Source organism: Bifidobacteriaceae bacterium (genome assembly GCA_031281585.1).
Classification (GTDB): domain Bacteria; phylum Actinomycetota; class Actinomycetes; order Actinomycetales; family WQXJ01; genus JAIRTF01.
The window spans coordinates 1-57671 of sequence record JAITFE010000059.1 but is presented as its reverse complement, the minus strand read 5'-3'; the positions used below and the strand labels follow the sequence as shown (position 1 = coordinate 57671).

General features: G+C 68.5%; 45 protein-coding genes and 1 pseudogene (1 of these 46 running past the window's edge). 12 read left to right on the top strand and 34 right to left on the bottom strand.

The features are described 5' to 3' along the window. The 18 genes from aroC to uvrC all read right to left on the bottom strand — a co-directional run. Positions 1–505 carry the 5' end (the start) of a chorismate synthase gene (gene aroC, locus LBC97_06770; protein MDR2565752.1) on the bottom strand. Its footprint begins 668 nt before the window's first position, so only the first 505 of its 1173 coding nucleotides appear in the window; it begins with the start codon at positions 503–505; its stop codon lies beyond the left edge, outside the window. Positions 506–523: 18 nt separating this feature from the next. Continuing rightward, positions 524–1342, bottom strand: a complete 819-nt coding sequence (locus tag LBC97_06765; GenBank protein MDR2565751.1) for a shikimate dehydrogenase — start codon at positions 1340–1342, stop codon at positions 524–526. Then, the gene (gene mltG, locus LBC97_06760; GenBank protein MDR2565750.1) at positions 1339–2961 is read right to left on the bottom strand and encodes an endolytic transglycosylase MltG; all 1623 of its coding nucleotides are present in this window, start codon (positions 2959–2961) and stop codon (positions 1339–1341) included. The genes LBC97_06765 and mltG overlap by 4 nt, the downstream gene beginning before the upstream one ends. A gap of 66 nt (positions 2962–3027) precedes the next feature. Then, on the bottom strand, positions 3028–3864 hold the full coding sequence (locus LBC97_06755; GenBank protein ID MDR2565749.1) for an NshR/TsnR family 23S rRNA methyltransferase: 837 nt from the start codon (positions 3862–3864) through the stop codon (positions 3028–3030). Positions 3865–3889: 25 nt separating this feature from the next. Further along, positions 3890–4351 carry a Holliday junction resolvase RuvX gene (ruvX, locus tag LBC97_06750; protein MDR2565748.1) on the bottom strand — a complete coding sequence of 154 codons (462 nt, stop codon included), beginning with the start codon at positions 4349–4351 and terminating at the stop codon, positions 3890–3892. Next, positions 4348–7011 carry an alanine--tRNA ligase gene (gene alaS / locus LBC97_06745; GenBank protein ID MDR2565747.1) on the bottom strand — a complete coding sequence of 888 codons (2664 nt, stop codon included), beginning with the start codon at positions 7009–7011 and terminating at the stop codon, positions 4348–4350. The genes ruvX and alaS overlap by 4 nt, the downstream gene beginning before the upstream one ends. A gap of 20 nt (positions 7012–7031) precedes the next feature. Beyond that, complete coding sequence (locus tag LBC97_06740) at positions 7032–7268, bottom strand: hypothetical protein (protein ID MDR2565746.1); 237 nt, start codon at positions 7266–7268, stop codon at positions 7032–7034. A 1-nt stretch (position 7269) separates the two neighbouring features. Then, entirely contained in the window at positions 7270–7680 is a 411-nt protein-coding gene (locus LBC97_06735) for a DUF948 domain-containing protein (GenBank protein ID MDR2565745.1), read from the bottom strand. 40 nt (positions 7681–7720) lie between these two features. After that, positions 7721–8350, bottom strand: coding sequence for a 30S ribosomal protein S4 (rpsD, locus tag LBC97_06730; protein ID MDR2565744.1), 630 nt, complete (start codon positions 8348–8350; stop codon positions 7721–7723). Between the two features lie 187 nt (positions 8351–8537). After that, positions 8538–8903, bottom strand: a complete 366-nt coding sequence (locus LBC97_06725) for an RNA polymerase-binding protein RbpA (protein ID MDR2565743.1) — start codon at positions 8901–8903, stop codon at positions 8538–8540. Between the two features lie 66 nt (positions 8904–8969). Further along, a complete protein-coding gene (gene secG, locus LBC97_06720; GenBank protein MDR2565742.1) occupies positions 8970–9212 on the bottom strand; it encodes a preprotein translocase subunit SecG in 243 nt (80 codons plus the stop codon). A gap of 11 nt (positions 9213–9223) precedes the next feature. After that, positions 9224–10009 (bottom strand): triose-phosphate isomerase, encoded by a 786-nt coding sequence (gene tpiA, locus LBC97_06715; GenBank protein ID MDR2565741.1) that lies wholly within the window; start codon positions 10007–10009, stop codon positions 9224–9226. 3 nt (positions 10010–10012) lie between these two features. Further along, the gene (locus LBC97_06710; protein MDR2565740.1) at positions 10013–11209 is read right to left on the bottom strand and encodes a phosphoglycerate kinase; all 1197 of its coding nucleotides are present in this window, start codon (positions 11207–11209) and stop codon (positions 10013–10015) included. A gap of 94 nt (positions 11210–11303) precedes the next feature. Further along, positions 11304–12311 (bottom strand): type I glyceraldehyde-3-phosphate dehydrogenase, encoded by a 1008-nt coding sequence (gap, locus tag LBC97_06705; GenBank protein MDR2565739.1) that lies wholly within the window; start codon positions 12309–12311, stop codon positions 11304–11306. Positions 12312–12528: 217 nt separating this feature from the next. Next, positions 12529–13509 (bottom strand): DNA-binding protein WhiA, encoded by a 981-nt coding sequence (whiA, locus tag LBC97_06700; GenBank protein MDR2565738.1) that lies wholly within the window; start codon positions 13507–13509, stop codon positions 12529–12531. A gap of 20 nt (positions 13510–13529) precedes the next feature. Further along, a complete protein-coding gene (yvcK, locus tag LBC97_06695) occupies positions 13530–14477 on the bottom strand; it encodes a uridine diphosphate-N-acetylglucosamine-binding protein YvcK (GenBank protein MDR2565737.1) in 948 nt (315 codons plus the stop codon). Between the two features lie 5 nt (positions 14478–14482). Continuing rightward, on the bottom strand, positions 14483–15415 hold the full coding sequence (rapZ, locus tag LBC97_06690; protein ID MDR2565736.1) for an RNase adapter RapZ: 933 nt from the start codon (positions 15413–15415) through the stop codon (positions 14483–14485). Then, the gene (gene uvrC, locus LBC97_06685; protein MDR2565735.1) at positions 15412–17343 is read right to left on the bottom strand and encodes an excinuclease ABC subunit UvrC; all 1932 of its coding nucleotides are present in this window, start codon (positions 17341–17343) and stop codon (positions 15412–15414) included. Before uvrC ends, rapZ begins: the two co-directional genes overlap by 4 nt. A gap of 171 nt (positions 17344–17514) precedes the next feature. Here uvrC and LBC97_06680 point away from each other — a divergent pair, with 171 nt between their 5' ends. Then, the gene (locus tag LBC97_06680) at positions 17515–19371 is read left to right on the top strand and encodes a M23 family metallopeptidase (protein ID MDR2565734.1); all 1857 of its coding nucleotides are present in this window, start codon (positions 17515–17517) and stop codon (positions 19369–19371) included. Positions 19372–19393: 22 nt separating this feature from the next. Here the strand turns inward: LBC97_06680 and uvrA are convergent, their stop codons facing one another. After that, positions 19394–22312, bottom strand: a complete 2919-nt coding sequence (gene uvrA / locus LBC97_06675; protein MDR2565733.1) for an excinuclease ABC subunit UvrA — start codon at positions 22310–22312, stop codon at positions 19394–19396. A 128-nt stretch (positions 22313–22440) separates the two neighbouring features. Between uvrA and LBC97_06670 the strand changes: the two genes are divergently transcribed. From LBC97_06670 to LBC97_06645, 6 genes are all read left to right on the top strand, one after another. After that, the gene (locus LBC97_06670) at positions 22441–22725 is read left to right on the top strand and encodes a YciI family protein (protein MDR2565732.1); all 285 of its coding nucleotides are present in this window, start codon (positions 22441–22443) and stop codon (positions 22723–22725) included. A 1-nt stretch (position 22726) separates the two neighbouring features. Next, complete coding sequence (locus tag LBC97_06665) at positions 22727–23251, top strand: GNAT family N-acetyltransferase (GenBank protein MDR2565731.1); 525 nt, start codon at positions 22727–22729, stop codon at positions 23249–23251. Positions 23252–23331: 80 nt separating this feature from the next. Further along, positions 23332–24360, top strand: a complete 1029-nt coding sequence (locus LBC97_06660; GenBank protein MDR2565730.1) for an iron ABC transporter permease — start codon at positions 23332–23334, stop codon at positions 24358–24360. Then, on the top strand, positions 24357–25394 hold the full coding sequence (locus LBC97_06655; protein MDR2565729.1) for an iron chelate uptake ABC transporter family permease subunit: 1038 nt from the start codon (positions 24357–24359) through the stop codon (positions 25392–25394). The genes LBC97_06660 and LBC97_06655 overlap by 4 nt, the downstream gene beginning before the upstream one ends. Next, positions 25387–26178: an ABC transporter ATP-binding protein gene (locus LBC97_06650; GenBank protein ID MDR2565728.1), complete on the top strand. Its 792-nt coding sequence runs from the start codon at positions 25387–25389 to the stop codon at positions 26176–26178. The genes LBC97_06655 and LBC97_06650 overlap by 8 nt, the downstream gene beginning before the upstream one ends. A 46-nt stretch (positions 26179–26224) precedes the next feature. Continuing rightward, on the top strand, positions 26225–27241 hold the full coding sequence (locus tag LBC97_06645) for an ABC transporter substrate-binding protein (GenBank protein MDR2565727.1): 1017 nt from the start codon (positions 26225–26227) through the stop codon (positions 27239–27241). Between the two features lie 16 nt (positions 27242–27257). On the opposite strand, the gene uvrB is transcribed toward LBC97_06645, so the two are convergent. Then, positions 27258–29345, bottom strand: a complete 2088-nt coding sequence (uvrB, locus tag LBC97_06640; GenBank protein ID MDR2565726.1) for an excinuclease ABC subunit UvrB — start codon at positions 29343–29345, stop codon at positions 27258–27260. Between the two features lie 113 nt (positions 29346–29458). On the opposite strand from uvrB, the gene LBC97_06635 reads away from it, so the two are divergent. From LBC97_06635 to LBC97_06625, 3 genes are all read left to right on the top strand, one after another. After that, a complete protein-coding gene (locus LBC97_06635) occupies positions 29459–31336 on the top strand; it encodes an HSP90 family protein (GenBank protein MDR2565725.1) in 1878 nt (625 codons plus the stop codon). Between the two features lie 49 nt (positions 31337–31385). Next, complete coding sequence (locus tag LBC97_06630; GenBank protein MDR2565724.1) at positions 31386–34280, top strand: hypothetical protein; 2895 nt, start codon at positions 31386–31388, stop codon at positions 34278–34280. A 107-nt stretch (positions 34281–34387) separates the two neighbouring features. Further along, positions 34388–36430 (top strand): L,D-transpeptidase/peptidoglycan binding protein, encoded by a 2043-nt coding sequence (locus LBC97_06625; protein ID MDR2565723.1) that lies wholly within the window; start codon positions 34388–34390, stop codon positions 36428–36430. Positions 36431–36437: 7 nt separating this feature from the next. On the opposite strand, the gene pyk is transcribed toward LBC97_06625, so the two are convergent. From pyk to gltB, 3 genes are all read right to left on the bottom strand, one after another. Further along, positions 36438–37871: a pyruvate kinase gene (gene pyk / locus LBC97_06620; GenBank protein ID MDR2565722.1), complete on the bottom strand. Its 1434-nt coding sequence runs from the start codon at positions 37869–37871 to the stop codon at positions 36438–36440. A 75-nt stretch (positions 37872–37946) separates the two neighbouring features. Then, positions 37947–39410, bottom strand: a complete 1464-nt coding sequence (locus LBC97_06615; protein MDR2565721.1) for a glutamate synthase subunit beta — start codon at positions 39408–39410, stop codon at positions 37947–37949. Beyond that, positions 39403–43947: a glutamate synthase large subunit gene (gltB, locus tag LBC97_06610; GenBank protein MDR2565720.1), complete on the bottom strand. Its 4545-nt coding sequence runs from the start codon at positions 43945–43947 to the stop codon at positions 39403–39405. Before gltB ends, LBC97_06615 begins: the two co-directional genes overlap by 8 nt. A 264-nt stretch (positions 43948–44211) precedes the next feature. Between gltB and LBC97_06605 the strand changes: the two genes are divergently transcribed. Next, positions 44212–44793 carry a hypothetical protein gene (locus LBC97_06605; GenBank protein MDR2565719.1) on the top strand — a complete coding sequence of 194 codons (582 nt, stop codon included), beginning with the start codon at positions 44212–44214 and terminating at the stop codon, positions 44791–44793. Positions 44794–44882: 89 nt separating this feature from the next. On the opposite strand, the gene lgt is transcribed toward LBC97_06605, so the two are convergent. The 11 genes and pseudogenes from lgt to LBC97_06550 all read right to left on the bottom strand — a co-directional run bounded on the left by lgt (position 44883) and on the right by LBC97_06550 (position 53418). After that, complete coding sequence (lgt, locus tag LBC97_06600; protein MDR2565718.1) at positions 44883–45899, bottom strand: prolipoprotein diacylglyceryl transferase; 1017 nt, start codon at positions 45897–45899, stop codon at positions 44883–44885. After that, positions 45896–46738 (bottom strand): tryptophan synthase subunit alpha, encoded by an 843-nt coding sequence (gene trpA / locus LBC97_06595; protein MDR2565717.1) that lies wholly within the window; start codon positions 46736–46738, stop codon positions 45896–45898. Before trpA ends, lgt begins: the two co-directional genes overlap by 4 nt. Then, positions 46735–47919, bottom strand: a complete 1185-nt coding sequence (trpB, locus tag LBC97_06590; protein MDR2565716.1) for a tryptophan synthase subunit beta — start codon at positions 47917–47919, stop codon at positions 46735–46737. The genes trpA and trpB overlap by 4 nt, the downstream gene beginning before the upstream one ends. Further along, entirely contained in the window at positions 47916–48740 is an 825-nt protein-coding gene (gene trpC, locus LBC97_06585; protein ID MDR2565715.1) for an indole-3-glycerol phosphate synthase TrpC, read from the bottom strand. The genes trpB and trpC overlap by 4 nt, the downstream gene beginning before the upstream one ends. 16 nt (positions 48741–48756) lie before the next feature. Next, positions 48757–49320, bottom strand: coding sequence for a DUF4190 domain-containing protein (locus LBC97_06580; GenBank protein ID MDR2565714.1), 564 nt, complete (start codon positions 49318–49320; stop codon positions 48757–48759). Positions 49321–49359: 39 nt separating this feature from the next. Continuing rightward, the gene (gene hisI, locus LBC97_06575; GenBank protein MDR2565713.1) at positions 49360–49725 is read right to left on the bottom strand and encodes a phosphoribosyl-AMP cyclohydrolase; all 366 of its coding nucleotides are present in this window, start codon (positions 49723–49725) and stop codon (positions 49360–49362) included. Between the two features lies 1 nt (position 49726). Continuing rightward, positions 49727–50497 carry an imidazole glycerol phosphate synthase subunit HisF gene (hisF, locus tag LBC97_06570; GenBank protein ID MDR2565712.1) on the bottom strand — a complete coding sequence of 257 codons (771 nt, stop codon included), beginning with the start codon at positions 50495–50497 and terminating at the stop codon, positions 49727–49729. 2 nt (positions 50498–50499) lie between these two features. Next, positions 50500–51867 carry a proteasome accessory factor PafA2 family protein gene (locus LBC97_06565; protein MDR2565711.1) on the bottom strand — a complete coding sequence of 456 codons (1368 nt, stop codon included), beginning with the start codon at positions 51865–51867 and terminating at the stop codon, positions 50500–50502. Beyond that, entirely contained in the window at positions 51864–52517 is a 654-nt protein-coding gene (gene prcA / locus LBC97_06560; protein MDR2565710.1) for a proteasome subunit alpha, read from the bottom strand. Before prcA ends, LBC97_06565 begins: the two co-directional genes overlap by 4 nt. Further along, on the bottom strand, positions 52514–53317 hold the full coding sequence (prcB, locus tag LBC97_06555) for a proteasome subunit beta (protein ID MDR2565709.1): 804 nt from the start codon (positions 53315–53317) through the stop codon (positions 52514–52516). Before prcB ends, prcA begins: the two co-directional genes overlap by 4 nt. Beyond that, positions 53314–53418 (bottom strand): annotated as a pseudogene (locus LBC97_06550) (ubiquitin-like protein Pup). Before LBC97_06550 ends, prcB begins: the two are co-directional and overlap by 4 nt. 221 nt (positions 53419–53639) lie before the next feature. Between LBC97_06550 and LBC97_06545 the strand changes: the two are divergent. Then, complete coding sequence (locus tag LBC97_06545) at positions 53640–57629, top strand: CHAT domain-containing protein (protein ID MDR2565708.1); 3990 nt, start codon at positions 53640–53642, stop codon at positions 57627–57629. Positions 57630–57671: the final 42 nt, after the last annotated feature.

Sequence of the window (57671 nt, the reverse complement as noted above, 5' to 3'; positions counted from 1 at the left end):
CGCCAAGCGCCACCACGTGGCTGACAATCTGGATCCCCAGAGCCTGGTCTAGGAAAGCCGCCGCGACCGCCCCCAGAGCCACCCGCGCGGCCGTCTCACGGGCGGAGGATCGCTCCAAAATGGCGCGGGCGTCATCCTGCCCGTACTTGACCATGCCCGCCAAGTCGGCGTGGCCGGGCCGGGGTCGGGTCAGCTTGGCGGCCCGGGCCGTGTCCGGCGGCGGACCCGGCTCCGGCGACATGACCTCCCGCCACTTGGGCCATTCCGAATTGGCCACGGCGATGGCGACCGGGCCGCCGGTGGTCTTCCCACGCCAAATCCCGCCCTGGATTTCCACCTGGTCGGCTTCGAAGCCCATTCTGGCGCCGCGACCGTGCCCCGCCCGCCGCCGGGCCAGCGCCCGCGCCACGTCCCGGGGCGCCACCTCCACCCCGGCCGGGATGCCGTCCAGCACGCCCAAGACCGCAGGACCGTGCGATTCTCCGGCCGTCAACCAACGCAGCATGGATTCATTGTCTCCGGTTCAGGCGATCGCCGCACGCATCTGGGCGAGGGGCGCGGCGTGGCCGGTCATCATTTGGAACTGCGCGGCGGCCTGATGCAGCAGCATGGCCTTGCCGGAGACGACTTTCCCGCCCGCCCTGGCCCAAGCGTCCGCCAACGCCGAGGGCCACGGGCTGTACGCCACGTCCAGCAGCAGGGCGCCGGACGGGACCAGCGCCTCGCCCAGGCCTTCGGCCAGCGGGTCGGCGGCGTGCGGCGGCAGAGTGCAGATGGTCAAGTCCGCCGGCCAGTCCGGCGGCGGCTGCTCCGGGCGAAGCTTCCGCAATTCCGGCTCCACGCCCAGGCGGCCCGCGGCCGCAAGAGTGGGCTGCGAACGGGCAACCGAACGGATGTAGACGCGGGGCCGCCTGAGCGCCAATTCGGCCAGCGCCGCAAGGGCCGCCGCCGCGGTCGCGCCGCCCCCGATCACGCTCGCGGAACGAAACGCCCCGTCCGGCCGGGCTTCGCGGACGGCGGCGACCATGCCGTGCACGTCGGTGTTCGCGCCCACAGTTCCAGCCTGATTGAACAGCACGGTGTTCGCGCCGCCCACCATCTTCGCCAGGGGCTGCACGTGGTCAACCAACCCCAGCGCGGTCCGCTTCAGGGGCATGGTCAAGGACAAACCCCTCCATTCCGGGCCCAGGCCGGCGAGCCACGGCCCCAGACCGGACTCCGTCATTTCGACCGTCTCGTAGATCCAGTCGGTCAGCCCCAGGGCCGCATAGCCGGCCTGGTGCAGCGCCGGCGAAAGCGAGTGGCTGATCGGGCTGCCGAGCACCGCCGCGCGGTTCGTCATCCGGCCTGTTCCGCTTCCCAGGCGTGCCACTTGTCAATGCACCTCTGCTGGCCTTCCAGGGTTTCAGAGAAGATCGTCTCGCCAGTCTCCAGGTTCCAAGCGCAGAAGTAGATCCAGGCTCCGGGGGCGGGATTTATCGCCGCCTCGATTGCCTCCAGGCCGGGATTGCAGATCGGGCCCGCAGGCAGGGCCGGCACCACATAGGTGTTGAAGGGGTTCGGGTCGTCGCGTTCGGCCTGGCTGGTGGCAACCTTGTCGTCAAAGCGCCCCACGCCGTAGACCACGGTCGAATCAAGCTGGAGCCTCATGCCCACGTCGAGGCGGTTATAGATGACGCGGGCCGTCTTCGGGCGGTCGTCAGAGAGCTTGGACTCCTTCTCCACCAGCGACCCGATGGTGAGGATCTTCGCCCAGTTTTCCCTGGGCGCCTTCAGGTCCTCCAGCACGGCGACGGTCTGAGACACCATCTTGGCCAGCATCTCAGTGGGCGTGGTGCCAATGTTGAAGCTGTAGGTCTCCGGGAAGAGCCACCCCTCCACCAGCCCGCCCGCCTCCGGCGGCAGGCCGATCCCGGCCTGGTCCGCGGCCGCCTGCTCGACTAGTTGGGCGTCCTCGCTGGCCTTTTGATCGAGGGCCGCCTGGTCGGCATCGGCGCCCAAATCGGCTCGCGCCATCGCCAACCCGATGATCTGGTACACCTGGCCGGCGCGCTTGCCCTCCGGCACGGTGAAGACGATCGCGTTCCGGTTGGCCGGGTCGAGCAGCGCGGCCAGCGCGTCGGCCGCGCTCATCTTCTCAAACAGCGCGTACGTGCCCGGTTGGATAGACGCGGCCGTGTCCCCGGCCTTGTTCCAGGCTTGGATGAAAGCTCCGGTGGTGGCGATCACGCCCGCGTCGACCAACTTCTGGGCGATCGTGCTGCCCGGATCGCCTTGGTCAATGGTGATGGTGGTCGCGCCCGCGCCCGGGCCCGGATAGTCCGTGACCGTGGTCGGCTTCGGCTGCGTCAGCCGCTCAATCATCGGCTTGCCGACAACAAATCCCACGGTGCCCACCGCGACCACCAGCACAATCATCATCACGGCCGTGATCGGCCCGCGCCTACTCGCCTGCCTGGTCTCCTTGACGGCTTCGGCCTGGGCGGCCTCCGCCTCGCGCAGGGCGCGGCGGGAGACCGCGGCCCCGCTCGGCTCCGGGGTCGGTTCATACTGCTCCAGTTCGTAGTACTCGGACTGGAGCTGCTCGGGCTCGTACTGTTCAGGTTCGTACTGTTCAGGTTCGTACTGTTCAGGCTGGTATTGCTCGGGTGCGTACTGCTCGGGTTCGTACTGCCCGGGCTCGTACTGCTCCGGCTGGAACTGGCCCGGTTGGTACTGCTCGGGTGCGTACTGCTCTGGCTGGTACTGCTCGGGTTCGTACTGCTCGCGCTGGTACTGGCCCGGCTGGAACTGCTCGGGCTGGTACTGCTGCGGCTCGAACTGCTCAGGCTGGTACCGGTCCGGCTCGAGGAACTCGGGCTCGCCTTGCTCCGGCGTAAACGGGCCCTGGGGAGGGAAGCTCGGCTGCGCGGGCGGCGGAGGGGCCTTGTCGGGTCCGAAAGGAGTCCACTGGTCGCTCACGGGAGAGAAGCTTACCGTTTTGTGACCTTGCCTTGCCTCCACTGACGCGCTGGCCAGTGCGAACCCTCACGAATCCGACACGTCCAGGCCCCGTTTCGGGGACGTCAACGCGTAAAGCGTGACCGCGACCGCGACCGAAACGTTGAGCGACTCGACCGGCCCCGGCATGGGGATGGACGCTGCGAGGGGCAGGGGTTCCCGACCCACGCCGCCGGGCCGGAAGCGCGCCGACGGGCCGGTGCGCTCGCTCCCGAATACCAGAGCTCGCCGTTCAGGCTCGCCTGCCAGTTCCTCAAGGCTGGTTGGGGCGCCGGCGTCAAGCACGGCGACCCGGATTCGCTGGTCGTCTAGGAAGCGGGCCAACTCGTCGGCCTGCGCCAGGACAACGGGCAGCGAAAACACGTAGCCGCGACTGGCGCGGAGGAGCCTTCGGTCCGCAATGGTGCTCAGGCCAGAGTCGATCAGGACAATCCCCGCCGCGTTGAAGGCGGTTGCCGTCCGAATGATCGCCCCGATGTTCCCCACGATCCGCACACCGTCCAGGATCACGATGTCGCCCGCTCGGTCCTCCAGGTCCTCCAGCCAGGCCGGACGCGGCACCTTGGCGACCCCGAACCACCGTGGTCGTTTGTCGGTCCTGAAGACGCGGGTCAGGAGCGCGCCGTCAACCGCCGCGACCGGGACGGACGCGTCTTCAAGGGCCTGTGCCAGCGCGGACGGGACGGCATGGCCCCGTTCATGGTAGACCTCGACAAACTCCACCCCAGCCGCCAGGGCGTTGACAAGCGGCTCCTCGTCCTCGATCAACGCCACTTTCGTGTTCGAATGCGAGGGTTTGGCCACATCGGCGATCCGCTGCGCCCGCGGGTCGCCCAGGGATTCGACTGGCTCGGCAAGCTTCACCCCGCGACCCTACCAGGCACCGTGGCTAAAGCGGCTCAAGCGGTTCAAGCGGGCCGAGTGGTTGGCGCGTGTCCAGCGCCGACTGGAGGATCAAAGTGGCCGCCGCCTGGTCTATCACAGCGCGTTGGCTTTTGGCGTCCCGGCCTGCCTCCCGCAGTTGGGCGCTCGCCTGGCTGGTGGTGCGCCGCTCGTCTTGGAGGGCCGTTTCGACTCCCTTCGCCTTCAGCGCCGCCGCCAGTTCGCCCGCCTCGGCCGCTTTGGGGCCAATCGTGCCGTCCATGTTGAGGGGCCAGCCGACTACCACGCGGCGGGCGTTCTCCTCCCGCGCCACACGGGCCAGGTGGTCCGCCAGAGCTTCGACCGAGCGGCCTGCCCGTTGCAGAGTGGCCAGGGGCATGGCCAACACCAGGCCGGGGTCGGATTTGGCCAGGCCGACCCGGACCTGGCCCAGGTCCACCCCGAGCCAGGGGCCGCTCGGCCCGGTCACAGCGCGCCGGCGATGGCCGCCCAGGCCTGGTCCAGCTTGGAGCCGTCCGCGCCGCCGCCCTGGGCCAACGCCGGCTTGCCGCCCCCGCCGCCACCCAACACCTTGGAAGCCAACCCCACCAAGACGCCGGCTTTGTGACCGGCGGACTGAGCGGCATCGTTCACCGCCACGGCCAAAACCCCGCGGCCGCTGTCCGCGTCCTTGGAACCCAGGGCGACCACAACCGGTTCGGACTCCCCCAGGCGGGAGCGCACGTCCAGAGCCAGGCCCCGCAGGTCGTCGCCGCTGGCGCCGTCCAGGGTGGCCGTCACCAGGCGCACTCCGGCGACCGAGCGCGCCGACGCGGCCAAAGCCGGGGCCTGGGCGCCCAACTGGGCTGACCGCATTGCCGCCAGAGCCTTGTCCGCCTCCTTCAGCTTGGCGACCAGCGAGCCCACTCGGTCAACCAACTCGTCTGGCCGGACCTTCAACACGTCGGTTAGCTGTGAGACCAGGAGGTGCTCTTTGGCCTGATGCGCGTAGGCGCCATCCGCGACCAGGGCCTCGACGCGGCGCACCCCCGAGCCGATCGACGCCTCCCCCAACACGGACACGCGGCCCAATTCGCCAGAGCGGCGCATGTGCGTGCCGGCGCACAACTCGCGCGACCAGTCGCCGCCAATCGACACGACGCGGACAATCCGGCCGTATTTCTCCCCGAACAGCGCCATGGCGCCCAGTTCCCGGGCCTTGTCCAGGTCCATCAACTCTTCCGTGACCTCGAGGTCCTCCGCCAGCATGGTGTTGACCCGCTCCTCGATCTCCCCCAAGACCGACTGCGGGACCCCCGACCCGTACCGGAAGTCGAACCGGAGCCGCGAGGGCGCGTTCTCCGAACCCGCCTGGGTGGCGGTGGAGCCAAGGTGCTCGCGAAGCGACTTGTGGACCATGTGCGTGGCGGTGTGGGCGCGGGAGATCGCCTTGCGGCGTTCCACGTCGATCCGGCCCAGGCCCTGGTCGCCGGCCGCCAGGCGGCCTTCGATCAGGCGGCCCCGGTGGACCGAGAGGCCCTTGATGGGCCGTTGCACGTCGTCCACCTCGAACACCGCGCCCGAGTCGAACTCGATGGTGCCCTGGTCCGCCAATTGACCGCCCGCCTCCGCGTAGAACGGCGTGGCGTCCAGGATCAGCTCCACGTTGGCGGGTGCCTGCGCCAGCGGGATGCCCTGGCCGTCCTGAATCAGCGCCAAGACCCGGCCGCGCGACTCGTATTCGGCATAGCCGGTGAAGTCTGTCAGGCCGACTTGGGCGGCCAGCTCCTGGTAGAGGGAGGTGTCGGCGTGACCCGTCTTCTTGGCGACCGCGTCCGCCCGCGCCCGTTCCTTCTGTTCGCGCATCAAGGCGCGGAACGCCTCCTGGTCCACCGCCAAACCCTGTTCGGCCGCGATCTCCAGGGTCAAGTCGATGGGGAAGCCGTAGGTGTCATGCAACTGGAAGGCGTCCTGGCCGGACAAGGCCGGCCGGCCGGCCGCCTTGGTGCGGTCGATCGCCACATCTAAGATGGTGGACCCGCCCGCCAGCGTGCGCAGGAAAGACTCCTCCTCGCTATACGCGGTGCCGGAAATGCGCGCCCAGTCCCGCTCCAACTCCGGGTAGGAGGACTTCATGGCGTCCTTGGAGACCTCGAACAACTCGGGGAAAACCGGCTCCTCGACGCCCAATAGGCGCATCGACCGGACCACTCGCCGCAGCAGCCGCCGCAGCACGTAGCCCCGGCCCTCGTTTGAGGGGGTCACCCCGTCGGCGATCACCATCAGGCCAGAGCGGACGTGGTCGGCGATTACCCGCATCCGTACGTCCGCCTCGTGGTCCGCGCCGTAGGAGCGTTCCGTCAGTTCCTCGGTGCGGCGGATGACCGGCACCACCTCGTCGATCTCATACAGGTTGGCCACGTCCTGGAGCAGGTAGGCGACCCGCTCCAAACCCATGCCGGTGTCGATGTTCTTCTGCTCCAACTCCCCCAGCAGCGGATAGTCACTCTTCGCGCCGCCGGCGCCGCGCTCGAACTCCATGAAGACCAGGTTCCAGATCTCCAGGAACCGGTCCTCGTCCACGACGGGGCCGCCGTCGGGACCGAACTGAGGCCCCCGGTCCACATAGATCTCGGAGCAGGGGCCGGCCGGCCCCGGCTGGCCGGTGGACCAGAAGTTGTCCTTCATGCCCCGCCGCTGGATGCGCTCCGGCGGCAATCCGGCCACGCTCCGCCACAGGGCCGCCGCCTCGTCGTCCTCATGGAAGACCGTCACCCAGATCGCGTCCGGGTCGAACCCCAGGAAGCCGTCCGCCTGCGGCCCGGTGACCAGCTCCCAGGCGTGCGCGATAGCTCCCTCCTTGAAGTAGTCCCCAAACGAGAAGTTCCCGTTCATTTGGAAGAACGTGCCGTGGCGGGTGGTCTTCCCGACCTCGTCGATGTCGCCCGTGCGGAGGCATTTCTGGACTGAGGCGGCCCTGGGCCACGGCGCGGGCACCTGTCCCAACATGTAGGGGATGAACGGGACCATGCCCGCCACCGTGAACAGCAGGGACGGGTCCTCGCTGATCAGAGAGGCGGACGGGACCGCCGTGTGTCCCCGATTCTCGAAGTAGGCGAGGAAGCGGTTGCGGATTTCCGAAGTGCGCATTGCAGGCGTCTCCTTGGCGGCTAGTCGGATTTGAGCAGCGTGCGGCGCAATTCGGCCTCGCGGGCGGCGGCGGCCTCGCGGATCTCGCCGGCCATTTGGCCCACCGTGGCCAATGCGTCGTCAAACCGCGCGGCGATCCCCTCCGGAGAAACGGCCCGCTTGGCGGCGTCGAACCGCCGGTAGGCCCAAAACGCGAGCCCGAGGCCGGTGCCCACGCCCAGGGTCAGCACGGCGCCCGTCCAAAAGACCCGGCGCACCCTAACCATCCCCCGGCTCGGCGGCTCCGCCCCCCCGGCGGTGCTTGGCGCGGCGGCTCTTCTTGGGCGCATGGCCGGCAACCGTTGTGCGGACGCCGTAGGTGAACGCGGCCACTTTGATCAGCGGTCCGCCCACCGTGGCAGCGAACAGCGCGGTCAGCGCGGACACGTTCTGCGACACGTCCGCCGCGGCGGACGTGATGGTGTCCACCTTCTCCAACTGCGCGTTTGTCTCCGCCACCGTCGTGGCGGCCTGGTCCAGGATTGGCAGCGTGTGGTCCGTCAGCTCCTTGACGGACCGGGTCGCCTCTTGGAAGACCCGCCCCAACCTCAGCACCGGCACGGCCAGCAAGCCCACCAGCGCCACGAACGCGAGCGCCGCGATCAGTCCGGCGACTTCGCCCAAAGTCATTACGGCCTCCTTCTTGGCGGAACCACCGGCCAGGCGGCGGTCAGCGGGAGTAGTGCTCCACGACCAGCTGCACGTCGCAGGTGATGGGCACTTCGGCGCGTTTCGGCGCCCGCACCAACTGCGCGCGCAGCCGCTCCAGATTGACGTCCAGGTATTCGGGGATCTGCCAGACCTGCGCGTCGCGGTGGGCGCCGGCGGCGGCCACCTGGAACGGCACCAGCGTCTGCGACTTTGGCTTGATCATGATGATCTGGCCCGGCTTGACCCTGAACGACGGGCGGTCCACCAGTTTGCCGTCCACCAGGACGTGCCGGTGCACAACGGTTTGCCGAGCCTGGAAGATGGTCCGCGCGAACCCCGACCGCAGCACCAACGAGTCAAGCCGCACCTCCAGCAACTCCACCAGCGCCTCGCCGGTCAGGCCCGGCTGTTTGCGGGCGTCTTGGAACGCGCGCACGATCTGCTTCTCCCGCAGCCCGTACTGGGCCCGCAGGCGCTGCTTCTCCCGCAGCCGGATCGCGTAGTCGGACTCGGTCCGCCGCCGCCCGCGCCCGTGCTCGCCGGGCGGATAGGGCCGTCGGTCGAAGTACTTGACGGCTTTCGGGGTGAGGGCCAGCCCAAGGGCCCGGGATTCGCGCACCTGACGGCGCGCGCGACGCACTGAGGTCATCGCGTGGCAACTCCTGTTCGTGTTGTTCCGAAACGCGCCCAACCGCTGTGGTTGAGCGTGGGGCCGACACAATGGCTAAGGCCCCAGGGCACCCGTCTTGGGCACACCAGCCGCCCACTCTACCAGCCCGCCGATGCCGTCTGCTCGCCCCCCAGCGGCCTCAGGGCGTTGAGTCAGCGGCGCAGGGTCACGCGGCCGCCGCCTCCGCCTCGCCGCGCCGCGCGCGGAGCGAGGCCAGGGCCTCTTCCAGCAACTGGGCGCCGTCCGCCTCCGAACGGCGTTCTTTGACGTACGCCAGGTGCGTCTTGTAGGGCTCGTTGCGCGGGGGCGCCGGCGGGTTGAGCGCGTCAACTCCGGCCGGCAGGCCGCAGCGAGGGCAATCCCATTCCGCTGGCACCGTGGTGCCCGGGTCGTCCACGAAGCTCGGCCGAGTCTCGTGCCCGTTGGCGCACCAATAGGACACCGTCACGCGGGGCGCGATCTCGCCCCGCTCTTCTTCACCCATGGGTCCGGCGCCCACGCGCGACCCCCGAATGGCACTTCCGCCTGCCATATAGCTCCGCCTCTCAGACTTGCAAGATTACGTCAGCCGCGGGCGCGGTCACCCGCGCCCCAGCGGCTACGTGAACTTATGGATCAACGCCAGAGCTAACACCATTGTGATCCAAACAATTCCCACAACGACCGTAAACATATTCAGATTCTTCTCGGCCACGCCGGACGAGCCGAGGTTGGAGGAGAAGCCGCCGCCGAACATGTCGGACAGCCCCCCGCCCTTGCCCTTGTGCATCAGAATCAACAGGATCAGGAAGGCGCTCGTCAACACCAGGATGACCTGGCAAACGATGGTCACTACAGTCACGGCCGCTTATCCTACGCTATGTGCTCGCCGAACCGGCAGATGCGGGCGAATTCCTCGGCGTCCAGCGAGGCGCCGCCCACCAAGCCGCCGTCAATGTCCGGCTGCGCCATGATGGCGGCGACGTTGGATGACTTGACGGAACCGCCGTACAGAACCCGGATCGCCTCGGCCGCCTCCCGCCCGTACAACTCCGACAGGCGTTCGCGGATGGCGCCGCACACCTCTTGGGCGTCCGCCGGTGTGGCGACCTCCCCGGTGCCGATCGCCCAGATCGGCTCGTAGGCGACCACCGCACCCGTGGCCAACTCGGGTCCCAACTCGGAGAAGACCCCGTCGATTTGCATCAAGGTGTAGGAGACGTGCTCCCCGGCCTTGCGGATTCCCAGCGCCTCGCCCACGCAGATGATGGGCACCATGCCGCCGCCCAAGGCGGCCAGCGCCTTCTCGCCGACCTCTTGGTCGGTCTCGCCGTGGTACTGCCGGCGCTCCGAGTGGCCCACCACCACGAACGAGCAGCCCAGCTTCGCCAGCATGCGCGCCGAGATCTCGCCGGTGTAGGCGCCATCCGTGTGGACTGACACGTCCTGCGCGCCATAGCGGATAGACATGTTGTCCGCGTCGGTGACAGTCTGGACCGACCTCAGGTCGGTGAACGGCGGCAGAACCGCCACCTCAACCTTGTCGTAGTCGAAGTTCGCGTCTTGAAGCGCCCAGTGGAGGCGCTGCACGGTCGCGGCGGCCTCGAGATGATCCAAGTTCATCTTCCAGTTGCCGGCCATCAAGGGGATGCGGGACATGGTTCAGGCCTCCAATACGGCAATACCGGGCAGCACTTTGCCCTCCAACAGTTCCAGCGACGCGCCGCCGCCGGTCGAAATATGGCCGAACCCGGATTCGGGCAGTCCCAGGATGCGCACAGCCGCGGCCGAGTCGCCGCCGCCCACCACCGAGAAGCCCTCCGAGTCGATCATGGCCTGCGCCACGTCCCTGGTGCCGTCCGCGAACACCGGGAACTCGAAGACTCCCATGGGGCCGTTCCAGACGATCGTCGCGGCGTCCCGGATCCGGGCGGCGAACGCCTTGCGCGAATCCGGCCCAATGTCCAGGCCCATCCAACCCTCCGGGATCTCAGAGGCTGGCACGTCATAGTGCGCCGCGTCCCGGTCGAACTTGTCCGCCACCACGATGTCGGTGGGCAACACAATGTCCACCCCTTCGGCCGAAGCCCGGTCGAGGTAGCCCTTGACGGTGTCGATTTGCTCCTCTTCCAGCAGCGACTCCCCCACCGGGTAGCCTTTGGCCGCCAGGAACGTGAACACCATGCCGCCGCCAATCAGCAGGGCGTCGGCCTTGGACAGCAGGTTCCCGATCACGCCCAGCTTGTCGGACACCTTGGATCCGCCCAGCACCACCACGTAGGGGCGGGCCGGGTTGTCCGTGGCCTTGGACAGCGCCTCGACTTCCGCCAGCACCAGCCCACCGGCCGCGGCTGGCAGGATTTGGGCGATGTCGTAGACGGACGCCTGCTTGCGGTGCACCACGCCGAACCCGTCGGACACAAAGGCGTCCCCGAGCGCGGCCAGCTGCTCGGCGAAAGCGCGCCGCTCGGCATCGTCCTTCGACGTCTCCCCCTTGTTGAACCGGACGTTCTCCAACAGCACCACGTCGCCGTCCGAAGCCTCCGCGACGGCGGCGCCGGCCAGCGGCCCAACCGTGTCCCCCGCGAACTTGACCGGCTTGCCCAGAAGCTCCGCCAGCCGCACCGCCACAGGTTGCAGCGAGTACTTCGCCTCCGGCTCGCCCTTCGGCCGTCCCAGGTGCGCCATCACAATCACCTTGGCCCCGGCGCCCGCGAGGCGCTCGATGGTCGGCAGCGAGGCGCGCACCCGGCCGTCGTCCGTGATCCGCTGGCCGTCCAGCGGCACGTTCAGGTCCGCCCGGACCAGCACCCGCCGTCCAGCCAAATCGCCCAATGAGTCAATCGTCTTCAATGCCATTTTCATCAGCTCCTAGTGCTCTAGACGGCGAGGCGCCCGCCCGGAGTTTTGGGGTCCGAGCGGACGCCTTGCGCTTAGGCGGTCCGGCCTCTGCCTAGAGACGCTCGCCCACGTAGACGGTCAGGTCGACGAGCCGGTTGGAATAGCCCCACTCGTTGTCATACCACGCCACGACCTTGACCTGGTCTTCGATCACCTTGGTCAGGCCGGAGTCGAAGATCGAGGACGCCGGGTCGGTGACGATGTCGGTGGACACCAGCGGGTCGGTCGAGTACTTCAGGATGCCCTTCAGCGCCGCCGTTTCCGATGCCGCCTTGACCGCCGCGTTGACATCCTCCGCCGAGACGGCCTTCGGCGCCGTGAACGTCAGATCGGTCGCCGAGCCGGTGATGACCGGCACCCGCAAAGCGAAGCCGTCCAGCTTGCCCTTCAGCTCCGGCAGGACCAGGGCGACCGCCTTGGCGGCGCCGGTCGAGGTCGGCACAATGTTGACCGCCGCGGCGCGGGCGCGGCGCGGGTCGCGGTGCGGCCCGTCCTGCAAGTTCTGGTCGCCCGTGTACGCGTGGATCGTGGTCATCAGGCCGCGCACAATCCCGATCGAATCGTTCAGCACCTTGGCCAGCGGGGCCAGGCAGTTCGTGGTGCAGGACGCGTTGGAGATGATGTGGTGGATGGCCGGGTCGTAGTTCTGCTGGTTGACGCCGATCACAAAGGTGCCGTCCTCGTTCTTAGCCGGAGCCGAGATGATGACCTTCTTGGCGCCAGCGTCGATGTGGGCCTTCGCCTTGAGGGCGTCCGTGAAGAAGCCCGTCGACTCGATCACGATGTCCGCGCCCAGTTCGGCCCACGGCAGCTTCGAGGGATCCCGCTCAGCGGTCACCCGGAAGGTGCTCGAGCCGACCGTGATGGAGTCGTCAGTGGATGACACCTCCTCGTCCAGCCGGCCCAGCACCGAGTCGAACTTGACCAGGTTGGCCAAAGCCGCCGGGCTGGTGAGATCGTTGACGCCGACAATCTGGATGTCAGCACCACTGGCGAGGATGGCGCGGTAGAAGTTGCGGCCGATGCGGCCAAAACCGTTGATGCCAACGCGAATTGTCATTATTCAATGCCCCCTTGGGTGGCGCCGGGTTCCCGGCGCGGGTTTGCGATTGCGGCAGGCGGTGAGCCGTGCCCTTGTCTGATACGGCGGGGTTGCCGCCGCTTGGCCGACGGAGTTTCCGCCAGCGCCAAGAACTGACCCTAGCATTATGGCCCATAGGGGGTCAGCACTTTCGACCCAAAGTTCACCTGCTGCGAGGCCCATGCGAATCATCAGGTCACATGTCATATAGATCGGGCGGAAGGGCGGCTTCGGTGAGCGGTATGCCAAGCTCGATGGCGCGTTTGTCCGCCATGGCGAGGAGCCGACGGATGCGTCCCGCCACCGCGTCTTTGGTCAGCGGCGGGTCCGCCAACTGGCCCAGGTCTTCCAGCGAGACCTCCTTGTTGGCCAGTCGCAGCTCCGCGGCTTGCCGGAGGTGCTCCGGGACCTCCGGCCCCAGGATTTCGAACGCCCGCTCCACCCTGGCGGCCGCGGCCACCGCCGCGCGCACAGAACGGCGCAGATTGGCGTCGTCGAAATTGGCGAGCCGGTGGGCGTTGCCCATGACCTCCCGCCTGACCCGGCGCTCCTCCCAGGCCATGACCGTCTCATGCGCGCCCATCCGGGTCAAGATGGTCCTGATCGCGTCGCCATCCCGCACCACCACGCGGTCCACCCCGCGCACGTCGCGGGCCTTGGCCGCCACGCCCAGCCGCCGCGCCGCCCCGACCAGCGCCAGCGCCGCCTCCGGGCCGGGGGCGGTGATCTCCAGGGCGCCAGAGCGTCCAGGCTCCGTCAGCGACCCGTGGGCTATGAACGCCCCGCGCCAGGCCGCCTCCACATCGCACAGGCTGGCTCCCACAATCGACGGCGGCAGGCCGAGCACCGGCCGGCCACGGGTGTCAAGCAAGCCGGTCTGCCGGGCCAGCCCCTCGCCATCGTCGGCGAAACGAACGTGGAAACGGTTGTGCCGCTTGAGCGCGCCGCCGGACACCAACACGATCTCCGAACGATTGCCGTACAAGTCCGCCACGGCCTGGCGCAGGCGCCTCGCGGCCAACGCTGTGTCCAGTTCGGCCTCCACCACGATCCTGCCCGCAATGATGTGCAGGCCGCCCGCGAAACGCAGTGTGACGGCCACCTCGGCCTTGCGGCAGCAGGCGGTCTCGACCTTGAGGCGGCCGAGTTCCTCTTTAACGGTGGCAGTCAGCGCCATGTGCCCCTTGATTCCCTCTCCTAGTTGTCCAAGAAGACTTCGCGGTAAGCGGCTGCCAATCGCAACGAGTCGTGCTCCCCGACCCGGCCGGACTTGCGGACCGGCCGGATGAGGAGGCGTCCGCCTTGGCCGGACACCCAGTCCCGAAGTTCGGCAAGGTCTCCGGCCGACGATTCGTCAACGATCACCACGTCGAAACGCGCCCCCGGCGCATACGAGCCTAGCGCCTTCAGGTGGTCGGCCGGACTGTAGCCGGACGTCTCGCCCGCCTGGCTCTCCAGGTTCAGGGTGACGCAGCGCCTGGTCCGCTCGTTCAGCACGGCGGCCGCCAACTCCGGTATCAGCAGGTGGGGGATGACCGAGGTGTACCAGGAGCCTGGGCCCAGCACCACCCAGTCCGCCGCCTCGACCGCCTGGACCGCTTCCGGGCAGGCGGCGGCGTCAGCCGGCGTCAGCCGGACCGCGTCGACCCGGCCCAACGCCTTGGCCACCTTCGCCTGGCCCCGCACGGACGTGTGCCACTCCGCGCCGTCCACCAGGCGGGTGATGTCCGCCTCAACGTCAAGGGGCACGCTCGCCATGGGCAGAACCCGTCCTTCCGCCCCGACCAGTTTCCCCACAAAGTCCAGGCCTGTCGCGGGGTCCCCCGGCCACATTTCCCACAGGCCCACAATCAGGAGGTTGCCCAACGCGTGCCCGGCCAGGTTGCCCTCGCCGCCCAGTCGGTGCTGGAGCACCTCGCGCCAGGTGACGCCCCATTCGTCGTGCCCGGACAGGGCCGCCAACGCCATCCTCAGGTCGCCGGGCGGCAGGCAACCGAACTCGTCCCGCAGCCGGCCGGAGGACCCGCCGGAGTCCGCCACCGTCACCACCGCCGTCAATTCGGCGGTCACATGGCGCAACGCCCTCAGCGACGCCGCCAAGCCATGGCCCCCGCCCAGCGCCACCACGCGCGGCGGCCGGGTCACCCGGCTCATTCGCGGCCCACGTCCCGGTGGCTGGCGCGCGCCCGCACGCCGCGTTCGCGCAGCATGGCGACCAGCGCCTCCGTCATCGCCACCGATCGGTGCTTGCCTCCCGTGCAGCCCACGGCCACCGTCAGGTGCCGCTTGCGCTGGCGCACGAACCCGTCCAGGGCCACCATCAACGCGTCCACGTAGTGGCCGAGGAACTGGTTGGCCGTCCCGGACGCCATCACGTAATCGCGGACCGCCGGGTCCGCGCCGGTCAGGTGCCGCAACTCGTCCACCCAGTACGGGTTCGCCAGGAACCGCACGTCGACAATCGCGCTGGCGTCCGCCGGCGCGCCGTACTTGAAGCCGAACGACATCACGGACACGGTCACCTCTTCCTTCTGGTCCGGGTCCGCGATGTGCGCCATGTGGGCGCTCAGTTCGTGAACCGAGAAGGAGGAGGTGTCCACGTAATCGTCCGCCTGCTCCCGCAAGTCGGTCAGCAGAGAGCGCTCGCGGGCGATCCCCGTCAGCACCGTTCCGCCCCCTTGGAGCGGATGGGGCCGGCGAACCGCCTCGTAACGGCGGATCAGCTCCGAATCGGAGGCGTCTAGGAACACGATCCGGTGGTCGATCCCGACCGCCCGCAGCGACTCCAACGCGCCCATCAGGGTGCGGAAGAACTCGCCCGAGCGCACGTCCACCACCACCGCGAGCTTTCTGACCCCGGCGCCCGCCGGCGTCATCATTCCGGCCAGCGGCTCGATCATCTTGGGCGGCAGGTTGTCCACCACATACCAGCCCAGGTCTTCCAGCACGCCGGCCGCCTGGGTGCGCCCCGCGCCGGACATCCCGGTGATGATCAGGATCTCGCTACGGTCCTCTTTGGCGCCCAGAGCGTCCCGGATCGGGATCCCCGCTGGAAAGGTCGGCGTGTCCGTGGGCTCGCTCACCGATCCAGTTTCTCATCCTTTGCAAGCACCTCTTTGACCCTTTCCGCCAGCTTGGGGCCGATCGACTTGACCTCCGCAAGCTCCCCCTGGCTGGCCGCCCGGATGCGTTTGACCGACCCGAAGTGCTTGAGCAGGGCCTTCTGCTTGGCCGGCCCCAGTCCGGGCACCGCGTCGAGCGCGGACCGGGTCATGGCCTTCGACCGCCGTTTACGTTGGGCCGAGATGGCGAACCGGTGCGCCTCGTCCCGCACGCGCTGCAGCAGGAACAGCCCGTCTGAGCCGCGCGGCAAGATGACCGGGAACGGGTCGCCAGGCCGCCAGACCTCTTCCAACCGCTTCGCCAACCCGACCAGCTCGACGTCTTTGACGCCCAGTTCCGCGATGACTTTCGCAGCCGCCCCCACTTGCGGCGCCCCACCGTCCACCACCAGCAGGTTCGGCGGGTACGCGAAACGCCGGTTCCTGAGTTGCCCGATGCCGTCCGGCGGGTCTCCGGTGATGTCGCCTTTGCCCGCTTGGTCGTCTTGGCCGTCCTTCTCCTGGCGGGCGAAGCGCCTGGTCAGCACCTCGGCCATGGCGGCGGTGTCATCCGGCGCGCCCAACCCGTCCGGCCCGCGCACGTTGAAGTGGCGGTATTCCGACTTGCGGGCCAGACCGTCCTCGAAGACCACCATGGACCCGACTTGGGCGGCCCCCCCGGTGTGGGAGATGTCGTAGCACTCGATCCGGAGCGGCGCGTCGTCCAAGTCCAGCGCCTCTTGCAGTTCCTTCAGGGCCTGCGACCGGCTGGTCAGGTCGCTGCCGCGCTTGAGTTTGTGCAGCGCCAGGGCTTGGTCCGCGTTCTTCTGCAGAGTTTCGGCCAGGCGGCGCTTCGCGCCGCGCTGCGGGACCTTGAAGGTCACCGGGCCGCCGCGGCGGACTTGCAGGTAGTCCGTCAGTTCGGCCAGACCTTGCGGCAGTACGGGCACCAGCACCTGCCGGGGAGGCTCGTCTTCGCCGCTGTAGACGGTTTGCAACAGCGAGGCCGTCAGTTCGGGTTCGGACAGATCCTCCACCTTCTCCACGATCCAACCGCGTTGCCCCGTGATGCGGCCCCGGCGGATGAAGAACACCTGGATGGCCGCTTCCAACTCGTCCTGGGCGATCGCGAACAGGTCCGCCTCCGTTTGGTCGGAAAGGACCACCACGTTGCGTTCGATCACACGGGAAAGCGCGGCGGCGTCATCCCGCAACCGGGCGGCGCGCTCAAACTCCTCGGCCGCCGCCGCCTCCCGCATGGCCTGTTCGATCCCGCTCAGAAACCGCCCCGTGTCTCCGTCCATGAAGGCGATGAAGTCCTCCACGATCCGCCGGTGCTCCGTTTGGTCCACCCGGCCCACGCAGGGCGCCGAGCACTTGTCGATGTACCCCAGCAGACAAGCGCGGCCCTGCGCCTGGTAACGCCGAAACACGGTGTTCGAGCAGGTCCGCAGTGGAAAAACGCGGAGCAGCAAGTCGAGGGTCTCGCGGATGGCCCAGGCGTGGCCGAACGGGCCGTAGTACTTGACGCCCTTGCGCTTGGCGCCCCGCATCACCTGTGCGCGCGGATACTCCTCGCCGACCGTCACCGCCAGATAGGGGTATGACTTGTCGTCGCGGTACTTCACGTTGAAGCGCGGCTCGAACTGTTTGATCCATGAATACTCCAGCGCCAGCGCCTCGACTTCAGTGCCGACAACCGTCCAGTCGACCGAGGCGGCCGTGGTCACCATCTGCCGGGTCCGCGGGTGCAACGACTCCAGCGGCTGAAAATAGTTGCCCAACCGCGCCCGCAGATTCTTGGCCTTGCCGACGTAGACGACCCGCCCATGCTGGTCCCGGAACCGGTAAACCCCGGGATCGGTCGGGATGGCGCCCGGCCTTGGGCGGTAGCTGGACGGATCGGCCATAGCCCTCAACCGTAAACCCTCCACGCGCACGGCCGCGTGAAGAACCGGTGATGGTCGCAGCCAGGGTTTCCCTTCCAAGCGGGGCCGGTACTAGCATGTTTACTGATCGCGGCTTGGCGCGCCCCGCCAGGCTAACTCCCTGCGAACCAAATTAGGCGAGGTCTTGGCTGAATGCTTGACGAACCGGACGAGTCGCATCCGCTGACCCGGCGGCAGCTCAGGCTGGACAACCAGTCGGCGGCCCCGGGGGCGGACCATTCGGCCACGGACGCGTCAGTCCACTTTGTCGCGCCGCAGCCAGTTCTCGGGGAGCCGATTGAGCCGATCTTGCCGGTCGAACCGCTTGAGGTGATTGAGGAGATTGAGCCGATTGCGGCCCCTCAACCGGATCTGGAGTCATTCGACTTGCTTGCGGAGATCGCCAAGCTGCAGTCCGCGGCCGCGCCGGCGGCGCCATGGGCTGGTTGGGACGCCGACGCCTGGGCTGGCGAGCCGGGCGTCCAGGCGGAACCTCAATGGGTCGCGGAACAGCCCCGGCCCGAGCGCCTCGAGCCAGACTGGCGGCGGATCGCCCGCGGATTCGCCGAGCGCGCCGGCGAATTGGGACAGGCGGGACTGGCGTGGGCCGGCCGCATTGGCGCGTCGCCGCTCCCGTCCGCTTGGGTTGGACGCCGCGCCTGGGTGCGCCTTGCGGAGCTGACCGACCGCGTGCGCGTTTACCTGCGTGGTCACACCGAACGCGCGGCAGCGGTCGCATGCGCCGGACTGCTGGCCGGCAGCGCGTTCATCGGCTTGGGACAAGCGCCGAGCAGCGCGGCCCCGCTCGTCCAAGAGGACGCGCTGCGTCCGCTGGCCAGCACTATCGAAGTGGTCTCCCGGCGCAACATGGCCGAACTGATGTCGCGTTCCATGACCGCGCAGGTGGCCGAGGCGGCCATGATCGGCGAAACGGGGCCGGAGATTCAGGCCATTAGCGAGTCCAATGTCGGACTGATCCTCCGGTGGGATGTCAGCGAACTCGCCGCCGAGCCGGAGGCCCAGTTGACTTTGCGCCGTGGCGTGGGCGACGCCCCGCCGCAGACACCGGCTGAAGGCGTGGACGTGCCTTTGGGGCGGGACCCGGGTTCTGTCGTTGACAAGGGCCTGCAACCGGACACCTCCTACAGCTACACGCTGTTCATTCAGCGGCCGGGCGAGAAGCCAGAGGTGCTGGCTCAGCTGGTCGCCAGCACTCGCCGCTACCCGACCGAATTGGTGCCTGGCGACAAGTTGGCCGCGGGCGACCGGTTGACCAGCCCGTCCAACAACCACTACGTCACCGTCGAGGCGGACGGCGGAATCGCGCTTCTGAACAACCGGAACCAGAAGCTCTGGTCGCTTGACTCCGAACGAGCCGACGGCGTCAATCTGCTTCTACGGCGGGACGGCACGCTTGTCGTGCTCGCCGGCGAAGAGACCATCTGGGTGGCCGACGCCTCCGCACCGGGCGTCAGGCTGGTCTTGACGGACCAGGGCGAGCTCCAGTTGCTGCGCGCGGACGGCGCCGTCGCTTGGTCCTCGGAGGAGCAGGGCTATCAGCTCCGCGGCGGGGATTCCCCGTATATGGTCAGCGCGGACGGCTGGACCCAGCCCGGGGCCGGCCCGGTCTCCTCCGGATACGGCATGCGGATCCACCCGATCTACGGGGTGCTCAAACTCCACGCTGGCGTGGACATGGCTGGTGCTCGCGGCAAGCCGATCTACGCCGCCCACGACGGGGTGGTGGAACGCGTCTACCAGGATTCGGGCGGCAACTGGACCATCGAGATCAACCACGGCGAGGGGATCTCCACCCGCTACCTCCACATGGACGGTCTTGGCGGCATCCTGGTCAAGGAGGGGGACGAGGTGGTACGCGGCGAGCAGATCGCGCTGACGGGGAACTCCGGCCAGTCGACCGGTCCGCACCTGCACTTCGAGGTCCTGATAGACGGCCAGGCCACCGACCCGGTCGAGTTCCTCAAGGAGCACAGCATCACCATCCGGTGACGCGCGGCCGCCCCACCGAAGGTTAGACCAAAGCCGGCTTTGATTCGGGTACGGCCTCAGGGGCGGAGACCCCAAGGCCCAGCAGCGGCCGCAGAAACTGGCCCGTGAAGCTGGCCGGGTTGGCCGCCACCGCCTCGGGCGTGCCCTCGGCCACGACCAGCCCGCCGCCGGCCCCGCCCTCCGGACCCAAGTCGATCACCCAGTCCGCTGACTTGATGACGTCAAGGTTGTGCTCTATCACAATGACGGTGTTGCCCTTGTCGACCAGCCCTTGCAGCACGCCCAGCAGTTTGCGGATGTCGTCGAAGTGCAGGCCCGTGGTTGGCTCGTCCAGCACGTAGGCGGTCTTGCCCGTGGAGCGGCGCTGCAGTTCGGAGGCCAGTTTGACGCGTTGCGCCTCGCCCCCGGAGAGAGTCGGCGCGCTTTGGCCCAGGCGGACGTACCCAAGCCCCACGTTCACCAAGGTGTCAAGATGCCGGGCGATGGCGCCGATCGGGTGGAAGAACTCGGCCGCCTCCTCGATCGGCATGGCCAGCACGTCCGCCACCGTCTTGCCCTTGTAGTGGACTTCGAGGGTGTCCGGGTTGTAACGGGCGCCGTGGCAGACCTCGCACGGCACGTACACGTCTGGCAGGAAGTTCATCTCGATCTTCAAAGTGCCGTCGCCTTTGCAGGCCTCGCAGCGGCCGCCTTTGACGTTGAAGGAGAACCGCCCGGGGCCGTAGCCGCGCAGCTTCGCCTCCGGCGTCTCCGCGAAAAGCCGCCGGATGTGGTCCCACACGCCGGTGTACGTGGCCGGGTTTGACCTGGGCGTCCGCCCGATCGGCCCCTGGTCCACGTGCACCACCTTGTCCAGCAACTCGAGCCCCGTGACGCGCCGGTGGCGTCCGGGCACGTGGCGGGCGCCGTTCAACTCGTTCGCCAGGACGTTGTAGAGGATGGCGTTGACCAACGTGGACTTGCCGGAGCCGGACACGCCGGTGACAGCGGTGAACACGCCAGCCGGGAACGACACGTCGATGTCGCGCAGATTGTGCTCAACCGCCCCCTGAACGGTCACACGCCGCTGCTTCGACGTGCGCCGCCGCTTGGGCGGCACCGGGATCTGGCGCGCGCGGGCCAGGTACTGTCCGGTCAGGGACGCCGAGTTGGCCTCCAGTCCGAAGATGTCGCCCGAATGGACGATCTGGCCGCCGTGCTCCCCCGCGCCCGGCCCGATGTCCACAATCCAGTCGGCCGCGCGGATGGTGTCCTCGTCGTGTTCCACCACGATCAGGGTGTTGCCCAGGTCCCGCAGCCGCGTCAGCGTGGAGATCAAGCGGTGGTTGTCGCGTTGGTGCAGGCCGATCGAGGGTTCGTCCAGCACGTAGAGGACGCCCACCAACCCCGACCCGATCTGGGTGGCCAACCGGATCCGCTGGGCCTCGCCGCCGGACAGGGTGGCGGCCGGCCGGTCCAGCGACAGGTAGTTGAGGCCCACGTCCAGCAAGAACCCGAGCCGGGCGTCGATCTCTTTGAGCACCTGGGCGGCGATCGCCCGCTGTTTGCCGGTCAGCTCCAGCCCGTTCAGGAAGCTCCGACATTCGCCGATGCCGAGCGCGCAGACCTCCGCTATGGACAGTTCGCCCACGGTCACCGCGAGCACCTCGGGCTTCAGGCGGCTCCCCTGGCAGACCGGGCAGGGGACCTCCCGCATGAAGGATTGCCAGCGTTCACGCGACCAGTCCGACTCGGTCTCGGCGTGGCGGCGCTCGATTTGCGGGATGACGCCCTCATAGCCCGTCGAATACTGCCGTTGCCGACCCCAGCGGTTGCGGTACTTGACGTGGACCTTGAAGTCCTCGCCGTACAAGATGGCCTGGCGGGCCCGTTCGGGCAGCGACCGCCAGGGCGCGTTCATGCGGAACCCGACGTCTCCGGCCAGCGAGGCCAGGACGTGCTGCTGGTACTCCCAGGCCGCGCCACGCCACGGCGCGATGGCGCCGTCGTTCAGCGATAGTTCGGGATCCGGCACCACCAGTTCCGGATCCACCTCCAGGCGGGTGCCGATCCCGGTGCACTCGGGGCAGGCGCCGTAGGGGGCGTTGAAGGAGAAGGTGCGCGGCTCGATCTCCTCCAGGGTCAATTGATGCTCGTTGGGGCAGGCCCGCTTCTCGCTGAAGCGCAGGACCCGTTCCGGGTCGTCGGGGTCCTTGTCGACCAGGTCCGCCACCAGCACGCCGTCGGCCTCGCGGAGCGCCGTTTCCACCGAGTCGGTGAACCGGCGGCGCTGCTCCGGCCTGACCACCAGGCGGTCCACGACCACCTCAATGTTGTGTTTGACCTTCTTGTCCAAGGTGGGCGGGGTGGCGAGCGACACGACCTCCCCGTCCACCCGGGCGCGGGCGAAGCCCTTGGCCCGCAGGTCCTCGAAGACCTCGGTGTACTCGCCCTTGCGGCCGCGCACCCTTGGGGCCAACAACTGCAGCCTTGTCCCCTCCGGGAGCGCCAGCAACTGGTCCACGATCTGCGCGGGGGTCTGCGATGTGATGACCGCCCCGCACTCGGGGCAATGCTGGACCCCGGCGCGGGCGAACAACAGCCGCAGGTAGTCGTACACCTCGGTGATGGTGCCCACGGTGGAGCGGGGGTTGCGGTTGGTGGCCTTCTGGTCGATCGAAACCGCGGGGCTGAGGCCGTCTATGAAGTCGACGTCCGGCTTGTCCATCTGGCCCAGGAATTGGCGCGCGTAGCTTGACAGGGATTCGACGTAGCGGCGCTGGCCTTCGGCGAAGATGGTGTCAAACGCCAGGGACGACTTGCCGGATCCGCTCAGGCCGGTGAACACGATCAGGCGGTCGCGCGGCAAGTCGACGGTCACGTCTTTGAGGTTGTGCTCTCGCGCTCCATGCACCACCAGCCGTTCACTCACTCGGACGATTGTAGGGGTTGGGTCCGACACGCTGACGGCCCCGGCGCGGATGTCCGCTCAAGGCCGCAACGGGCGCCCGGAGGCATTGGATGCGCCGTTCCCGCCGGGGCGGGCGGGGGCGGTGGCATAATTGCTGGACACAGCTGAGGAGGGGACCGATGGCGATCTTTGCCGTCCACTATCGTTACGCCGACAACCAAGAGGCGGTCGCGGCCGCCAAGCCGGCCCACCGGGCCTATCTTGCGGAAAGGCTCGACGAGGGGACGTTGCTCGCCTCAGGCCCGTTCGCAGACGCCCTCGAGGGCCTTTTGATAATCCGGGTTGACGGGCTCCAGGACGCCGAAGCCCTGGTCGCCGCCGATCCGATCGTTCGCGCGGGCTTGGTCGACCAAGCCGCGATTCGTCCCTGGAGCCCCACCCTGGGGCCGTTCACGGAAGGCTGACATGCATATTCGACCGCTGCTCCCGCGCGACTGGGAAGACGTCTCGGCCATTATGGCGGGATCACTGGGACCGGCGGCGCTGGACGACCAACTGCCAACGCCGGAGCAGTGGGAAGAGCGCTACCTGCCGAACCATCGCTTGGTGGCGGCTAACCGCGAGGGCCGGGTGACCGGTTGGGCGGCCCTCGAGCCGGTCTCGAACCGTCCCGCCTTCGCCGGAGTGGCCGGGGTGGCCGTCTTCGTGGAGCCCGCCTACCGGGGCCAGGGATTCGGCCGCCATCTGCTGGCCAATCTGATCGCCGCAGCCGACGAGGCGGGCTTTTGGACGCTGCAGGTTTACGTGGCGCCGCAGAACACGGCAGCCCTTCACCTGCTCAAAGACTCCGGCTTCCGCACAGTCGGCCGGCGCGAGCGCTTCGCCCAGGTCAACGGCGTCAGGCACGATGCCGTCTTGCTTGAGCGGCGTCTCCCCGAAGACGCCGCCGAGGCGGAGGCGCTGACCCAGGAGATCCCCGAGGCCTCCTGAAACCGCGCGGGCGGCTCCGCGCCCGGCCGGATCGCGCCCACCCGGCCCATTAGGGCTTTAGGTGAGGCTAACCTAAGGGAGTGCCCCTTTCGCTCCCCCGCCCGCAATCAGGGCGCGTTCACGGGCGCCGGTCGAGCGCGCTTACCCTGATCGCGCTTGGAGTGGTCGCGGCGGTGGCCGCCAGTCTGCTCCTTGGCAGCAAGGCGATCGACCCCGCCGCCGTGGTGCGGCGGTTGGCCAATCCGGCCGCCGACGTGGACGCGGTGGTTTGGGGGTCGCGGGTGCCGCGCACCGTCCTGGGGCTGGTCGTGGGTATGTGCCTGGGCGCCGCCGGCGCGGTCATGCAAGGCCAGACGCGGAACCCGCTGGCGGATCCGGGCATCTTCGGCGTTTCCGCCGGAGCCTCCCTCGCGGTTGTAATTGGGGTTCGGGTGGCGGGCACGACATCCACACTCGCCACTCTTTGGTTTGCCCTGATCGGGGCGGTGGCCGCGACGATTGTGGTCTTTGGGGTCGCGGCGCTCGGCCGTGGCCTGTCCAGCCCCGTCCCCTTGGCGATCGCGGGCACGGCGGTCTCCACCCTGTTGGCCGCCGTCACCTCCTTCATAGTGCTGGGCGACGAGGCCACCTTGGCGGCCTACCGCGTCTGGGTGATCGGCTCCCTGTCGGGCCGGACGCTCTCCGGAATCTGGGTGGCGGTGGTCGCGGCTGCCGCCGGTGGCGTGTTCGCCGCGGCCAACGCCAGAGCGCTGAACAGCCTCGCCCTGGGGACGGACGTCGCGCGCGGCCTGGGCGAGAATCTGGTTCGGGCGCGGATGACCGGCCTGGCGGCAGTCACACTGCTGACGGCCAGCGCGGTGGCGATCACCGGACCCATTGGGTTTGTCGGCTTGACCGCTCCGCATATCGCCAGAGCGGCCGTTGGCGGGGACCACCGGTGGCTGATCCCCACTTCGGCCGCGGTCGGGGCCGGTGTTTTGATGCTGTGCGACGTGGTGGGCCGCCTCGGCGGCGGCAACGGCGAGGTCCCCGTGGGAACGGTGCTGGCGGTGCTCGGGGGCATCGCGTTCGTCGCCATAGTCCGGCGGGTGCGGATGGCCGCGCTATGACCTGTCCGCCGGAGCGCCGGGCGCGCCGCCGCCACTTGGTCACCGTTCTCGCCGCGTGCGCGTGCGTGGCCGTCGGCTTGGCCGGAATCAGGGCCGGGTCGTCGCAATTGACGACCGCTGAAATCGCACGGGTTCTGCTGGGGGCCGGAGCGCCGGCTCAGGAACTGGTGATGCTCGAATTCCGGCTCCCGCGCGTGGTGGGCGGCCTGGCCGTGGGCGCCTGCCTGGGTCTGGCCGGAGCCTTGACGCAAACGTTCGCCCGCAATCCCCTGGCCACTCCCGACATCCTCGGCGTGACCTCGGGCGCGGCGGCCGGCGCCGTGGCCGCGATCTGCCTGGGCGGCGGCACCTACGGCGTGGGCCCCATTTTGCTGACCTTGGGAATGCCGGCCGCCGCCGCAGTCGGGGCTTTGGCCACTGCCGCCGTCGTCTACGGCTTGGCCTGGCGGGGCGGGGTGGAGAGCTATCGCCTGATCTTGATCGGGATTGGAGCCACTGCCGCGCTGGGCGGGGTCACCAGCTACTTGATCGCCACAGCCCGGATCACCGACGCCTCCGCCGCCGCGCAATGGATGGTGGGCAACCTCTCGGGGATCTCTTGGGCCAGCGTTTGGCCCGTGTTGGCGGCCCTTGCCGTGATGGCGCCCGTGGCCGCCACACAGGCCCGGAACCTGGCCGTGGGCCAACTGGGCGATGAATTGGCGGCCGGGCTGGGCGTGCCGCTGCAACGGCATCGGCTGATCGTGATCGGATGCGCCGTGGTTCTGACGGCCGCCGCCGTCTCCGCGAGCGGGCCCGTCGAGTTCGCGGCCTTCGTGGCGCCTCAAATCGCGCTCCGCCTGGCCGGGGCGGCACGGCCTCCGCTGGTTGCCTCCGCGCTGGCCGGGGCGGTGTTGGTGGCCGGCGCCGACGCCGTGTCGCGAGGCGTCTTGCCCGGTGAGACGCCCGTCGGCATCATCACCGCGGTGGTGGGGGCGCCGTACCTGATTTGGTTGCTGATCCGCCGTCCGGGCGGGAGGGGGAGCTATGAATAGACCGGCCAATCCCACGCTTGAGGCTCACGGCGTCACTCTGGGCTACGGCGGCGAACCAGTGTTCACCGCGCTGTCTCTGGCCATCCAACCCGGCCAGGTGACCACGCTGGTCGGCGCCAACGGTTCCGGCAAGTCGACCCTGTTGCGCGCTTTTGGCCGCCTGCTGCCGGCCGCGGCCGGGCATGTCGCCGTGGAGGGTCGGCCCTTGAGCTCGATGCCGACCCGTCAGCTCGCGCGGCGTCTGGCCGTCCTGCCCCAGAAGCCCTTGACTCCCCCGGCCACCACGGTGCGGGAGCTGGTTTCACGAGGGCGCCATCCGCACCAGGCCTGGTTCCGTGCGTGGGCCGCCGCCGACACGGCGGCGGTGGACAGCGCGCTAGCCGCCACCGGCCTGGCGGACCTGGCCGAACGGGACGTGGCGACGCTGTCCGGCGGTCAGATCCAGCGCGCTTGGATAGCGCTGATTCTGGCGCAGCAGACCCCGGTCGCGCTGCTGGACGAGCCGACCACCTTCCTGGACCTGGCCCACCAACTCGACGTGCTCCGCCTGGTGCGCCGAGTCAACCGGGAGCGGGGCACCACCGTGTTGATGGTGCTGCACGATCTCTCGCTGGCCGGGCGCTTTTCCGACCGCCTCATCGCCTTGGGCGACGGCCGGGTGGTGGCGGACGGGCCGCCTTGGGAGGTGCTGACCCCGGCCACCCTCAAGCTGGCGTTCGGCTTGGACGCCCAGGTCATTCCGGATCCAGCGACCGGCTCGCCGCTGGTGGTGCCCGCGCCCTGACCGACAAGAGGCAGACCCACCGTTAGGTTAGGCTAAGCTAACAGTCATGACTTCTCCCCTGGCGGTGCGTTGCACCGCGCTGTGCTTGGCCGCGTTGGCGGCCGCCACCGCCCTGACCGGATGCTCCAACTCGGATGAGCCCGCCGCGCAGCAGTCCCCGACCGCCCAATCGACGGGTTGGACCTACACCGACGGTGCCGGCCTCGCCATAAAGCTGGAGAGCCAGCCCACGCGGATCGCCGCGTTCGCCGATTACGCGATTGGACTCCTCAGCTACGGGATCACGCCCGTCGCGATCTTTGGGCGTGAGGACGTGGCCACCGACCAACGCTTCGCCGACTACGACCTCGCCGAAGTGGCGATTGTCGGCAACACCTACGGGGAAATCGACCTTGAGGCCCTGGCAGGCGCGGAACCCGAACTGATCGTGACAGGCATCTACCCGACCGACCGCGAGGGCACCCTGAGTTTGGAAGAGCCCTACTACGCCGTGGCGGACATGGAGCAACAGCTTCAGCTTGAGAAGATCGCCCCGATCGCGGTCGTCAGGATTGGCGGCGCCGGAGCGCAGGTGGTTGAGGACCTCAACGAACTGGCCCGCGCCCTTGGCGCGGACCCGGGCGCGATCGACCAGGCAAGAGCCGCCTATTACGCCGCCGCCGACACGCTGACGGCGGCCGCCCAGGAGTCCGACCTCGAACTCACCATGATCTACGGCAGTCCAGACGGCATTTACCTGGTCAAGCCGCAAGACGAGCCGAGCACCGAGTTGTACACCAGCCTCGGCCTGACCTTCACGGACCTGAACCCCGACGGCGACTTCTACTGGGACGTGTACTCCTGGGAGAACGCGGCCCAGACCATGACCGGCGATGTGCTCCTGGTTTTCACCGAGGGCTACCAGGAGGCGGACTTCCGCGAGCAGCCGACGTTCGCGGCCCACCCCGCGCTGGCGGCCGGCCAGGTTTACACCTGGCAAGACGCGGCGTTCGACTACAACTCGCAAGCCGCTCAGTTCAAGTACCTGACCGAGATCCTGCTCAACTCCAAGGATGTCGCCTGACAGCGGCCCTGGCGGCTCAGTGGATGGCCTCCCGCACCTCGCGCAGCTCGCGTTTCAGTTCCGCGATCTGGTCGCGGTAGCGGGCCGCCACCTCGAAACGCAGGTCGCCTGCGGCGGCGCGCATCAACTCCGTGAGGGATGAGATCTCGTCTAGGATTTGGCCCACCAACGCTGGCTCCTTCGGCCCGCCCCGCCGCTCCGCCGAACCGGTCAGGCCCTTGTAACCGGAAGGGGACCGGTCCGCACTGGACAAAAGGCGTTCCGTGTCCTGGTCTTCCCTGATCAGCGCGTCTGTGATGTCCGCGATCCGCTTGCGCAACGGTTGCGGGTCCAACCCGCGTTCGGTGTTGTAGGCGACCTGTTTGGCGCGGCGGCGGTCCGTCTCGCCGATGGCGTCCGCCATGGCGGCGGTGACCTCGTCCGCGTACATCACCACCGCCCCGGAGACGTTGCGGGCGGCGCGGCCGATCGTTTGGATCAGGGAGGTGCCCGAACGCAGGAAGCCCTGCTTGTCCGCGTCGAGGATCGCCACCAGGGAGACTTCTGGCAGGTCCAGGCCCTCCCGCAACAGGTTGATGCCGACCAGCACGTCGAACTGGCCCAGGCGCAGGTCGCGCAGCAACTCGACCCGCTTGAGCGTGTCGATGTCCGAATGCAGGTAACGCACCCGCACGTCGTGGCCGGCTAGATAGCCGGTCAGGTCTTCCGCCATCTTCTTGGTCAAGGTGGTGACCAGCACGCGCTCGTCGCGCTCCGCGCGCAGGCGGACCTCGTGGAGCAGGTCGTCGATCTGGCCCTTGGTGGGGCGGACCTCCACCGACGGGTCCACCAGGCCGGTGGGGCGGATGATCTGCTCCACCACGCCGTCCGAGAGGGACAGCTCATACGGGCCGGGGGTGGCTGAGAGGTACACCGTCTGGCCGATCCGCTCCAGGAACTCCTCCCAGCGCAGCGGCCGGTTGTCCAGCGCGGACGGGAGCCGGAAACCGTGTTCCACCAAGGTGCGTTTGCGCGACATGTCGCCCTCGTACATCGCCCCGATTTGCGGGACCGTCACATGCGACTCGTCGATCACCAGCAGGAAGTCCTCGGGGAAATAGTCCAGGAGCGTGTTCGGCGGGGTGCCGACGCCCCGGCCGTCAATGTGGCGCGAGTAGTTCTCAATTCCGGCGCACGTGCCGATCTGCCGCATCATCTCCAGGTCGTAAGTGGTGCGCATGCGGAGCCGCTGGGACTCCAGCTGCTTGTTTTGGCGGTCCAGTTCCTCCAGGCGCGTCTCCAATTCGGCTTCGATCCCCCGGATGGCCTTTTCCATCCGTTCCGGCCCGGCCACATAGTGCGAGGCCGGGAAGATGTTGACGTTCGCCTCCGTCTGGATCACCTCCCCGGTCAGCGGGTGCAGGGTCGCCAGGCCCTCGATCTCATCCCCGAAGAACTCGACTCGCAGTGCCAACTCCTCATACATCGGGATGATCTCGACCGTGTCCCCCCGCACCCTGAAGGTTCCGCGCGTGAAGGCCATGTCGTTGCGGGCGTACTGCATGGCGATGAACTGCCTGAGCAGGTCGTCCCGCTCGATCTGCTGCCCCACTTCCAACTGGACCATGCGGTCCACATACTCTTGAGGGGTCCCCAGGCCGTAGATGCAGCTGACCGAGGCCACCACCACCGTGTCCCGCCTGGTGAGCAGCGACGAGGTGGCGGAGTGGCGCAACCGTTCGACCTCGTCGTTGATCGAGGAGTCCTTCTCGATGTACGTGTCGGTCTGCGGGATGTAGGCCTCCGGCTGGTAGTAGTCGTAGTAGGAGACGAAGTATTCCACCGCGTTGTTCGGCAGCAGTTCCCTGAACTCCGTCGCCAACTGGGCCGCCAGAGTCTTGTTCGGCTCTATCACCAGCGTGGGGCGCTGGAGTTGCTCGATCAGCCAGGCCGTGGTCGCCGTCTTGCCGGTGCCGGTGGCGCCCAGCAGCACCACGTCCTTCTCCCCCGCGTTGATCCGCTCCGCGAGTTCCGCGATCGCCTCCGGCTGGTCGCCAGACGGCGTGAAGTCCGACACGACCGCGAACGGCGCCACCGTTCGCGTCAACTCTCTCACCGGGCGCATGAGAACCAACCTACCCCGGCCCACCGACAGCGTTCAGAGGGTGCGCTGGGACGGCCACGACGGCATCGGCGGCTTCGGGGCGGTAACCCCCGGCCTGCCGGTAGGCTCTTCCCGTGTCATCCCAGCCTCAGCACACGCAGCCCCAGGCCGCCCCCTTTCAAGTCGACCTTCGCGGAGTGGTCGACCTTCTCAGCCGGCACATCTACTCCGGTCCCCGTGTTTATCTGCGCGAACTGCTCCAAAACGGGGTTGACGCCATCACCGCCCGCCGCGAATTCGACCCGCAGAACGACGCGGCGGGCGAATGGTCAATCCGGATCACGCCGCTCTCAGCCGAGACCGGCGAATTCCGCCTGACCGACCAGGGCGTTGGCCTCACCCGCGCCGAGGCCGCCGAGTTGCTCTCGACGGTGGGGGCGACATCGAAGCGGGACATCCTCGATTTCCCGCGCCAGGACTTCCTGGGCCAATTCGGAATTGGCCTGCTGTCTTGTTTCATGGTGGCGGACCAGATCCGGGTCGTCACCCAATCCGCCAAAGGCGGACCCGCCGTCGAATGGCTGGGCAGCGCCAACGGCACTTTCACCATCCGCGACCTGCCCGGCGAGGTGCCCGTCGGCACCTCGGTCCACCTGCATCCCCGCTTCGACGGCACCGAGTTGCTCAGCCCCGCCGCCGTGGCCGAACTGGCGAGCCAGTTCGGCCGCTACCTGCCCGTGCCCGTCCGCGTGGGCCCCGCCGGCGGCGGCGAGGTCATCAACCAGCCGGCGGTCTTCGCCGACCAGAACGCCTCCGCGGCGGAGGTGAACCAGTTCGGCCGCGAATTGCTGGGAGCCGATCCGCTTGACTCGTTCCCGTTGACCTGCCCCGAGACCGGCTCGCGCGGACTCGCGTTTGTGCTTCCATTCGCGCCCTCCCCCGGGGCCCGCCAGGCCACGCAGCTCTACCTGGGCCGCATGCTGGTGTCCACCCATGTGGACGGGATCTTGCCCGAATGGGCCTTCTTCGTCCGGGCGTGCGTCAACTCGACCGGGCTGACCCCCACGGCGAGCCGGGAGGCGATCGTCGAGGACTTCTCCCTTGAGGTCACACGCCAGGCGTTCGGGGAGGCTATCCGCCATTGGCTGGTCCGCGCCGCGACCGCCGACCAGTACCAACTCGGCCGTTTCCTCGCCGTGCATGAGCGAGCGATCAAGCAGTTGGTTCCCCACGACCCTGAACTCGCCAAGATCATGACCGGCCACCTGCACTTGGAGACCTCGATCGGCCGGCGGCCCGTCAACCAACTCGTCAAAGACCATCCGCGCGTGCGCTACACCGAAACGGTGGACGAGTTCCGCCAGGTGGTCGGCATCTCCGGCGACCGGGGCGTGATAGTCAACGGCGGCTACCTGTGGGACGCCGAACTGACCCGGCTGCTCCCGGAGTTGTACGGAACCGAAGTCGAGCGGATCGACGTGCTCGCGGAGCTGGACACGCTGGAACCGCCCCCGCTGGCGGATCGCGCCGCCGCCGTCGCGTTCGAGCAGCGCGCCACCGCCGCCCTCGCCGGCCGGGATTGCGAGGTCGTCGCCCGGGTGATCGGCGACGGCTCCGTCCCAGCCCTCTTCGTGGCCGACCCGGAACTGTTCCGGCGCCTTGACCGGGCCCGCTCGGGAGACGCGGCCGGGCCGCTTTGGCGCGGGGTGATCAGCCGCGCGGATTCGGCGATCGCCGCCCGATCGCCGCGCGGCCCCGGCCGCCCCGCATCCCGGCTTTGCCTCAATTGGCGCAACGCCCTCATCAGGACCCTGGCGGCGCTGGACGACCAGCCCGTCTTCGAGCGCTGCGTTCAGCTCCTCTACGCCCAGGCGCAGCTCGCCAGCCACCGCCCCCTCAGCGCCAAGGACCGCAAACTCCTCGACTCGGCGTTGAGCGACCTGATCGCGCTCAGCGCCGGGGTGGCGGACGTGCCGCCGGCACCAACACCGCCATCAGCGCCAACAGCCTAGAAACCCCGCCGGAAAAGCAACTCAAAGCCCGAATCGAAAGGACGCCCCCGTGACCGCAAATCCGAGCACAGCCGAGATCAAAGAACTGCTGGACCAGATTGACGAGACCCCGGCCGGGCCCGAGGAGTACGCCATGACGCAGCGGGCGGTCGCGATGGCGGTTGAGGCCGGGGCGGAGGAGCTGGAATACCAAGCGCGAATCCGCCTGACATCAGCGGCCTCCTACAACGGCGACACGGACGCCATGCTTTCCAGCTTCGCCTGGTGCCTGGCGAAGTACGATTCGGACCCGGATCGCTTCCCGGCGGACATGCCCTGGGACGACAACACCCTGATGTGGCAATACAAATGGATGCCGCACGCCCTTGACCGCTCCCCCGCGTTCCCGCTTGAGCAGACCGAGGCGCTGCTGGACGACATGGAGGAACGTTACCGCCGGGCGGGCCTTGGCATGAGCGCCGTGGTCGCGGAGCGCTTCAGCCACGCTTGGGTGACGGGGCAAATCGATGAGGCTAAACGGCTGCGGGCGGTTCTGGAGGCGACCCCGCGCGACTCGCACTCGGACTGCGAGGCCTGCTCGCGTTCGGGGCTGTTGGCTTTTGCGGTCAGGATTGGCGAAGACGAACTCGCGCTGAGCCTGATCGACGAGATAGTCGAAAACGGCTATAGCTGCGCGGAGGAACCCGAATACGCGCTGGCCCGCTCGCTGGTGTGCAAACTCAGGGCAGGCCGCTTCGACGACGCGAAAGCCAGCCACACCCGCAGCTACCGGCTGGCCCGCTCCAATCCGGACAACCTGGCGATCGTGGCGGACAATCTGACCTTCTGCGCCATCACCGGCAACCAAGTCCGCGCCCTTGACATCTTGGAGCGCCATCTTCCCTGGCTGACCCACAACCCCTTGGACGATTCGGCGCGGCTTACCTGGTTGACGGCGGTGGGCCTGACCCTCGAGTCGCTTGAGCGGATCGGCGAGGCGGGCCAGGTGATCCGGGGCGCCGCCCGTCCGGAGATAGCGGAGGCCCTCAAACTCGAGGGCGAGCCCACTTCGGAGCTCGGCTGGACCGCGACAGACCTGGCGGCCAAGGTGCGCGCGGCCGCCGACAAGCTCGCGGCCGCCTTCGACGCCCGCAACGGCAACACCTTTGTGAGCGAGCACCTGGCCACCACCAGGGCGCTCTTGGACGAGCCCTACGACCTCCCGATCCAGGAGGTCGGCTTCATCACGCCGCCGCCGCCCGCCCCCGAACCCGAGGACGCGGTGTCGCTCTTGGAGGCCGTCGACTCCTGCCTCCACTCGGGGCGTCCGGCGCAGGCGGTGGAATACGCCCGGCGGATGCTCGAGTTGACGGCCAAGGCTTTGGACGAAGAATCGCCCGATGCCGTGCCCGCCATCCCGGACCCCAGTTCCGTTCCCGCTTGGGCCGGGTCGGGGAGCCTCGCCGACCTGAGGCTCAACGCCCGGTCGTTGATGCACGCCGGGCTGGTTGACCAAGAGCTGACCGATCAGGCGCAGGCGGCGTTGGCCGAATTCGTGGCGGAGCTGAGACGGGCGGGATTGGACGCCGAGGCGGAGGTGGAGGAGCAGATGGGCCTCGCCGCGTACAGCGACGGACAGGCGGAAGTCCTAGCCGCGGCGCTTGACCGAGCGCGTCAACTTGGGGTCAGCGACGAGCGCCTGGCCCGCCTGAGCGTAATACTGGCCCGGAAGCTGGCGGTCGGCGACGACCCGGAGTCCCAGGCCGACAAGATAGCGGAGTTGTTGACGGATGCGCAGGCAAAGGCCAGGCCCGGATCGCTGACACAAGTCGCCGTCTGGTCCCTGCTCGCCGACAGGCCGGGAGTCGACATGGACGGGGCAATCTCCTACATCGATCGGTCACTCGCGCTTGAGCTGCCCAGAGGCCGGCGGGCCGGGCTGCTCCGTTGGCGGGCCAACTGCTGCGGCTCGGCGGGGCGTTTCGAGGAGGGCGCCGCGAACGCAGACGAGGCCACCCGGATCAACGCAGCCCTCGGGTTCAACGGACCAGGGGCGGCTTCGGCCGAGTTGGCCGGGCGCCTGCTGTCAGACGCGGGACAGTTGGACGCTGCGGCCCAGCGCTTCCGGTACGCCGTCCGGTTGCTGGAGGCCGAAGGCGACCCGGCGCCCGGCCCCAAGTTCTTGCTCGCCCAAAACATGATGAGCCAAGGCCAGGCTTGGGAAGCGGTCGAATTGTTCGGCGACGTGCTCCAGGCCGAACGGGAGCGCGAGGTGCCGGGGCCGGTGCTGGCGGACACCCTCGAATGGCTGGGCCGCGCGTCAGACGCGGAAGGCGAATACGGCGCCGCCCTGGGTTACTGGGAGGAGGCGGCCGATCTTTACGAGGAGGCGGAACAGCCCGCCGAGGCGGCCCGGCAGAAGTGGCGCCAGGGCAACCTGTACAGGGCTTTCGACCAGTTCGACGACGCGTTGGAGCACTTCGAGACGGCCATGAGGCTGCTGCGCGAGGCCAATTGGGAGGAGGATGAGGACCTGCACCCGTTGGTGATCACGGTGATCGAGGCGCGCGCCCTGGCCAAAGGCTCGGCCGGGGACGCGTCCGCCCTTGAGGAGGTGGACTTTGCCCGCGGCATCGCGTTGGCCGACGAGTCGACCTGGCGGGCCGCAGACCTGCTGGACACCAAGGCCAGGGTGCTTCACTCGCTGGACCGGGACGAGGAGGCGGTGACGCAGTTCCTGACCGCGGCTGACGACTACCGCGCCGCGGGCGACTGGGCTTCCGGCGGTGGCGCCGAACTGTTGGCCGCCCGCGCTCTGGCCCAGGGTCTGGACCGCCCGGCGGACGCGAAGGTGATCCTGACCAGCGCTTTGGCGACCCTCGCGAAGCCCGAGGCGGCCGAAGCCGCCGCCGACGCGGAAGGCCTGATCGAGGCCCTCAAGGCGGCTCTCGCGGAACTGGCGTAGCCGATGGGCGGACATCACGGCGAATCACCCCTGGGACGGAGCCCGTGCCCCGGCTCTTTCGGTAGAGTCGCTCGGAGCAGTTCCTGAGCGGATTAGGAGTGACCCCCGTGCCGGTTGACTTAGGCGACGACCAGTTGCCCGATGACGCCCCCGCGCCCCCGGATGAGCCGGAGGCCGCGCCGGACATCCCAGCAGAGGGCGAAGCAGAGGCCGGGCCCGAAGAGGCCGCGGGAACAGCCCAATCCGAGGACAATGTAAAGACCAAGGCGCCGACTGAGACGAAGTCCAAGGCTCGGAAGGCGCGACCGCGCAAGTGGAGGACCAAGCCGGAAGCCCAAGCAGAGGCTGGGTCTGACACCGAGATCACGAGCCGGCCTGAGGCGGGGCAGCAGATCGAATCAAAGACTGAGCCTGATGGCGCGGGCGAGGCCGAGCCGTTGGGCAGCGCGGCGCCGACCGACGCCGAACCGCCAACCGCTGCCGAGCCGGCGGCCACCGACGCGGCGGCGGACTCAACGCCGCCGGACGGCGCGTCGGGAGCCGCTCTTGGCGCTCCCCTCGGCGCATTTGAGAGCCCCGTTGAAGAGGCCGAGACCTCGGCCGAAGAGGTCGAGACTTCCGCCGAAGAGGCCCAGACTCCTGCCGAGCAGGCTGAGACTCAAGTCGGCGAGGCCCAGATCCCCGCCGCCGAAGCCGAGGGGGCCGGGGCCAAGCCGAGGCGACGGCATCGGACGCTGAAATGGTCGCTGGCGGCGGTGTTTGTGCTGGCAGTCGCCGCGACGGGGGGCGTTGTCTACGCCAACCACTACTACTCCGACAAGGCGGTGCCCGGCGTGACCTTGGCCGGGTTGCCCGTGGCCGGGCAGACTGCCGCCGAACTGGAGCGAACCGCCGCGAACCTGGTCGGAGGCATGCGCTTCACCTTCACGGCGGCGGGCGACACGCTGACCGGCAACGCCGAGGAGTTGGGGGTCCACGCGGACCCGAAGGCGATCGCGGGCGAGGTCTTGGCGGCCGCGAAGGGCCAGCCCCTTTGGCGCAAGCTCAACCCCTGGACCGACAAGGCCCTCCCGGTCAAGGCCCAGGTGGACCAGGAGGCCCTGCGCCAGTTCTTGGACGCCGGGTTCATTGCCGAGGACCAGGCGACCACCGACGCGGCGGTGGCCTATGACCCCGAGACGGCCAGCTTCGCTGTGGTCCCGTCTTTCACGGGCCTTCGGACCGAGGTCGAACCGGCCGTCGAGGCCATCCAGGCCCACCTCGCCGACACAGCCGCCCCCGCCAAGGTCGAGGTCAAGACGGTGCCCGACCCGCCCGCCATTGACGATGCCGCCGCACAGGCCGCCGTCGACGCGGCCACCGCCGGACTTGGCCGCGTGATCACCTTCGACAACGGCCAAAGCGGGGTCAAAGCCCGCTCCTATCAGCTCCCAGCCGCCTCGATTGGGGCCTGGACCACCTTCACGGCGGACCCCGCCCAGGGCGTGATCGAAGTGGGCTACGACGCGGACAAAGTAGCCACCGAGTTGCCGGGGTTGCTGGCCGAACAGGTGGCGATTCCCTCCCGCAAGCACGTGGTGATGACCTACCCCGACAGCGACAGGGAAATCGGCGTGGTCCAGTGGGGGCTGAACGGCCTCAGGATGGCCGACCCGGCGCCTGTCATCCAAGAGGTGGCGGCCGCGCTGGCAGAAGGACGCGACGCCGCCGTGACGGTGCCCCTTGAAACCGATCCGTTCGAAACCGAGCGGGTCAAGCCGCCCACCAACTACGATGAGCCGAACGGCGCCCACTGGATCGACGTCAACAAGTCGACGTTCATCGCCACGCTCTACGCCGGTTCCACGCCCGTGGGCAGCTATGTCATCTCGACCGGCAAACCGGGCCATGACACTCCGTCCGGCACGTTCTACGTTTACCTGAAGTACGAACACCAGGTCATGCGCGGCCCGGCCTCCGACCCGTACGAGTCCCCGACCGACTGGGTGTCCTATTTCTCCGGCGGGGTGGCTTTCCATTCGGCCCCCTGGAACGAGCCGAATAACTGGCAGCGCCGGGTCTCGCACGGCTGCGTCAACATGAAGACCCGCGACGCCAAGGTGGTCTACGACTTCGCCCCGATCGGCACCAAAGTGGTGGTCCACGGCTGAGCTGCGGTCACTCCCGCCGGGCCACGTCGAGTTCCCCGATCCGGTGGACCAGGATTTGGTTGGTGGTGCCCGTCATGCCCATGGGCGCGCCGGAGACGATCACCACCGTGTCCCCGTCCCGCCCCAGCGAATGCGCCCGCAGGACGGTGTCGGTGCCATGGATCATCTGGTCCGTGTGCTCAAAGTTCGGCACTTCGAAGGCGCTGACTCCCCAGGCCAAGGCCAGTTGGTGCCGCACCGCCGGCTGGGGGGTGAGCGCCACCAGCGGAATCGGGGAGCGCAGGCGGGCCATCCGCAGGGCCGAGTCGCCGCTTTCCGTGAACGCCACCAGGTAAGAGGCGTCCATGGTGTCCGCGATCTGCGCGGCCGCCTTCGTCAGGATCCCCGCATGGGTGTGGGGCGTGGCGGTCATGGGCCGGATGCGGTCGAACCCGCCCGCCTCCGTCGCCTCAATGATCCGCGCCATGGTCCGCACCGCGTCCACCGGGTACTCCCCCGTCGAGGTCTCCCCGGACAGCATCACCGCGTCCGCGCCGTCCAGCACGGCGTTCGCGCAGTCCGAGGCCTCCGCCCTGGTCGGTCTGGGGCTGGTGATCATGGAGTCCAGCACCTGGGTCGCCACGATCACCGGTTTGGCGAACCGCCGCGCCATGTCGATGGCGTCCTTTTGGACCAGCGGCACGTCCTCCAGGGGCAGTTCCACGCCCAGGTCGCCGCGCGCCACCATGATCCCGTCGAAGGTCCGCACAATCTCATGCAGGTTCTCGACCGCCTGCGGCTTCTCGATCTTGGCGATCACCGGGGCCAGGCGGCCCACCTCGGCCATGACGCCGCGCACCGCCCGGTAGTCGGCGGCCGAACGGACAAACGACAAGGCGACGATGTCGACCCCTAAGCCCAGCACAAACCGCAGGTCGTCGACGTCCTTGTCGGTCAAGGCGGGGACGGAGACGGCCACGCCAGGCAGGTTCAGGCCCTTGTGGTCGGAGACCTCGCCCCCCACCTCGACGGTTGTGACCACGTCGGTTGCGGTGACCTTGTCGACCCGGACGGCCACCTTGCCATCGTCAATCAGGATGCGGTCCCCCACCCTCGCGTCGCCCGGCAGGCCAGCGTAGGTGGTGGAGGCCCGCCTCTTGGTCCCCTCCGCCGGCTCGGTGGTGATGGTGAACCGGTCGCCGGGCGCGAGTTCCACGGGCCGGTGGCCGGCGAATGTGCCCAGCCTGATTTTGGGGCCCTGCAAGTCGGCCAAGATTCCGACCGCCGCCCCCAACTCCTCTGAGGCTTCCCTGACCGCGCGGTAAACGGCCTGGTGGTCGGCGTGCGTGCCGTGCGACAGGTTCAGCCGGGCGACATTCATCCCCGCCGCGATCAACTCCGCGATCCGCTCCTTGGAACTGGTCGCGGGCCCAATGGTGCAGACAATCTTGGCTCGTCGCATCGCTTCCCCCTCTCTTTGCCGCCAGCCTCACGGACCAGGTTAGCCCGGCCCGCCGGCGGCCCCACGCCCTGGCCGCTACAAGCTCATGGGCGCTTCGGTCGCCGGGATGGGGCTGTGCAACTCCGTCGAGCCCTGCAGGTAGGCGTCCACGGCGGCGGCCGCGGCCCGGCCCTCCGCGATCGCCCAGACCACCAGGGACTGGCCCCGGCCGGCGTCCCCGGCCACGAACACGCTCTCCTGGGCGGTCGCGTAGCGCGCGTCGCGCGCCAACGTCCCGCGCGGGCTCAGTTCCAGGCCCAGCTGTTCCACCAGCGTCATGGCCTCCGGGCCGGTGAAGCCCATGGCGATCAGCACCAAATCGGCGGGCAGGGAACGTTCGGACCCGGGAACCGGCTGGAAACGGCCGGAACCGTCGCGGACGGCATCGGCCACCTCCAAAGCCTCCACCCGCCCTTCGCGACCCCTAAAGCCGAGCGACGTCACGGTGTAGACGCGGTTGCCGCCCTCCTCATGGGAGGAAGATGTCTTGAACACCTGCGGGAAGACCGGCCAGGGCTGGTGCGGGGGCCGCTCCGCCGGCGGCTGCGGCATGATCTCCAACGAGGTCACCGACTTGGCGCCCTGGCGCAGCGAGGTGCCCACGCAGTCTGAACCCGTGTCCCCGCCGCCAATCACAATCACGTGCTTGTCCCTGGCGGTCACCTGGTTCGCCACCATGCGCCCGGAGGCCACCACGTTGGCCTGCTCCAGGAACGGCTTGGCGAACTGGATTCCCGCCAACTCCCGTCCCGGCAAGTCCAGGTCGCGCGGGACCGTCGAGCCGACCGCGACCACCACCGCGTCGTACCTCTGGCGCAAGTCCTCCCAAGAGATGTCCCGCCCGATCTCCGTCCCGGTCCTAAAGCGGGTCCCCTCGGCCTGCATTTGCGAAAGCCTGAGGTCCAGGTGGTGTTTCCCGAGTTTGAAATCCGGGATGCCGTAGCGCAGCAGGCCGCCGGGACGGTCGGCCCGCTCGTAGACGGCGACGGTGTGGCCCACCCGCGTCAACTGTTGCGCCGCCGCCAGGCCGGCCGGCCCGGAGCCCACCACGGCCACGGTGAAGCCCGTGAAACGCTCGGGGATCTCCGGCGTGATCCAGTTGTTCTCGAACGCCTTGTCCACGATCGCCATCTCGATCGACTCGATGGTGACCGGCGGCTGGCTGATGCCCAGCACGCAGGAGCCCTCGCACAGCGCCGGGCAGATCCTCCCCGTGAACTCGGGGAAGTTGTTCGTCGCGTGCAGCCGCTCCGAGGCCGCCCGCCAATCGCCCCGCCACGCCAGGTCGTTCCACTCGGGGATGAGGTTGCCCAGCGGGCAGCCGCGGTGGCAGAACGGCACGCCGCAGTCCATGCAGCGGCCGGCCTGGCGGTGCAGCATGACCTCGTCCGTGGGCAGGTCGGCGCGCACCTCCCTGAAATCAAGCAGGCGCAGCGAGACCGGCCGGTCCATGGGCAGTTCGCGCTGGCGGACCTTCAGGAACCCGGTCGGATCAGCCATGAGCCGCCTCCTTCATGATCTCTTTCCAGGTGTCCGGGTCGTGGTAGTCCAACCCCTCCGCCTTGGCGCGGGCCAGCGCCTTGCTCATCCGTTTGAAGTCGCACGGCACCAGGTGGGTGAAATTGGCCCGTTCCGTGTCCCAGTCGGCCAGGATCGCTTGCGCCTTGGTCGAGCCGGTCTCAAGCGCGTGCCGCTCCAACAACGCCACCAACTCGTCGTCATCGGGCACCTCTTCGAGCAGCAGGTCCCCGGCCTTGACGGCCTGCGGCGAGAGCCTCCCGCGGTCGAGTTTGTAGACGTAGGCCCGGCCGCCGGACATCCCGGCGCCGAAGTTCCGCCCGGTTGGCCCCAACACCGCCACCAGGCCGCCCGTCATGTACTCGCAGCCGTGGTCCCCCACGCCCTCCACCACCAGGGTGGCGCCCGAGTTGCGGACCGCGAACCGTTCGCCCACCTTTCCGCGCAGGTAGATCTCCCCGGAGGTCGCCCCGTACCCGATCACGTTGCCCGCGATCACCGTTGTGGAGGCCTCAAAACCGGCACCGTCGGCAGGGCGCACCACTATCCGCCCGCCGCTCAGGCCTTTGCCCAGGTAGTCGTTCGAGTCGCCGATCAAACGGAGGACGATGCCGCGCGGCAGGAACGCGCCGAAGCTCTGACCGCCCGTGCCCGTCAGCGTCACGTCGATTGTGCCCGGCGGCAGGCCCGCGCCGCCGCGGCGTTTGACGACCTCGTGGCCAAGCATGGTCCCCACGGTCCGGTTGACGTTGCGGACCTTGTGCTCGATGAAGACCCGTTCGCCCCGTTCCAACGCCGGCCGGGCCTCCTGGATGAGCCGGTTGTCGAGGGCGGCCTCAAGGCCATGGTCCTGGCCGGTGACCTGCCGCAGCGGCGAGCCGGCCGGGTTGGGCGGCGGCATGAGAATGGGGCCGAGGTCCAGCCCGGCCGCCTTCCAGTGGCTGACCGCCGCCGTTGTGTCCAGCACTTCGACTTGGCCCACCGCCTCCGCCAGGCTCCGGAAGCCGAGCTCCGCCAGGTGTTCGCGGACCTCTTGGGCGATGAACTCGAAGAACGTCACCACGTTCTCGGGGCGGCCGGTGAAACGGGCGCGCAGTTCCGGGTTTTGGGTGGCCACGCCGACCGGGCAGGTGTCCTTTTGGCACACCCGCATCATGACGCAGCCCATCACCACCAGCGGGGCGGTGGCGAAGCCGAACTCCTCCGCGCCGAGCAGGGCGCCGATGACGACGTCCCGGCCGGTCTTCAGTTGGCCGTCCACTTGGACCACGATCCGGTCGCGCAGGTTGTTCGCCAGCAGGGTCTGCTGGGTTTCCGCCAAGCCGAGTTCCCACGGTCCGCCCGCGTGCTTGATTGAGGTCAGCGGCGAGGCGCCGGTGCCGCCGTCGTGGCCGGAGATCAGGACCACGTCCGCGTGCGCCTTGGAGACCCCGGCCGCGACCGTGCCCACCCCGACCTCCGCAACCAGTTTGACGTGGATGCGGGCCTCGGGGTTGGCGTTCTTCAGGTCGTGGATCAGCTGTTTCAGGTCCTCAATCGAGTAGATGTCGTGGTGGGGCGGAGGCGAAATCAGCGGCACGCCGGGCGTCGAGTGGCGGGTCTTGGCGATCCAGGGATAGACCTTGGCGCCGGGGAGTTGACCGCCCTCGCCCGGTTTGGCCCCCTGGGCCATCTTGATCTGGATGTCGTCCGCGTTGGTCAGGTATTCGGCGGTGACGCCGAACCGGCCAGAGGCGACCTGTTTGATGGCCGAACGCCGCTCCGGGTCGTGGAGCCGTTCCGGGTCCTCCCCGCCCTCGCCCGTGTTGGACTTGGCGCCCATCCGGTTCATCGCGATCGCCAGGGTCTGGTGCGCCTCCATTGAGATGGAACCGTAGGACATGGCGCCGGTGGAAAAACGCTTGACGATCTCGGAGACGGGTTCCACCTCGTCGATCGGCACGGGCGGCCTCAGCCCGCGCTTGAACGTGAACAGACCCCGGATGGTCGCCAACGCCTCGGCCTGGTTGTCGATCCGGGCGCTGTAGCGCTTGAAGAGCGCGTAGTCGCCGCGCCTGGTCGAGGTCTGGAGCTCGAAGATGGCGTCTGGGGTGAGCAGGTGGGTCTCGCCGTGGCGCCGCCACTTGTACTGCCCGCCGGACGGCAAGATGTCCCCTTCGTTCCCGTAGACCGCCTTCGGGTACGCCTTGGCGTGGCGCGCCGCGACCTCGCGGGCGAGTTCTTCCAGGCCGATCCCCTCGATCCGGGACGTGGTGCCCGTGAAGTACTTGTCGATCAAGGCGCCGCCCAGGCCCACGGCCTCGAAAACCTGCGCTCCTCGGTAGGAGGACACGGTCGAGATGCCCATCTTCGACATGACCTTGAGCACGCCCTTGCCGAGCGCCTTGATCAGATTGGCGACGGCTTTGTCCGGGCTGATCTCCCCCAAGTCGCCCGCCCGCGCCAGGCGCTCCACCGACTCCATCGCCAAGTACGGGTTGACGGCCGCCGCGCCGTAGCTGATCAGCAAGGCGACGTGGTGGACCTCGCGGACGTCGCCCGCCTCCACCACCATTCCGATCCGGGTGCGCGTGTGGTTCGCCAGCAGGTGCTGGTGGACGGCGCTGACCAGCAGCAAGGATGGGATGGGCGCGAGTTCCGCGTCCGAGTCGCGGTCGGACAGGATGATGAAGCTCTTGTCGGCCGCGACCGCGGAGTCAACCTCGGCGAAGATGTCCTCCAGTCGGTCGGCCAGCGCTTGGCCGCCGCCCGCCACGCGGTAGAGGCCCTTGACGGTTTGGGCGGAGAACCCGCCGGACCGGTCCCGGTACCGCCCGATCCGGGAGACCTTTTGCAGATCCTCGTTACCCAACACCGGAAACGGGAGCACCAACTTCCGGGCGTGCTCCGGCAAGTCCTCAAGCAGGTTCGCCATCGGCCCGATCGCGGTGGCCAGCGACGTCACCATCTCCTCGCGGATGGCGTCCAACGGCGGGTTGGTGACCTGGGCGAACATCTGGCTGAAGTAATCGAAGAGGAGCCGGGGCCGGTCGGTCAAAACCGCCAGGGCGGCATCGTTCCCCATGGACCCGACCGGTTCCGCGCCGGTCACCGCCATTGGGGCGAGGATCAGGCGGACCTCCTCCTCCGTGTACCCGAACGCCAACTGGCGGCGGGTGACCGAGGTGGTCGAATAGTCGATGTGCTCGCGCGGCGGCAGGTTGTCCAGATAGACGGCTTTCTCCCGGACCCATTCGCCGTACGGCGCCTGGGCCGCCAGTTCGGCCTTGACCTGATGGTTCTCAATGATCCGGCCCTGGGCGGTGTCCACCAGGAAAATACGCCCTGGCTCCAGGCGGCCTTTCCGGACAACCTGGTCCTGCGGAATGTCCAGCACGCCGGCTTCCGAGGCCATGACCACCAGGCCGTCGCTGGTGACCCAATACCGTCCGGGGCGAAGCCCGTTGCGGTCCAGGGTGGCCCCGATCACGGTCCCGTCGGTGAACGCCACCGCCGCGGGGCCGTCCCAGGCCTCCATCACCGAGTCGTTGAACTCATAGAACTCCCGCACCGAGGCGTCCATGGCGGCGTTGTTCTCCCACGCCTCCGGGATCATCATGAGGATCGCGTGCTGGAGTGGCCGGCCGGCCAAGTGCAGCAGCTCGAGCACTGAGTTAAAGGAGGCCGAATCCGACTCGCCCGGCGAGCAGATCGGCGTCAACGGCGCGATCTCGCCGATCAAATCGGATTCCATTTGCGCCTCGCGGGCCGAGAGCCAATTGCGGTTGCCCTTGACGGTGTTGATCTCGCCGTTGTGCGCCATCATGGACAACGGCTGCGCCAACGGCCAGGACGGGAACGTGTTCGTCGAAAAGCGGGAGTGCACCAGGGCAATCGCCGTCTCATAGTCCGGTTCGGCCAGGTCGCCGAAGAACGGCAGCAATTGCCCGGTGGTCAACATGCCCTTGTAAACAACGGTGCGCGCGCTGAGCGAGGCGAAGTAGGTTCCGGCTTGGTGAAGCGAACGCTTGACCAAGCGGTACGCGCGGCGGTCCAGGTCAATCCCGGCCAGGCGCCGGTCCGGGCTGGCCAGCATCAACTGGCGGAAAGTCGGCATGGCCGCCAGGGCCGTGGGCCCGACCGGCGACGGGTCCGTGGGCGGAGTGCGCCAGCCGATCACCTCAAGGCCCTCCTCGGCCGCGATCCCCTCGATCTCGTCCATGGCGGCTGCCGCCTGATGGTGCCCTTGCGGCAAGAACGCCATCCCGACCGCGTAATGGCCGGCCTCCGGAACGGCTGCGCCCTCAGCTTCAAACAGACGCCGCATCAACCGGTCGGGGACCTGGGTCAGGATCCCGGCGCCGTCACCGGTGTTCGGCTCGGCGCCCACGGCGCCGCGATGGTCGATGTTTTCCAGCACGGTCAAGGCGGCGTCCACGATGTCCCGGCCCGGCCGTCCGTCCAGGCGGGCGACGAATCCGACGCCACAGGCGTCATGCTCGAAGTCGGGCGAATAGAGTCCCCGTGCTGGCGGCCCCATTTCAAATGGGGAGGGGACCGATAAAGGGCGTGCTGCCATCATCCACCTTTCGAACAGTTTGAGGCCGAACCGTGCTTGAGCACCAGCAACCGGCTCAGCAAGGATACCTGGTAGTGCTGCCGAACAGCAGTTTGGCCCACTATCCGAACTCCCGGCCGAGTCGAATCCGCCCTAAGATCGGCCTGTTAACGTGACATTGGCCCCTTCAATGCGCTAGGTTCAGGGACGCCCGTTACCACTCGGAGAGAATCAAAAGGACGGACCATGACTCAGACTCCTCAGCCCCCAGACGGCTACTACCCGCCGCAGCAGCCGCAAGGCGGCTACCCTCCGCAGCCGCAGCAGTCGGCCCCCGGTGGATATCCCCCGCCCCAGCAGCCGGCTCCCGGCGCCTACCAACAGCCTGCGCCCGGCGGCTACCCGCCGCCGCAGCCAGCCCAACAGGGTTACTACCAGGCGCCGCAGCAGCAGTACGCCGCCCCGCCGGCCGGCGACCCGGACATTCAGCAGAACAAGGTCATGGCCATCCTGGCCTACTTCAACATTCTGGTGCTGATTCCGATCTTCGCCGCCAAAGAGTCGCGCTTCGCGCGCTACCACGCCAACCAGGGCTTGGTGCTGTTCCTTCTTGAAGTGGCCTATTCCGTGGTTTACGGCGTGGTCAACGCGATCCTGCTCACGACCGTCTTGACGACCGGCTCGTTTGGGCTGGCGTCAATTGTCAACCTGCTCTTCGGCTTGGTCGCCTTGGGCATCTTCGTCCTGTTCATCATTGGCCTCATCAACGCCGCGAAAGGCGAGTTCAAGCCCCTGCCGGTGATCGGGAACATCACGATCCTCAAGTAGTCGGCACAGGCTCAAAGCGGCTCGGCCGGCGTCTTCGACGGCGCTTGGCCGGGCCGCTTTTTGCTGCCCCGGAAGCGGCGGCCGCCGGGCTAAGTGACGGGCTTGCCGTCGTTGTCGTCCTCGTCGGGTAGGGCAGCAGACACGCTGTCGACCGTGTCCCCGTCTGGGGCCGCGTCCTGGGGGTCGGGGGCGCTCGCGTCGTCGGATACCGGATCGGACACGCTGTCGGCCATGTCCCCGTCGTCGGATACGGGATCGTCAGCGTGGGGATCCCCTTCCGGCTCCGCCGCCAATTGCAGATCGTCGCCGTACCTGCGCCGGGACCACAAGAACCCGACCACCCCGGCCAGGCCCACCACGATCGAGGTCCAAACGTTCAACCGCAGGCCCAGGAAGTGGTTCGCGGTGTCAATGCGGAGCGCCTCGATCCAGACGCGCCCCAGGCAGTAGAGCGTCATGTACGCGAAGAACGTTTGGCCGTGTCCCCACCGCCACCGGCGGCCCGCCCACACCAAAACGGCGGCCACGCCCAGGTCCCACAGCAGTTCGTAAAGGAAAGTCGGGTGGAACAGCGTCCCCGGCGGATAGCCGGCGGCGGTCGCGATGTCCGGGGAGACTTGCAGCCCCCACGGGAGCGTGGTCGGGGCGCCGAAGAGTTCTTGGTTGAACCAGTTGCCCAGCCGGCCGATCGCCTGGCCCACCGCGATTCCCGGTGCCAGCGCGTCAGCCAGCGCGCCCAACGGAATCTTGACCCGCTTCGCGCCGATCGCCCCGCCGACAGCGCCGAGCGCGATGGCGCCCCACACGCCCAACCCGCCGTTCCAGATGGCGAAGGCCTTCCACGGGTCGCCCCCGGCGCCGAAGTAGGGCTCAGGCGTGGTGATGACGTGATAGACGCGCGCGCCGACAATGCCGAAGGGCACGGCCCACAAGGCCACGTCGAACATCGCGTCGGCGTTGTACCCCCTTAGGGCCAGCCGCCGCGCGCCGATCCATCCAGCCACCACGATCGCGGTGATCATGGTCAGGGCGTACGCCCTGATGGGGACTGGCCCAAGGTGCCAGACGCTGTGCGTGGGGCTAGGCAGGAACGCGAGCGCGCTCACCGGCGCGCCGCCTCACGCAGCTCGGCCGCGAAGCCCTCCACGTCTTGGCCGGCCGCCAGGCGTTTCACGAAGGCTGAGCCGACTATCACGCCGTCGGCGAAGCCGGCCACCTCGGCGGCCTGGCCGGGCGTGGAGACCCCCACCCCGACGCAAACATTGGTCGCGCCCGCCGCGCGGGTGCGTTCGACCAGGGGGCGGGCCAGGTCGGAAAGGGAGGCCCGCAGCCCGGTCACGCCCATTGTCGAGGTGGCGTAGGTGAACCCGCGGCAGGCGGCGGCGGTTAGGCGCAGTCGCGCGGGCGGGGAGGAAGGCGCCACCAAGAAGATCTTGTCCAAGCTGAAACGGTCCGCCGCGCCGACCCAGGCGGCGGCCTCTTCCGGAATGAGGTCCGGAGTGATCAGGCCGGCCCCGCCCGCTGACGCCAAGTCGGCGGCGAAGCGGTCCTCGCCGCGCCGGAACACGGGGTTGTAGTAGGTCATGACCTCGACGGGCACGCCGACCGGGGCCAACTCCGCGACCGCCTCGAAGAGGTCGTCAACTCGGAACCCGGCCGCCAGCGCCTGGGTGACGGCCTCGCCGATCACCGGGCCGTCCATGACGGGGTCGGAGTAGGGCAGCCCCAGTTCGATCACGTCCACGCCGCCCCGGATCAGCGCGCGGCAGGCGTCGACAGAACCGGCCAGCGAGGGAAACCCGCACGGCAGATAGGCGATCAGGGCGGCCCTGCCCTCGCGCCGCGCACGATCAATGGCCTCGCCCGCGCCGGGAACGGGGGCGGCGCCGTCCTCGACGGCGTTCTGTGAAGGACCTGTGAAAAAGGTACCGTCCCCGTTTTTCATAGGTTGAACCACCTTGCCGCCGTTTCCACGTCCTTGTCGCCCCGGCCGGAGAGGCACACCAGGATGACCGCCTCCGGTCCCAGTTCCGCGCCCAGGTCCATGGCGCCCGCCAGGCCGTGGGCTGACTCGATCGCGGGCATGATCCCCTCGGACTGGGTCAGCCAGCCGAACGCCGCCATCGCGGCCGCGTCGGTGATGGGCCGGTACACGGCCCGCCCGGAGTCCTTCAGGTAAGAGTGTTGAGGTCCCACACCCGGATAGTCCAACCCGGCGGAGATCGAATGGGATTCGATGGTCTGGCCGTCCGCGTCCTGGAGCAGATAGGACTTGGCGCCGTGCAGGGTGCCTGGGCTGCCCGCGGTCAAGGTGGCCGCGTGCCGGCCGGTCTCCACGCCGTCGCCCGCGGCCTCGAAACCGTACAAGCCGACCTCCAAGTCTTCAAGGAAGGCCGCGAACAGGCCAATCGAGTTCGACCCGCCGCCCACGCAGGCCGCCGCGGCGTCCGGCAGCCGGCCGACCCGGGCCAGGATCTGTGTCCGCGCCTCCACCCCGATCACCGACTGGAAATCACGCACCATGGCCGGGAAGGGATGCGGTCCGGCGGCGGTGCCGAAGACGTAGTTCGTCTCGCCCACATTTGTGACCCAGTCCCGCAACGCCTCGTTGATGGCGTCCTTCAGGGTCCGGGACCCGGTCTTGACCGCCACGACCTGGGCTCCAAGCAGCCGCATCCGGGCCACGTTCAGCCCTTGGCGCCTGGTGTCCTCCTCGCCCATGTAAACCACGCAGTCCAAGCCCATCAAGGCCGCCGCGGTGGCGGTCGCCACGCCGTGCTGGCCCGCGCCCGTCTCCGCGATCACCCGCGATTTGCCCAGCCGCTTGGTCAAAAGGGCCTGGCCCAGGACGTTGTTGATCTTGTGGGAGCCGGTGTGCGTCAGGTCCTCCCGCTTCAAGAAGATCCGCGCGCCGCCCGCCCGCGCCGCGAAGCGCGGCACCTCCGTCAACGGGGTGGGCCGCCCCGCGTAATCGGTGGCCAAACGGGACAACTCGGCCGCGAAGGCGGGGTCCGACTTCGCCGACTCGTACGCGGCGCTCAACTCGTCAAGGGCGGCTATCAGGGCTTCGGGCACAAAACGACCGCCGTAGGACCCGAAATAGGGTCCGGGCATCTCAGGGCTCATCGGCGCAATGATCTCACAGACGGGTGCGAGCCCATAGCCACCAGCTCCCGCACGGCCTGCTCGGGGTGCGAGGCTGACGCCAAGTACTCGCCGATCAACACGGCATCGGCGCCCCTGTGCGCGTACGCGGCCAAATCATGCGGGCTGGAAACCCCCGACTCGGCCACTTTGACAACGTCCGGACCGGCCAGGGGCGCCAGCCGGCCGAACACGGACGGGTCAACCGACAGGGTTTTCAGATTGCGCGCGTTGAACCCGACCAACCGGGCGCCCGCCTCCTGCGCCAACTCAAGCTCCGCCTCGTTGTGGACCTCCACCAACGGCGTCATGCCCAGCGAGACGGTCCGCTCGATCAAACCGATCAACTGCAACCGGTCCAGCGCCGCCACAATCAACAGCACCAGGTCCGCGCCGTGGGCTCTGGCCTCCCAAACCTGGTAGGAGCTGACCACGAAGTCCTTCCGCAGCACGGGGATGTCGACCGCGCGGCGCACCGCCGCCAAATCGGCCAGCGAACCGTGAAAGTGCCGGCTCTCGGTCAGCACGGAGATCGCGGCCGCCCCGCCCGCCTCGTACGCCTGGGCCAAGGCCGCCGGGTCCGCAATCGCGGCGATTGGCCCGCGTGACGGGCTTGAGCGCTTCACCTCGGCGATCACCGCGACGGACGCGCTCGCCCGCAGGCGGGCCAGGAAATCTTTGGCCGGCGGACGGTCGCAAGCCGAGGCCTTGAGCTGGGCCAGCGACACGCGGGCCTGGCGCGCCGCCAAGTCTTCGCGCACTCCGGCGATTATCTGATCCAGGACAGTTCCGGTTTTCTTCACGTGCTTTCCCAACTTCCTAGACCGCTGGGAAAACCGCCGCGGCCAGGTCCGGCGCCGCGCCGCTGGCGTAATACCAGAGTCCCGCCCCGCCAATGGCGAACACCAGCCCCCAGATGAGGATGCTGATCGCCAGCCCGATGTAGCCGATGATCACCCCGGCCAAAGCGACGCCGCGGTTGTTCGCCTCGCCCCGGCCCACGGCCGCCAGCCCAATGTGCCCAAAGATGACGCCTAGGACAGAACCGATGAACAAGCCGGGAAGAATGACAATTCCCGCGATCGACAACACCAGCGAGGCCACGCCCATGCCGTTCTTGCCGGGATTCCCCACCGGGTAGGGCTGGTACGGCGGGTATTGCGCGTAACCGCCCGGCGCGGGTTGATTGGGCGGGGGCCAGCCGCCGTACGGCGCCCCGGGGGGTCCGTAGGGGTTATACGGTTGGTTCGGCGCCGGCGGGTAGGGGGCCGAAGGATAAGAGGCAGTGGGCGGATCGAACGGACGCGCCGCGTACGGCTGCGCGTCGGCGTAAGGCCCGGTCGGCTGGGGGCCGGCCGGACCATAAGGGGATAGTTCGCTCACGATAACCAACCTACAGGGTCCTGGGCAGTGCCTTTGCCGTCAATTGGCCCCGTCTTGCGCCTTCGCCACCAATTCCCGTCCCGTGAAGCAGGTCCGCGTTCCGGTGTGGCAAGCGGCGCCGACTTGTTCGACCCTCACCAGAAGCGCGTCCCCGTCGCAATCGGCGGCCACCGACTTGACCAATTGGATATGCCCGGAGGTGTCGCCTTTGCGCCAGTATTCCCGCCGCGACCGCGACCAGAACCAGACCCGGCCCGTCGTCAGGGTGCGCCGCACCGCCTGGGCGTCCATGTAGCCGACCATCAGCACCTCGCCGGAGTCGTGTTGCTGGATGACCGCCGGTATCAACCCGTCGGCGCCAAACCGCAGGTTCGCCACGTCCCGCATCTCATCCGCTTCGCCCATTTCACCGCACCTCGTATCCGGCGGCCGCCAACGCCGCTTTGACCTCGCCAATGGTCAGCACGCCGAAGTGGAAAACGGAGGCCGCCAGGACGGCATCGGCACCGGTGGCCGCCGCCGCCACGAAGTCTTCCGGCCGGCCCGCGCCGCCGGACGCGATCAGCGGCAGGTCGACCGCGCGGCGGAACGCGCGGAGCATCTCCACGTCGAATCCCCCGGTGGTGCCGTCCGCGTCCATCGAGTTGAGGAGGATTTCGCCGGCGCCCAGCGCCTCGCCCGCGCGGGCCCATTCGACCGCGTCCAGGTCCACGCCCCGCCGCCCGCCGTGGGTGGTCACCTGGTAGCCGGATTGGGTCGTTGTCCCGTCTTGGCACCGCCGCGCGTCCACCGAGAGGACCAGCACTTGGCTCCCGAAGCGGTCGGCGATCCGTTTGATCAGGTCCGGGTCCGCGATCGCGGCGGTGTTGACCCCCACCTTGTCCGCCCCGGCCCGCAGCATGCGGTCCACGTCCTCCACGCAGCGGATGCCTCCGCCCACCGTCAGGGGCACAAAGACCTGGTCGGCGGTGCGTTCCACCACGTCAACCATGGTTTCCCGGCCCGCCGCCGAGGCCGACACGTCCAGAAACGTGACCTCGTCCGCGCCCAGCTCGTCATAGCGGGCGGCCAGTTCGACCGGGTCCCCCGCGTCCCGCAAGTCGCGGAAGTTGACGCCTTTGACGACCCGCCCGCCGTCCACGTCGAGGCACGGGATGACCCGCAACGCCACGGCCATCGCTAGTTCTCCTCCCCGGCCATCAGCCGGTCCAGTTCGCCCGCCGCGCCCACGGCCGGCTCCGCCTCTAACTCGCCGATCAGGGCCAGCGCCGCCGGATCGGCCGAATCCAGCGGGTCGGCCAACGTCACCGCCTCGGCTTGACCCAGTTTCAAGCGCACCCAGTCGACAGTGTATTCCCGGCCGGCCGCCTGGGCCGCGGCGACAAACCGCCCGCGCAGGCGGGCCCTGGTGGTCGCGGGGGGTTCCACGACCGCCGCCGCGATCTCCCGTTGCCCGATGCCGCTCGTCAGGTTCCCGCCCGCCTCCAGCTTTGCCCGCAACCCGCCGCCGGCGTCGAGTTGGTGGTAGGCCAGCTCCAGCCGCAGCACCCTTGGGTCCGCCAACCCCGCCCCGGTCCGCTCGCGGTAGCGCTCGATCAGCCGCCATTTCGCCAGCCAGTCGAGTTCCGTCTCCAGGCCGTCGAAGTCCAGGCGGTCCCAGGCGGTCAGGGTTCGTTCCCACAGATCGAGGACCGCTTGGTCCTCTTCGTCTTCGGCGGCCGCGCGCGCGACCTGGAAGTAGGCCCACTGGACCTGGGCGGGCCGGATGGTCCGGCCGTCCGCCAGGGCGATCGGATGGGCTTCGCGCCAACCTTGGGCGACTTCGCGGATGGCGCGGACCGGCTCGGCCAGTTCGACGTCCGGGAGGGCCGCGCCGTCCGTCGCGGCCCGGAGGAGCAGGCTCATCGACCCCACCTTCAGGCGCGCCGCGGGGTCCGCCATGTTGGAGTCCCCCGCTATCACGTGCAGGCGCCTGAAACGCCCGCCGTCCGCGTGCGGCTCGTCACGGGTGTTGATCATGGGCCGCGACCGGGTGGTCGCGGAGCTCAGCGCCTCCGCCGTGTGGTGGGCCCGTTGGGACAGCAGGTACCGCGCCCCTTTTGGATCGACCTGGACCTTGCCGGCGCCCGCTATCAGCTGGCGGGTGACCAGGAAGGGAATCAGCTTCGCTGCCAGTTCCTGGGAGCCCTGCCTGGGCACCTGGTAGTTCTCATGGCACCCGAAGGCGTTCCCGGCCGAGTCGGAGTTGTTCTTGATCAGGGCGATCGCGGTCCCGACGCGCCGTGAGGCGGCGTCCGCCAGGGCGGCCATCAGCCGGTCCCCCGCCCGCTCGGCGGCCAGTAGCTCCCCCGGCCGCGAGCATTCGGGCGTGGCGTATTCGGGGTGGGAGCCCACGTCCAGGTACAGCCTGGCGCCGGCGGGGGTGAACACGCTGGTGCTGCGCCCCCAGGCCACGACCGGCCGGAACAGTTCGCGGGCGGCCTCCTCCGGGCTCAGGTCCCGGGCGGTGATGCCGTATTCGGTTTCGAGTCCAAAGACCCCTCTCACGGCAACGCCTCAAGGCGGGTGAAGGCCCGCCCTGGGGCGTCCCGCCTCAGCCACCCCACCTCGTAGCCGTCCTCGGGCTCGCCGTTCTGGGCCAGGGCCGCGCGCGCCAAGGCGCCCGCCTCCGGCAGGCTGAGGCCGGACCGCCAGCCCTCCGCGACGGCCTGGCGGCCGCGCGTGGTAGCGCCGCCCAACACCGCCCAAGGCAACTCGTCGTTGACGGAACCGTCGAAGCGGACGTGGAAGACGGCATCGGACGCCTGTGCCGTCCCCACCTCGGCGACGGCCAACTCGACCTCCAACGGCTTCGGGTCGCCTGTGAACGCGGCGGCGATCGACTGCGCGTAGGCGCCGGCCAGGCCACGGGCGGTCACGTCGGTGCGGTCGTAGGAGTATCCGCGTAGGTCGGCGTAGCGGATGCCGGCCACGCGGAGGGCTTCGAACTCGGACCACTTGCCCACGGCCGCGAAGGCGAGGCGATCGTAGATCTCGGAGAGCTTCTTCAGGGCGCGCGAGGCGTTGGCGGCGGCGAGCAGCACGCCATCCGAGGCGGAGATCACCACGGCCGGGCGGCCGCGTGCCACGCCGCGTTTGGCGAAATCGGCCCGGTCTTTGATGATCTGCTCAGGCGGCACGTAAAGCGGGAGGGTCACGGGCGTTCTCCCTTCGGGTCCTTGGCTTCGCCGCGCGGGGCGAGCGTCCGCGCCAGCTCCTGATCCGGGATCCGGTGGTAGCCGCGGGCGTCCACGCGGGCCACGACGGGGTAGATGTCGCGGGCGCGGTCCACTCCGGCGGTTGCCGAATCGTCATCGGCGGCGTCGTTGAGGGCGGTCAGGGCGGTGCGGACGGCGGTGCGGGCGCTGGCGGCGGGTTTGTGGAGCTTCTTCAGGGAGCCTTTCGCGAACACGGCGCCGGAGCCGATCGCGGCGTAGCCTTTCTCCTCGTAGCTGCCGCCGGTCACGTCGAAGGCGAAGATGCGCGGCGCGTGGCCGTCCCAGCCGCCCAGGAGCGGGACCACGGCCAGGCCCTTCATGGCGAGTTCCAACTGGGAGCGGACCATGGTGGCGAGCCGGTGGGCTTTGCCGCTGAGCGAGAGGGCGACCCCTTCGATCTTCTCGTAGTGCTCCAATTCTAGTTGGAAGAGCCGCACCAGTTGGATGGAGAGCCCTGCCACCCCGGCCAGGCCGATCGCGGTCCAGGCGTCCGCGGGGTAGACCTTTTCAATGTCCCGGCTGGCGATCTGGTGGCCCACGGTGGCGCGGCGGTCCCCCGCCATGACCAGGCCGTCGCGGTAGGTCAGGGCCACAATCGTGGTGGCGGCGGGCGGGCGGGCGTCCTCGGCCAGGCGGCTTGGGCCCGCCAGCGGCGGCGCCAGCAGTTCGGGCGCGGCCCTCCCCACAAACTCCGCGAACGAGTTGCCGGGCCCAAAATAGCTGGCCGGCAGCCCGCTCATTGCCCGCCCTTTTGCACGAATCCCCGCACGAACGCCTCGGCCGAATCCTCCAGGACCGCGTCGATCTCATCCAGCAGGTCGTCGATCGGCTGCGTCTGCGCTTGACGCGCCACCGCCGGCGCTGGCGGCGCCGACTCGTCGTCCCGGTCGCGCGGGGGAAGGTCACTGCGGCGCACTTGCTCCATGAGGGAGAATCCTAGCCGCCCGCTGGTGCGCGGCCATTTCTGCTCGCCTTCGCGTGTTCAGCAGCGGCCTTTCAGTTGCGCAAGCTCCGACTGGCCGGTGACCGGTAGGCTTTCCGTTTACGGCTGCCCCGCCCAGTTTGGATTCTCTGTTCGCTGTCACCCCCGCCGCGACCGGTCCGGGCGCGAATGAGCGCGTTTACGAGGAATTGCTCTGTTGCCGCGATTCGCTGGTGCCGTTCGTCGGGGCGGGCATGACTGTCGACGCCGGATTCCCGTTGTGGGCTGCGGCTCTTTCCAGAATCGGCGCCGCCGTGCCTTTCCTGACCGACCTGAGCAGCGTCAAGGCCTTGATCACGGCCGGGGACCTGCAAGAGGCGGCGAACATGCTTCACCAGGCAGCGGGCCAAGACGCCTTCCGCGAAGCCTTGAAGTATGTCTTCCGAGATGAATTGGCCGCGTCGGCAGATGTGGGAGCTCTGCCGGTGTCCCTTCTCCCGCAGGCATTTCCCGCAGGCCCGGTCATCACCACGAACTTTGACCGGTTTCTCGAGTCGCGACTCTTCACAGGTCACCTGGCTTTCGACAACCGCATCATCGGCCCGGCGCAATTGCGGGCTGAACGGGAGCATCTGATTCGGGGCAACCCGCGCTGGCTTGTGAAGTGGCACGGCTGCGTTTCAGCTCCCGACGAGGTCGTGTTCACGACTGCTTCGTATGACAAGCACTACGGTCCGTCTAACGGCTCGCAAACCGCGCGTTTCCTGGGAGAGTTCTTCCGCTCCCGCCCCATGCTGTTCCTCGGCTGCAGCCTCTCCGCTGACCGCACTTTGGACCTGCTGACCGCCATAGCCAAGAACGACACCCGCCCGCATTACGCCCTGGTCCCACGCGCCGAAGACCCCGCCAAGTTCGCGGCTGACGGCCGCCGACTCTCAAACGCCGGAATACGAGCCATCTGGTACCCCGCCGGGCAACACGAATACGTCAGGGTTTTCCTTGAAGCGCTCATCCCGTCGGCCACTCCTGGGTCGGCGGGTTCGCGGGTTTCGCCCGTTGGGACTGCGCACGGGCCGACGGGTCGGAGCATCCAGGTTTCAATCCATGTGGCCCCAACCGCGGACGGCCATTTCGCTGTTCGTGTTCGGGTCGGAGCTTCCTCCACGGTGGAAGCCACGTCCTCCATGACGCTTGCTGAGGCCTCGGCTCTTCTCTCATCAGCGGATATGGCCCTTCCCAGCGCCGATCAGCGTCTTCAGCACGCAGGGGAACGGCTGGCCCGCGCGTTGTTGCCCAGCGAAGCCTTGTCAAACCTGGCTTCCGTCCTTGAAGCGCGCCTGCAGGAAGACCGAGTCCGTTTGGTGTTTCACGGCGACGCCGCAACGCTTGGGCACCTCCCAGTGGAACTCCTGCGCTTGCCGGGTGCGGCCAAGCCCTTGGCCCTCGAGCCCGGCGTAACTATCCGGCGGCAGGTCACCCGCTCTCCACGCCGCCATCCTGTCACGTTGCCAGGTCCGCTGAAGGTGCTGGCAGCCGTCTCGGCTCCTGACGAGTCGACCGCCTCCGGGCCTCCTTTGAACGTGGAGCATGAGATGCAACTTCTTCTCGACGCCACCAAGGGCGCGCACCAGGGCGAGCTGCGCATTCTCGAATACGCGGACCCAACACTGATAGCCAGCGCGGTTAGGGACGACCCGTACCACGTCCTACATCTGTCCGCACACGGCGGGCCCGCCTCCCTGGCGCTGGAGGACGAGGACGGCCGTGAACGCCTAGTTAGCCCGAGGCAGCTAGTGGACATGCTTCGAACGGGTGGCAAGCCGATCCCTTTGATCGTGTTGTCCGCCTGCTCTCGCTTGGATGGCGAAGGACTGGCCGGGGCGCTGGTCACCCACGGCGCCGACAGGGTCATCGCCATGCAAGCTTCGGTCACCGACAAGTACGCTTCGGATCTCGCGGCCCGGCTTTACGCCAATCTGGTCGAAACCCCGGAGTTGACAGTGGCGGACGCTTTGGCTCTCGCCAGGCGCACGATTGAGAACCAGCGGCAAGCCTTGGCCGCAAGCGACACCGGCGGGGACGTGCCCCCGCCCGAGTGGGCAACCGCCACACTGTGGTCCGCTAGCGAAGACGCTCCTCTCATAGATCCGGCCCTGCCATCGACACCTTTGTCCCGTCAGCAGGCCTTTCCGACCGGGAGCCATGTCCGCGAACTGCCGCTCGGCGACCTGATCGGCCGACGCCCCCAACTCCGCGACGTGCTCGGCGCGCTGCGCGGGACGCCGCAGGCAAGAAGGAAGTTCGGCGCGGTCGGCGGGGTCATCCTGACGGGCATGGGCGGAATCGGCAAGACGGCACTGGCCGGACGAGCCATCCAGCGTTTGCGCGACGACGGCTGGATGCCCGTGGTCACCGATGGCGCGTGGGATCCTGGCACCATCTTCCGCGAGGCCGCTGCGGCCATCGCCCCGAAGGACCCGGCCCTGAGTCAAGCGTTGTTGTCAACCGAAATGGACGCGGACCCGTTCAACGCGTTGCTCGAGGCGATTAGAAGGCACCGCCTGCTGATCCTGATGGACGATTTCGAGCAGAACCTGGTGATCGGCGGTGAGGGGTTCCGTGACGCCGCTGGAGGCTCCTCACTGGTGGCCCAACTCCTAAACCGGCTCGTCGGGGTCGCCTCTGAGTCTCCCAAGAACGGCAAAATGTTGATCACCTGCCGTTACCCGCTGCCGGAGCCATTTGACGCGCAGTTGGCTCAAGTCAGCGTGCCCCCGCTTACAGACGCCGAACTGCGGCGCCTGTTCCTGCGCCTGCCTGCGATCAGCGGTTCGAGCGACAGCCATCGCCAAGCCGTTCAAGCTCAAATCGGCGACAACCCCCGCCTGGTCGAGTTGATGGACGCGGTCCTCCGGGGCGGAATCAGCGACCTCACCCACGTCGCGGCCAAACTGAAGGAACTCGACAAGCTCCGGGATGGGCCCCCCAGAACGCGGGGCAGCGCCATGGGCCCTGACGCGGCCCTTAAGAAAGTGCTCTCGCTAGGCCGCGCCGACATTCTGCTGGATGAACTACTGGACCTCCTGTCCCCGGAGGAGCGCAGTCTCCTGGACCACGTGAGTGTCTGTCGAATGCCCCTCCCGGTTGAGGACGCGGCCACCTCCGCCTCCTTACCGGTGGATGACGCGTTTCGCGCACGCCTCGACCGTTTGCGGGACCTGACGCTGCTGGCCCCAACAGACCAAGTCGAAGTCCACAATTCGGTGGCCCAAATGCTCAGGGACAGACTGGCCGACGGCACTCACGCAAGGCTCCACGCCAGCGCTTTCGCCACGCACCTGAAACGAGCACGCGAAGGGCGCGACACGTTCCTGGACATGGTCGACCTGCCGTTCCATATCGCTGGCGGAGGGCAATTCGATCAGGCTGGCGCATTGGCCGCCAACTTCGCCATACAACTCCCAGGAGTGCTTCACCGAATCGCCTACTTGGAACAAGTCATCGGATGCATTCCTACGGCTTCCTTCTGTCTTGGTCGGCAAGTGCTGGCAGACGAGCTAGGACGGTACTACTCCACGTTTGGGGACACCGGCTCGGCCCGCGCCCACTTCGAGGAGTCCCTGCGGATCGCGGAGGGGCTGGCCAAGGCCGACCCCGGCAACGCCGGCCTCCAAAGGGGCCTGTCGGTCAGCCACAACAGGCTCGGGGACCTGGAGTTGCGGGCCGGGGACACCGGCTCGGCCCGCGCCCACTTCGAGGAGTCCCTGCGGATCAGGGAGGGGCTGGCCAAGGCCGACCCCGGCAACGCCGAACTCCAACGGGACCTGTCGATCAGCCACAACAGGCTCGGGGACCTGGAGTTGCGGGCCGGGAACACCGGCTCGGCCCGCGCCCACTTCGAGGAGTCCCTGCGGATCGCGGAGCGGCTGGCCAAGGCCGACCCCGGCAACGCCGAACTCCAACGGGACCTGTCGATCAGCCACAACAGGCTCGGGGACCTGGACCTGCGGGCCGGGGACACCGGCTCGGCCCGCGCCCACTACGAGGAGTCCCTGCGGATCGCGGAGCGGCTGGCCAAGGCCGACCCCGACGACGCCGAACTCCAACGAGATCGGAAGAGCGTCGTGTAGGGAAAGTGTGTATCCAGAGGTGGGGCGGGGGGGGGGGGGGGG

Excerpts from the sequence above, each read along its gene's own strand:
- LBC97_06725 (MDR2565743.1), bottom strand. The coding sequence starts at position 8,903 with ATGGCAGGCGGAAGTGCCATTCGGGGGTCGCGCGTGGGCGCCGGACCC.
- alaS (MDR2565747.1), bottom strand. The coding sequence starts at position 7,011 with ATGCGCACTTCGGAAATCCGCAACCGCTTCCTCGCCTACTTCGAGAAT.
- LBC97_06605 (MDR2565719.1), top strand. The coding sequence starts at position 44,212 with ATGACTCAGACTCCTCAGCCCCCAGACGGCTACTACCCGCCGCAGCAG.
- LBC97_06735 (MDR2565745.1), bottom strand. The coding sequence starts at position 7,680 with ATGACTTTGGGCGAAGTCGCCGGACTGATCGCGGCGCTCGCGTTCGTG.
- gap (MDR2565739.1), bottom strand. The coding sequence starts at position 12,311 with ATGACAATTCGCGTTGGCATCAACGGTTTTGGCCGCATCGGCCGCAAC.
- uvrC (MDR2565735.1), bottom strand. The coding sequence starts at position 17,343 with ATGGCCGATCCGTCCAGCTACCGCCCAAGGCCGGGCGCCATCCCGACC.
- LBC97_06645 (MDR2565727.1), top strand. The coding sequence starts at position 26,225 with ATGACTTCTCCCCTGGCGGTGCGTTGCACCGCGCTGTGCTTGGCCGCG.
- LBC97_06665 (MDR2565731.1), top strand. The coding sequence starts at position 22,727 with ATGCATATTCGACCGCTGCTCCCGCGCGACTGGGAAGACGTCTCGGCC.
- pyk (MDR2565722.1), bottom strand. The coding sequence starts at position 37,871 with ATGCGACGAGCCAAGATTGTCTGCACCATTGGGCCCGCGACCAGTTCC.
- tpiA (MDR2565741.1), bottom strand. The coding sequence starts at position 10,009 with ATGTCCCGCATCCCCTTGATGGCCGGCAACTGGAAGATGAACTTGGAT.
- LBC97_06765 (MDR2565751.1), bottom strand. The coding sequence starts at position 1,342 with ATGACGAACCGCGCGGCGGTGCTCGGCAGCCCGATCAGCCACTCGCTT.
- LBC97_06680 (MDR2565734.1), top strand. The coding sequence starts at position 17,515 with ATGCTTGACGAACCGGACGAGTCGCATCCGCTGACCCGGCGGCAGCTC.
- LBC97_06650 (MDR2565728.1), top strand. The coding sequence starts at position 25,387 with ATGAATAGACCGGCCAATCCCACGCTTGAGGCTCACGGCGTCACTCTG.
- rpsD (MDR2565744.1), bottom strand. The coding sequence starts at position 8,350 with ATGACCTCAGTGCGTCGCGCGCGCCGTCAGGTGCGCGAATCCCGGGCC.
- trpA (MDR2565717.1), bottom strand. The coding sequence starts at position 46,738 with ATGAAAAACGGGGACGGTACCTTTTTCACAGGTCCTTCACAGAACGCC.
- LBC97_06710 (MDR2565740.1), bottom strand. The coding sequence starts at position 11,209 with ATGGCATTGAAGACGATTGACTCATTGGGCGATTTGGCTGGACGGCGG.
- gltB (MDR2565720.1), bottom strand. The coding sequence starts at position 43,947 with ATGGGGCCGCCAGCACGGGGACTCTATTCGCCCGACTTCGAGCATGAC.
- LBC97_06670 (MDR2565732.1), top strand. The coding sequence starts at position 22,441 with ATGGCGATCTTTGCCGTCCACTATCGTTACGCCGACAACCAAGAGGCG.
- uvrB (MDR2565726.1), bottom strand. The coding sequence starts at position 29,345 with ATGCGCCCGGTGAGAGAGTTGACGCGAACGGTGGCGCCGTTCGCGGTC.
- whiA (MDR2565738.1), bottom strand. The coding sequence starts at position 13,509 with ATGGCGCTGACTGCCACCGTTAAAGAGGAACTCGGCCGCCTCAAGGTC.
- LBC97_06615 (MDR2565721.1), bottom strand. The coding sequence starts at position 39,410 with ATGGCTGATCCGACCGGGTTCCTGAAGGTCCGCCAGCGCGAACTGCCC.
- trpB (MDR2565716.1), bottom strand. The coding sequence starts at position 47,919 with ATGAGCCCTGAGATGCCCGGACCCTATTTCGGGTCCTACGGCGGTCGT.
- prcB (MDR2565709.1), bottom strand. The coding sequence starts at position 53,317 with ATGAGCGGGCTGCCGGCCAGCTATTTTGGGCCCGGCAACTCGTTCGCG.
- hisF (MDR2565712.1), bottom strand. The coding sequence starts at position 50,497 with ATGGCCGTGGCGTTGCGGGTCATCCCGTGCCTCGACGTGGACGGCGGG.
- hisI (MDR2565713.1), bottom strand. The coding sequence starts at position 49,725 with ATGGGCGAAGCGGATGAGATGCGGGACGTGGCGAACCTGCGGTTTGGC.
- LBC97_06655 (MDR2565729.1), top strand. The coding sequence starts at position 24,357 with ATGACCTGTCCGCCGGAGCGCCGGGCGCGCCGCCGCCACTTGGTCACC.